Here is a 51935-nt window from a genome sequence, read left to right as displayed (position 1 = left end):
GCCCAGCAGCAGCACATTGCCGGCGGCGGCGGGCAAGCGCTGAGCGCAGGAACGCAGTTGCTCCATCACCGGCGCAGAGGCGGGCTCGGGGCGTTCTCCTGCGCCATGGGGACAGGCGGGAGGAGGCATTGCGGGGGGAAAGGTGGAAAAGGTCATCACGGTCTCCATGTCAGCTTTGGAAACCTGCCCAGGCGAGGCGAGGACAGGCACGTGACAAGGTGGCAAGACCGGTTCATTCCACAAAGACCGGCAGTCCAGAGGACTCCCTGCCACGGCCCGTCCCGAATGGGTACGGCGTGGCAGCAGACGTAACGGCGCCAAAGCGGAGCGTTGTGTCTGCGGTGGAATGATTAATAGGCTTGCCAGCCCTGCGCCGTGTGATTGGACACGACGCGGGACCAAGCCTAAACAGGCTGGCGAAGACCGTCAAGGGAGGACGCCGGCAGGAAACAGCGCTCGCGGGATAGCCGCAGGCCGGATCAGGGAGGGAGGTGTATGGATTGATCAATCCGCTGCATAAGCTCGGGACTGGCCTGCTTGCTGCACATGATGTAGCGCTTAAGCCCCTCGGGAATGTCCTTGAATGTCAATATCGTCAATTTTGTTGAATCGATTTCTTTTTTCTGCAGCAGAAATTTGTAATCCTCGACATCGATCAGCATATAGTCGGCACGCTGAGAGACGATCATTTGAGCCAGTTCGCCCGGTGTCACCGTCGAATCCATCACGGCGGCGGCGGCATGATCAATCATCGCATCCAATTCTGTGCCGTAAGACACGCCGGAAACTTTGCCAAGCTTGAATTCATGGCTGGCGAACAGCGCTTTTAACGTGCCCAATTTCTGGATGTTTTTCGCGGATTTGACGTTCGCCAATATCAGATGCGGCTTGTCTTGGTGAATGGCCGATGAAAACAAGGCAAAGGCCTCGCGCTCAGGGGTTTTATACCAGCCTGGGGAGCAAATCAATTTCTTATTGGCTTGAATATTACTGAGAATGCGTTTGGCAGGCACTTCTTCAAACTCCGCCGGCACGGCCGCGCGGTGTAAAATTTCAATGGTCCGCTCCAATAAAAAACCGGCCGGTTTTCCATTTTGGCTATAGCTGTAGGGCGGTTTGTCCCGATACTGCAGGGATAGAAGCTGCTCCGCCAAGCAGCTTGGCGCGCCCCCCAGCAATAAGAGGGTAAAAAGCAGCCGCTTAGCCACGAGTCCTCCAGAGGCATTCCGTAATGCAAGCGAGCATGACGCCTTGTGTCGTTTGAGCATGGGGGGCATAAGAACGTGGGCCGTTAAGCGGGATGGGCAGCGCCTTTGTCACAGGGCTTAAGGTCGAATCTTGTGAAGATAAAGATTTAAAACCGCTGTGATGGATCCACTATAGGATTATTTTGACCTGATGGCGGATTGGCGCCGGAGCCGGGACGCAAAAAACCCGCCGATTCACACCGGCGGGTTTGGTCTGCGGCAACGTCGCTTACAGCGCGGCCAGCGCGGCGTCGTAGTTCGGCTCTTCGCCGATCTCGGCCACCAGCTCGCTGTGCAACACCTTGTTGTCCTTGTCCAGCACCACCACCGCGCGGGCGGTCAGGCCGGCCAGCGGGCCGGAGGCCAGCTTGACGCCGTAGTCGGCGGCGAACTGCGGGTTGCGGAAGGTGGACAGGGTCACCACATTGTCGATGCCCTCGGCGCCGCAGAAGCGCTTCTGCGCAAACGGCAGGTCGGCGGAAACGCAGAGCACCACGGTGTCGGCCAGCTTGGCCGCACGTTCGTTGAACTTGCGCACCGACATCGCGCAGGTCGGCGTGTCCACGCTCGGGAAAATGTTCAGCACCTTGTTCTTGCCGGCGTAGTTGTCCAGTTTGACTTCGGCCAGGTCGGCGGAGGTCAGGGTCAGGGCCGGGGCTTGCTGGCCCTTGGCCGGCAGCGCGCCAGCCACTTCAACCGGATTGCCGCGCAGAGTAACGGTAGCCATGTGGGAATTCCTCATTTGGTTTCAGGGGGTGAATGCCTCCTAGTGTGCGGCAGCTTGGCTGAAATTCAACCCCTCCCAAAGTAGGGCCAAGCCGGTATTCAGATCCCGGGCCGGCTGCGCAGCCGCTCGGCACGGCCTCGCAGCCACTCCAGCGTCAGCAGCATCAGCACCGAAAACCCGATCAACAGCGTGGCCGCCGCGGCGATGGCGGGGCTGAGGTTTTCGCGTATGCCGCCGAACATCGCCCGCGGCAGCGTCGCCTGGCCCGGCCCGGCGACGAACAGCGTCACCACCACCTCGTCGAAGGAGGTGCCGAAGGCGAACAGCGCGCCGGAAATCACCCCCGGCGCGATCAGCGGCAGCGTCACCTTGAAGAACACCCGCAGCGGCGACGCGCCCAGGCTGGCGGCGGCCCGCACCAGATTGCGGTTGAAGCCCTGCAGCGTGGCACTGACGGTGATCACCACAAAGGGCACGCCCAGCGCCGCGTGCAGCAGCACCAGCGTCAGATAGCTGTTGTCCATGCCAAGGGGCGCGAAGAACAGATAGCCGGCCACGCCAACGATCACCACCGGCACCACCATGGGCGAGATCAACACCGCCATCAGCAGGCCCTTGCCGGGAAACTCGGCGCGGGTCAGACCGACGGCGGCCAGCGTGCCCAGCGTCATCGCCAGCACGGTGGCCAGCGGCGCGACGATCAGGCTGTTCTGCAAGGCGCGCATCCACTCCGCCGAGGAGAAGAACTCCTGATACCAGCGCAGGGAAAAGCCGCTGAGCGGATAGACCAGGAAGGCGCTGGCGTTGAAAGACAGCGGGATGATCACCAGCACCGGCAGCACCAGGAACAGCAGCGTCAGGCCGCCCAGCAGGCGGTGCAGGTAAAACCACAGCCGTTCTTCCGGCAAGGTGTGATGGCTTGGCATCGGTTTGGCTCTCCAGTATCGGTTGGGTCCAGGCGGCGGTTCAGCCCAGCCGCAGCCGTTCGCTGCCCACCAGCCGGTGGTAGACCGCGTACAGCAGCAAGGTGGCCGCCAGCAGCAGGCCGCCCAGCGCGGTGGCCATGCCCCAGTTGATGGTGGTGTTGGTGTAGAAGGCGACGAAATAGCTGACCATCTGGTCGTTGGGGCTGCCCAGCAAGGCCGGGGTGATGTAATAGCCTATGGACAGGATGAACACCAGCAGGCAGCCGGCGCCCACCCCGGCCACGGTCTGCGGCGCGTACACCCGCCAGAAGCCGGCGAAGGGGTGGCAGCCCAGCGAGATCGCCGCGCGCAGATAGCTGGGGGAGATGCCCTTCATCACGCTGTAGATGGGCAGAATCATGAAGGGCAGCAGGATGTGCACCATGGCGATGTAGACGCCGACGCGGTTGAACACCAGCTGCAACGGCTGCTCGATCAGGCCCAGGCTCAGCAAGGCGGCGTTGATCAGGCCGCCGGACTGCAGCAGCACGATCCAGGCGGCCACCCGCACCAGCACCGAGGTCCAGAACGGCAGCAGCACCATGATCATCAGCAGATTGCTGCGGCGCGTGGGCAGGCTGGCCAAGAGATAGGCCAGCGGATAGGCCAGCAGCAGGCACAGCGCGGTCACCACCAGGCTCATCCAGAACGTGCGGGCGAACACGCTCAGGTAAATGCCCTGATCCGGCATCGCGCGGCTGAGTTCGCCCAGGTCGTCGATGCGGTGATCCAGCGCCGCCAGCAGATAATACGGCGTGTAGGCGGACTGGTTGCGGCGTATCGCCAGCCAGTAGGCCGGGTCGCCCCAGCGTTCGTCCAGCTCGGTCAGCGCCTGCTTGAACGAGGCCGGCGCCGGCTCCAGCGGCAAGGCGCGCGAGGTCTTGCCCAGCAGACTGCGGTAGCCGGGCACCTCCATGTTCAGCCGCTTGCCCAGATCGCCCAGCGTCTGGCGCTCGCCGGCCAGCCGCACATCGTCGGCCAGCGCGCGGTAAGCCGCCTCCGGCGGCAGCGATTTGCCGTCCCAGGCCGCCAGCGCCCGCACCGTGCGCGGCAGCGAACCCGCCACTTCCGGGTTGTCCACGCTGCGCAACAGCAGCACGCCGATGGGCACGATGAAAGTCAGCAGCAAGAACAGCAGCAGCGGCGACACCAGCGCCAGCGACTTGAGCTTGCCCAGCCGCTCCGCCCGGGCCAACCGCGCCTTCAGAGGCCGCTCGTCCGGCGCGGACGCGCGGGAATGGGATACCGTGGAAGCCGTCATGGCCTTACTCCGTTATGGCCGCCGAAAGGCGGCCTCCGCTAAATGAAGGATGAGCGCTCTACTTCGCCGCCCAGGCGTTGAAACGCTGCTCCAGGTTCTCCGCGTGGTCGGCCCAGAACTCCAGATTGATCTTCAGCGCGTCCTTGATGTTCTGCGGCGCGGTCGGCAAATCCGGCAGCTCGTTCTTGTCCAGCAGCGGAATCGCCCGCTTGTTGCTGGGACCGTAGGCGATGTTCTGCGAATAAACCTTCTGGTTTTCCGGCTTGCTGGCGAAGGCGATGAACTGGTAAGCCTGGTCGCGCTTGGGCGTGCCCTTGGGAATCGACCAGTAATCGAAGTCGTAGAGATTGCCGTTCCACACCACTTTCAGGTTCTTGCCCTCCTTGCGCGCCACCGCGATGCGGCCGTTGAAGGCGGAGCTCATCACCACATCGCCGGAGGCCAGGTATTGCGGCGGCTGCGCGCCGGCCTCCCACCACTGCAGATAGGGCTTGATCTGGTCCAGCTTCTTGAAGGCGCGGTCCACGCCGGCCGGCGTGCCCAGTGCCGGATAGACGTCCTTGGCGGCCACGCCGTCGGCCAGCAGCGCAATCTCCAGCGTGCCCTTGGCGCCCTTGCGCAGGCCGCGCTTGCCGGGGAATTTCTTCAGGTCCCAGAAATCCTTCCAGCCGGCCGGCGCGGTCTTCAGCTTGTCGGCGTTGTAGGCCAGCGCGGTGGACCAGACGAAGATGCCGATGCCGCAAGGCTGGGCCGCGCCGGGCACGAAGTCGGCCTTATTGCCGATGCGCGCGTAATCCAGCCGCTCCAGCAGGCCTTCGTCGCAGCCGCGCACCAATTCCGGCGACTCCACTTCCAACACGTCCCAGGACACGCTCTTGGTGTCCACCATGGCCTTGAGCTTGGCCATTTCGCCGTTGTATTCGCCGCTGACCAGCTTGAGCCCGCTGCTCTTCTGGAAGGGCGCGTAATAGGCCTTGGCCTGGGCGTCCTTGTTGGCGCCGCCGTAGGAAATCACCGTCAAATCCTTGGCCGAAGCCGCGCCGGCCAAAGCCAGCACGGCGCCCAGCAGCATGCATTTTTGTTTAAACGCCATCCTCATTCTCCTTGTTGACTGCATCGTGACGCCGGCCAGGCCGGCGTGGCTTTCAAAACCAACCATCAGCGCAGGGCCCAGGCATTGAAGCGCTGCTCCAGGCTTTCGCCGTGATCGGCCCAAAACTCTATATCCACCTTCAAGGCATTCCTCATGTTCTGCGGCGCGGTGGGCAGCTCCGACATTTCCGCTTTGTCCAGCAGCGGCAAGGCTTTCTTATTGCTGGGTCCGTAGCTGATGTTCTGGGAATACACTTTCTGGTTTTCCGGCTTGCTGGCGAAGGCGATGAAGCGGTAAGCGGCGTCCTTGTTGGGCGAGCCCTTGGGAATGGCCCAGGAGTCGAAGTCGTACAGGCTGCCGTCCCAGACGATTTTCAGTTTCTTGCCCTCTTTCTGCGCCGCGGCGATGCGGCCGTTGTAGGCGGAACTCATCACCACATCGCCGGAGGCCAGGTATTGCGGCGGTTGCGCGCCGGCTTCCCACCACTGGATATGCGGCTTGAGCTGGGCCAGCTTCTTGAAGGCGCGCTCCACGCCGGCCGGCGTGGCCAGCAGGCGATACACGTCCTTGGCGGCAACGCCGTCGGCCAGCAGAGCGATCTCCAAAGTGTATTTGGCGCCCTTGCGCATGCCGCGCTTGCCGGGATAACGCTTCACGTCCCAGAAATCGGCCCAGCCGCGCGGCGCGGTCTTGAGTTTGTCCGCGTTGTAAGCCAGCGCGGTGGACCAGACCAGGGTGCCGATGCCGCAGGCTTGGGCCGCGCCCGGCAGGAAATCCGCCTTATTGCCGATGCGCGCGTAATCCAGCCGCTCGAACAGCCCTTCGTCACAGCCGCGCGCCAGCTCCGGCGATTCGACTTCCAGCACGTCCCAGGACACGCTCTTGGTGTCCACCATGGCCTTGAGCTTGGCCATTTCGCCGTTGTACTCGCCGGCCAGGATCTTGATGCCGGTGGCTTGCTGAAACGGCTGGTAATAGGCCTTGGTCTGCGCCGCCTTGCTGGCGCCGCCAAAGGAAATCACGGTCAGATCCCGGGCCTGGGCGGCGCCGGCCAATGCCAGCGCGGCGCCCAGCAGGATGAACCCTTGTCCAACTGCCATCCTCATTCTCCTTATTGGCTGCATCGTGACGCCGGCCAGGCCGGCGCGGCTTTCAAAACCGACCATCAACGCAGGGCCCAGGCATTGAAGCGCTGCTCCAGGCTTTCGCCGTGATCGGCCCAAAAGTTGGAATCCACCCGTACCGCGCTTTGCAGATTTGCCGGCGCGGTGGGCAGTTCCAGTTGTCGCGCCGGCGCCAACAACGCCATCGCCTGGCGATTGATCGGGCCATAGGCCATCTGTCGCGAATACGCCGCCTGGGCTTCCGGCCGGCTGGCGAAAGCGATGAAACGCCTTGCCGCCGCGCCCTGTTGCGCGCCCTTGGGGATGGCCCAGTAGACAAAGTCATACAGGCTGCCGTCCCAAACTATCTTCAGATTCCGGCCCTCTTGCTGGGCCGAGGCGATGCGGCCGTTGTAGGCCGAGCTCATCGCCACGTCGCCGGAGGCCAGGTATTGCGGCGGCTGCGCGCCGGCCTCCCACCACTGGATGTAAGGTTTGAGCTGGGCCAGCTTCTTGAAGGCGCGCTCCACGCCGGCCGGCGTGGCCAGCAGGCGATACACGTCCTTGGCGGCAACGCCGTCGGCCAGCAGAGCGATCTCCAAAGTGTATTTGGCGCTCTTGCGCATGCCACGCTTGCCCGGGTAGCGCTTCACATCCCAGAAATCGGCCCAGCCGCGCGGCGCGGTCTTCAGCTTGTCCGCGCTGTAAGCCAGCACATTGGACCAGACGAAGAGGCCGATGCCGCAGGGTTGCAGCGCGCCATCAACCACCTCTGCGCGTGCGCCGGCCAGCGCCGGGTCCAGCTTTTCGAACAAGCCTTCGTCGCAGCCCCGCGCCAGTTCCGGCGCTTCCACCTCCAGCACGTCCCAGGACACGCTCCGCGCCGCCACCATCGCCTTGACCTTGGCCATTTCGCCGTTGTACTCGCCGGCCAGCACCTTGATGCCGGTGGCGCGCTGGAAGGGCTGGTAATAGGCCTGAACCTGGGCCGCCTGGTTGGCGCCGCCGAATGAGACGATGGTCAGCGCCTGCGCCTGACTGGCCGCCAGCGCGGCGCAAGCCAGAAGCAAGGATTTACCGTGTATCGCCATGACCCCTACCTCCTTTACGTCAACGCCGCTTGCCCGCTGGCCGGGCCGCGGCAGCCGCCCGTCCCGGTCAAAGTTTGTAGCCGGGATCGAGCCGGTCCAGCAGGCGCAGCAGCGCCGCCCAGGCCAGGTCGACGAACCTATCGTCCTTCAGCTCCCGCTCGCCCACCTCGCGCTCCGGCTCGTTGAACTGGCGCTCGGTCCGCCGGCAAACCGCCACGGACGGCAGGCGCAAGGCTCCGGCCGCCTGCGCGCTCAGCTGGATATCGCAGGCCTTCTCCAGGTAGTACATGCGCAGGAAAGCCTGCTTGACCGTCTCCCCCACGGTCAGCAAGCCGTGGTTGCGCAGGATCAGCACCGGCTTGTCGCCCAGATCCCGCACCAGGCGCGCCTGCTCGTTGAGGTCCAGGGCGATGCCTTCGTAATCGTGGTACGCCGCCTTCCCGTAGAACTCCATCGACATCTGGTTCACCGGCAACAAGCCCTCCGCCAGCGCCGCCACCGCGCAGCCGGCCCGGGTATGGGTATGCAGCACGCACTGGGCATCCGGTCTTGCCGAGTGGATGGCGCTGTGGATGACGAAACCGGCCGGATTGACCAGGGCGTCGTTCTCGTCCAGCGCCCGGCCGTCGAGACCGATCTTGACCAGGCTGGACGCGGTGATTTCGTCGAACATCAGCCCGTAGGGATTGATCAGGAAATGGTGTTCCGGTCCTGGCAAGCGCACCGAGATATGCGTCGAGATCAGATCGCTCATGCGAAAGTGCGCGATCAGCCGATAACAGGCCGCCAGTTCTCGACGTAGTTGCCGCTCCCCTTCCAACTTCACGGGCTGGGCGGCTTGCTGCGGGGCAGGGCTGAGCTTTGCTGAGCGTTCCATCATGACCTCGGTGTGTTGTGCATCCGCCCCCATCCGGGGGGCCAACTGGCGACGCCGGCGGGCGCCGCGGCAACCGCGCTTACTTGGACTTGGCCACCCAGGCGTTGAAGCGCTGCTCGAGCTCCTCGCTCCTGTCCACCCAAAACGCCGTGTCCTCGCTCAGCGCCACCGCGAGATTCCGCGGCGAGGTCGGCAGGTCCCGGCTCCTTGTCGCGTCCAGCATCTGGATCGCCTTGCGGTGGGTGACGCCGTAATCGATGGTGTCGGCATAGACTTTCTGATTGGCCGGCTGCGTGGCGAAGCGGATGAACTTCAGCGCGTCGTCCTTGCGCGGGCTGCCCTTGGGAATCGCCCAGTAGTCGTAGTTGTAAACCGAGCCGTTCCAGACCGCCTTCAGGTTCTTGCCTTCCTTCCTCGCTTCGGAAATGCGGCCGTTGTAGGCCGAGCTCATCACCACATCGCCCGAAACCAGAAACTGCGGCGGCTGGGAGCCGGCTTCCCACCACTGGATGTTCGGCCTGAGCTGGTCCAGCTTGCGGAAGGCCCGATCGACGCCCGCCGGCGTGGCCAGCACCTTGTAAACGTCCTTCGGGGCGACGCCGTCCGCCATCAGCGCGAACTCCAGATTGTCCTGCGCGCCCTTGCGCAGACCGCGCTTGCCCGGGAAGGTCTTCACGTCCCAGAAATCCTTCCAGCCGGCCGGCGCCGTTTTCAGCTTGTCGGCGTTGTAGGCCAGGACGATGGACCAGACGTTCATGCCTATCCCGCAGCTTTGCACCGCGCCGGCGAGAAAATCCGCGGGCTTGCCGATCTTGCTGTAATCCAGCTTTTCGAACAGGCCTTCGTCGCAGCCGCGCGCCAGCGCCGCCGGCTCGACCTCAACCACGTCCCACGACACGCTGCGGCTATCGACCATGGCCTTGATCTTGGCCATCTCGCCGTTGTATTCCGCCCCGATCACCTTGATGCCGGTCTCCCGCTGGAAGGGGCGGTAATACGCCTTGTCCTGGGCGGACTTTCCCGCGCCGCCGAACGAGATCACGGTCACAGCGGCAGCCATGGCTTGGCCCGCGAAAGCCAAACCCAGGGCCGTGACGGCCAGCTTGATGCTTGCAGACATTCCAGGTCCTCCTGTGCAAAGGGCGCGGCGTCGCGCCTTGCTATTCGTGAACCAGCGGATCGAGCGCGCGCACATGCTCCACCTGCCAGCCCAGCGGCACCACGTCGCCGACGGCGAGCGTGGCGTCCAGTTCGGCGATGGCTTGTTTGACGAAGAAGTTGGGCTTGCCGCACACCTCCATGCGCACGCGCACGTGGTCGCCCAGGTAGATGAATTCGGCCACCCGGCCGGAGAAGCGGTTGTCGCAGCGCTCGCTATGGCCGTTGAGCAGGATGCGTTCGGGGCGGATGGACAGCGACACCGGGCTGCCGGCCTCGCCCACCTTCACCGCCAGCGCCGTCACCCTTTCGCCGCGCTCCAGTTCCACCAGGCAGCGCTCGCCGTCCTGGCTCAGCAGGGTGCCTGGCAAGCGATTGTTCTCGCCGATGAAGTTGGCGACGAAGGCGTTGTCCGGCCGCTCGTAGAGCTGGGCCGGCGCGTCGATCTGCTGGATTTCGCCCTGATGGAACACCGCCACCCGGTCCGACATGGTCAGCGCCTCGCCCTGATCGTGGGTGACGTAGACCACGGTGACGCCCAGCCGCTGATGCAGATGCTTGATCTCCATCTGCATGTGTTCGCGCAATTGCTTGTCCAGCGCGCCCAGCGGTTCGTCCATCAGCACCAGCTGCGGCTCGAACACCAGCGCGCGCGCCAGCGCCACCCGCTGCTGCTGGCCGCCCGACATCTGGCCCGGATAGCGGCCGGCGAAGGCGTCCAGCTGCACCATGGCCAGCGCCCGCTTCACCTTGTCCTGGATGTCCGCCTTGGACACCCCGCGCACCGACAGCGGGAAGGCCAGGTTTTCCGCCACCGTCATGTGCGGGAACAAGGCGTAGTTCTGGAACACCATGCCGATGTTGCGCTTGTGCGGCGGCACCCGGTTGAGGGAGCGGCCGGCCAGCTGGATCTCGCCGCCGGTGGGGGTTTCGAAACCGGCCAGCATCATCAGGCTGGTGGTCTTGCCGGAGCCGGACGGCCCCAGCAGGGTGAGGAATTCGCCGCGGCGGATGTCCAGGTTCAGGTTTTTGACGATGAGGTTTTCGCCGTCATAGCTTTTCTGGACGTTGAGGAAGCGGACAAGCACATCGCTGGCTGCGGACATGGCGGCGACACCTGAAAGTGAATGCGTACGCCAACCATGCTAGGGAGCGCGGCGCGCGCCCGCCATCGGCGGGCGGCGGATTTTGCCGTCGGGATAAACGGCGCGCGCTGTAGGGAAATTCTTAGTGCGCCGCAGCAGTCACGCGCGTTAAAACAGCTGGTGCTCGATCGCGTAGCGCACCAAATCCGCCAGAGACTGCGCGCGCAGCTTCTGCATCAGCCTGACCTTGTGGGTGCTGACGGTTTTGGCGCTGATCGCCAGCAGCTGCGCCACCTCGTTGACGTTGGCCCCCTGCGCCAGGCGCTGGAACACCTGGAACTCGCGCTCGGACAACTGGGCGTGCGGCGGCCTCTCGTCGCTGAGATTGACTTCGAACACCAGCCGGTCCGCCAGTTGCGGGTCGATGTAGCGGCCGCCGCCGGCCACCTTGCGGATCGCGGTCAGCAGCAGCGCCGGATCGCTGTCCTTGGTGGCGTAGCCGGCGGCGCCGGCCTTGAGCGCGCGCGCCGCCATCTGCACCTCGTCGTGCATGGACAGCACCAGAATGGCCGGCGGCTGCGCCAGCGCCCGCAAGCGCGGAATCACGTCCAGGCCGCTCAGGCCCGGCATGGAAATATCCAGCAGCAGCACATCGCAGGCGGCGGCGCGCAAGGCGTCGAACACCGCGGCGCCGTGGGCGGCTTCGCCGACCACTTGCAAATCGTCGGCCAGGCCGATCAACTGCTTGATGCCTTCGCGCACGATGGTGTGGTCTTCCGCCACAATCACTCGAATCATGTCTTCTCCTCCCCTTCATCCGGCCGCAAAGGCAGCCGGGCCGTCAAACTGCAGCCCAGTCCCGGCGAGCTGGCCACGTCCAGGCCGCCGCCGAACATCAGCAGGCGCTCGCGCATGCCCACCAGGCCGTAGGAGCTGCCCGCTTCCCCCGGCCGCCGCTCGAAGCCTTTGCCGTCGTCGATAATGCTCAGCACCAGTTCTCCCGGCAAGGCCTGCAAGTGCAGCGTCACCGTGTGAGCCTCGGCGTGGCGCATCACATTGGTCAGCGCCTCCTGCAATACCCGGAACAGGCCCACCGCCTTGGCGTCGTCCAGGCGCAGCGGCGTGTCCGGCACCAGCACCAGACAGGGTATGCCGCTGCGGGCTTCGAAGCGGCGCGCCTGCCATTCCACCGCCGAGGCCAGGCCCGCGTCCAGGATGGGCGGCCGCAGCGCGGTGGCCACGTCGCGGACCAGGGCGAAGGTCTGGGCGATCAGCTTCTTGATGCTGGCCAGCCGCTCCGCCGCCGCGCCCTCCGGCCGCCCCAGGCTCAGTTCCAGCATCGAGGTTTCCAGCTTGAGCACGGTCAGCACCTGGCCCAGTTCGTCGTGCACCTCGCGCGCGATATGGGCTTTTTCCTCCTCGCGCACCGTTTCGAGGTGGGCGGCCAGGTCGCGCAGCATGGCGCGCGACGCGCTCAGCTCCAGTTCATTGCGCTTGCCGGCGCTGATATCCCACAGGATGCCATCCCACACCATGCCCGTCGCGCCGTGGCGGCGGGCGCTGGCGCGCAGATCGGCCCAGCGCTCCGCGCCGTCCCGGGTCAGAATCCGGCCCTGCCAGCTCCAGTCGCGCTGCTCGCGCCAGGCGGCTTGCCAGCTGTCGCGCAGCGCCGCGGCGTCCTCAGGGTGCGCCAGCGCTTGCAAGCCCTCCGGCCGCGCCAGCAAGTCCGCGGCCGGGTAGCCGGTCAGCGCCAGGCTGGCCTCGCTGACGAAGGCCAGCCGCGGGTCTTCCGCCGCGTCGGCGCGCTCCAGCCGGAACACCAGGCCCGGCACATTGCCGGCAATGCCCTTGAAACGCGCCTCGCTCTCCCGCAGGGCGGCGCGCGCCTGCCGCTTTTCGGTGACGTCGTGCATAAAGGCCACCAGGTAGTCGGCGCCGCCGAAGCGCAGAAAACTGAGCGAGACGTCCAGCGGCAGGCTGCCGCCGTCGGCGCGCAGGCTATCGGTTTCAAACTGCAGCAGGCCCCGGCTCCGCGCCCGGCCCCACAAGTCCAGCCAGCCGTCCATGTCCAAGCCCGGCTGGAAGCGAGACAGCGGCTGCCCCACCGCCTCCGCCTCCGCGCACCCCAGCATCGCCAGCGCGGCCTGATTGGCGTAACGCAGCCGGCCTTCCCAGTTCAGCCACAGAATGCCCACCGTGCTGTGATCCACCGAGAACTGGGTCAGCCGCAAGGCCTCGGCGCCGGCTTCCCGCTGGGCCAGCGCCTGCCGCGCCGCCGCCAGCGCTTGCCGCGACTGCCGCTGCTGCCGGCCCTGCCACAGCAGCGCGCCGGCCAAGAGCAGGATGAGCAGCAGCGAAACCTGGCTCAGCCTGCGCCAAAACGGCAGGCTGTCGGCCAGCGGCGTCGGCTCCGCCTGCACCCAGCGCGTGTAGAGATGGCCGCGCTGCGAGGCCGGCAGCGCGCTCAAGGCCCGGTCCAGCAGCATCGCCAGCTGCGGCCAGTCCTGCCGCGACGCCACCCGCAACAGCCGGGTGGCGCCGCTGTCGCCCACCGCGCGCAAGTGCGAGAATTCCGGCTCGCGCAGCAGCTGGTTCAGCTGCGCCTCGTCCACCACCGCGTAATCCGCCCGCTGCTGCTGCACCTGCTGCAGCGCGTTGCGGTCCGAGCCGGCCGGCAAGCGCCGCAAGGCCGGATAATTGGCGATCAGAAAGGCCGCCGCCGCGCCCGGTTCGAGCACCGCCACCCGCGCGCTGTCCGGCAGCTGTTCCAGTTCCAGCGCCGCCGCCGGCTCGCCGCGCCCGACCAGTTTGTAGGGGATGCGCAGGAAGGGGCCGGAAAACAGCCAGTAACGCAAGCCGGCCGGGGTTTGTTCCAGGCCGGGCGCGACATCCACCCGCCCCGCCCGCGCCGCCGCGCTCAACTGCGTCTTGTTCGGATAGAAGGTCCAGGCCAGTTTGAGGCCCAATTCGGCGGCCAGCCGGTTCATCAGTTCCACATGCGCGCCGCTCAGCGCCTGCCGGCGCGCGTCCAGCACCGCGTACGGCGCTTGCGGCACCACGCCCACCCGCAGCACCGGGTGCCGGCTCAGCCAGTCCCGCTCCGCCGTCGACAGGCTCAGCGCCCAGCTCGCCGGCGCCAGCCATAGCGCCGCCCATCCCGCCATCCACAATAAGGCTCTCAATGCGTCTCTCCGGCGCGCCGGACGGCGCGCATGCCACCATACTGTGGCAGCGCGGCGACGCTGTCTAAAAAATCAAACACAAAGCGGGAAAGTCTGTGGCAAGCAACGCAGGCGACCGGCCTGGCGGGACGGCGACGGGAGGATTGAGAACGCGGGCAGACGCGGCGACGGTCCGGAGAATGGTCCCAGGCTTCGAAAATGCGCCGCCGCCGGCCGGAAAACGCGAATTGCTCTGCATCGCCGGCGGCGACATCAGTATACTGTGACGCTATTCGAAAAATTGTCGAAAATACTAAGCAGAGGCCGACAAGGGCACGCCACCGAGGTTACAGGCATGGATATTGGATTACGCGTCAAACAAGTGCGCGAGCACTTCGCGCTGTCTCAACGCGAGCTGGCGAAACGGGCCGGCATGGCCAACGCCACCATCTCGCTGATAGAACAGAACCGGGTCAGCCCGTCCATCAGTTCGCTATTGAAGCTGATTCAGGGTTTCCCCATGACGCTGACCGAATTCCTGACCTTTGGCGAACCGCCGCCCAGCGACCCTTACACCTTCCGCCGCGAACAACAGCCGGATCTGGGCCGCGACGGCCTGAAGCTGCTGATCATCGGCGCGTCCAATCCCAATCGCCAGATGCGCATGCTGCGCGAGCTGTATTCGCCGGGCGCGGACACCGGCAAGGAAATGATCACCCATCCGGAAGGCGAGGAATGCGGCGTGGTGGTGCGCGGCAGCGTGGAGCTGACCGTGGACGGCCACATCAGCATCCTCTCCGCCGGGGACGGCTATTACTTCCCCAGCACCCTGCCGCACAAATTCCGCAATATCGGGCCGGACGAGGCGGAGATCATCAGCGCCAACACCCCGGCCAACTTCTGATAATCCGTTTACGATCCGCTGCGCGTCGAGGACGCCTTACACGGTGAGTACCGCTTCGAAATGCTCATCTACCGTATGGCCATTCCGCGTTCTCGGCCGCTTTCGCCTTGTCTCGCCTTGGCTCGCGAGATCGTAAACAGGCTCTAAGGCCGGGTCAGGCCCGGCCCATCCCCGCCAAAGCCTGCCGTCCCAGCCGCTGCGGCAGCAGGCTGCCGGCCACCATGCCGACAATGCTGAAACCCAGGCCCACCAGCTGCGGCGGCCAGAACGGATCCGCCGGGCCGAACCAGTCCAGCGCCAGCCAGCTGCCCAGGCCCAGCGCGATGGCCAGCAAGGCGCCCTGCGGCGTGGAACGCTTCCAGAACAGACCGGCGAACAGCGGCGCCACCGCCGACACCAGCGTCACCTTGTAGGCGTTGCCCACCATCTCGTAGATGGTGGCGTCGGACAAGAGCGCGAACACCGTGGTGACGATGGCCAGGCCCACCACGGTCAGCCGCATCGCCAGCAGGAACTGGCGGTCCGACATCACCGGGATGAAACGGCTGAGCACGTTCTCGGTAAAGGTCACCGACGGCGCCAGCAAGGTGCCGGACGCGGTGGACATGATGGCGGACAGCAGCGCGCCGAAGAACATCACCTGCGCGAACAGCGGCGTGCGCTCCAGGATCAGGCTGGGCAGAATCATCTGCGCGTCCTGCTGCATCCAGCGGCTCACCATGGTCGGATCGATCAGCGTGGCGGCGAAGCCGATGAAGATGGGCAGCATGCAGAAGGTCAGATACAGGCCGCCGCCGACGATGGACGCGCGCGCGGCGACGTTCTCGTTCTTGGCCGACATCACCCGCTGGAAGATATCCTGCTGCGGAATGGAGCCCAACATCATGGTCAGCAAGGCGCCGACGAAGCCGACCACGTCCTTGGGCGCCATGCTGGGAATCATGGTGAACTTGTCCTGCGCCGCCGCGTGCTGCAACACCTTGACCGGGCCGCCGGCCATGTCGCCGATCAGCCAGGTCAGATAAAGCAGGCCGGCGACGATCACCGTCATCTGGAAAAAGTCGGTCAGCGCCACCGACCACATGCCGCCGAACAGCGTGTACACCAGCACGATGCCCGCGCCCAGCAACATGCCGGCGTTGGCGCTGATCGCGCCCTGGGACAGCACGTTGAACACCACGCCCAGCGCGGTCAGCTGCGCCGCCACCCAGCCCAGGTAGGAGGCGATGATGCACAGCGACACGAACAGCTCCACATTGCGGCCGAAGCGCTGCTTGTAGAAATCGCCTATGGTCAGCAGATTGAGCCGGTACAGCGGCCGCGCGAACAACAGGCCCACCAGCACCAGGCACATCGAGGAGCCGAACGGGTCTTCGACGATGCCGGCGAAGCCCTTGTCGATGAAGGTGGCCGGAATGCCCAGCACCGCCTCCGAGCCGAACCAGGTGGCGAACACCATGGCGGTGACGATGGGAAACGGCAGGCTGCGGCCGGCCACGGCGAAATCGCGGGCGTTGCGCACCCGGGTGGCGGCGTAGAGGCCGATGCCCACGGACAGCAGCAGATAGACGACGACGAAGCCAATCAACATGGGAAGGATATTCCTCTTCTTCTGGCGGCGCGCGCACGCGCCAAAACGGCGGCCCAAAAGCAAGAGGCCGGCGGGGGTGCCTGACACCCCGCCAGCCTCTCTCAATTCCTGAAAACCCTGATATCTTGCCTTTGCCATCAAGGGTTTGGGGGGCGATGATAACGCAGCTTTTTCCCGCTGTGTACCCATCGCCGGGCAGTTTTTTCACACCCGCCCCAATTTGCCCGAATGTCATTGCCGGCGCGCCGCCGCCCGCCGGTATTTTCCGCCGCCCGCCCGTCGGCCAAGCCGGATTTCCACGCCCGTTTTCAGCGGGCCGGACGGCCGGCGCTCAGTCCCCCCAGTCCTCGATGAACAGCGCCTCTTGCTCCACCTTGCACTGCTTCTCCTGCATCTCCATCGCCAGGCCGTGCAGCAAGGGCGGCAGGCCGCCGCCCATCAGGCGCGCCAGCTGCGCCTGCTCCGCCTCGCTCAAGGGCTGGGCGCCGTTGGCCAGGGTCAGTTGCTCCGGCTGCATCCGCCACGGCGACCACGGCCGTCCGGCCTGCTCCGCCACCTGGCCGGCGGCCATGGCGACGGCGATGCCGGACGGGGCCAGGTCGCAGGCGATCTGCACCGGCACCCGCAGCAGGGTCAATAAATGGCGCACCGCCTCGCGCCAGCGCTGATGCGGCTGGCCCGGCACCCAGATGGTCAGCACCGGCAGCGCCTGCTGGCTCAGCGTCTGAAACACGCTGAGATTCTCCACGATGCGCACGCTGCGGATCGCGCCCTCCACCGCGCTCACGCTCATCAAGGCCTCCGGCCCCAGGGCCACGCCTTGTTGCAGCAAGGCGGCGGACAGCAGGCACTGCTGCCCGGCCCACAGGCCCAGCGGCCCGGACAAGAAGACGTGCGGGGTGTGACGGGCGATGCCGCAGGCTTCCAGATCGATGCCGAATTCCGCCAGCCATTGCCGGTCCGCCGCGCCGAAGGCTTTGCTGCGCCCCAGCGCGCGCTGCGAAAACTGGCGCTCGGTGCCCCAGCAGCCGTCCAGCAGCCATTGGTCCAGCGCCTGGGCCAGCTTCAGCCGGCGCTCCAGCGTGGAGGATTGCAGATGCGGGCTCAGGCTTTCCGCCAAGCCCAACAGCAGCGGATGGCGCGGCTGCCAGCCGCGCCACAGCTCCACCACCTCGGTCTGGGGCCGCGCGTCGGCCATGCCCAGCAAATGGCGCAGGCCGTACATGTCCAGCCATTGCACCCAGAACGGTTCCAGCTGACTGAGGCGCAGGCCGGTTTCGGCGTGCAGCTCCACCTCGCACCAGCCGGCCTCCAAGAGCCGGCGCAGCAGGTTCGCCGCCAGGGCGTGACTGTCCGCCAGCGCGAGCAGGCTGCTCCAGCGCATGCGATTGCGGCGCGATTTGAGCCAGCCGTCCACCAGTTCCTGCTCCTCCTGGCTCAGCAACAGCGGCTGCGGCGCGGCCTGCGGCGTCAGCAGCAGATTATGGCCGCGCGCGCCCAGCGGGGTGCGGCGAACGGAATCGGGATCGATCTGGGACAACCAATGCGACATAGCGGGCGACTCGGTGAAAAGGCGGATGAGGAATAGACCATTTTTCCGCCAGAAATTCAATGCCGCGCCGCGTATCGGGAGCCGGCCCTCAAGCCGCTTGCCAGGCGATCACCCGGTCCCGGCCGCCGGCCTTGGCCTGGTACAAGGCCTGATCCGCCCGGTGAAAAGCCTGCTGCAGCCCGCCGTTCCCCACTTGGCAAACGCCGGCGCTGACCGTCACCTGGCCATGGGAAAAAGGCGCGGCGCGCACCTGCTGGCGGAAACACTCCAGCCGCGCCTGCCCCGCCGCGTCGCTGCGCGCCGCCAGCAGCACGCCGAACTCCTCGCCGCCGATGCGGCCGTAAATCTGATCGTGGAAGGTCTCGGCCAGCAAGGCGCTGACATCGCGTATCGTCTGATCCCCCACCGCGTGGCCGTGGGTGTCGTTGATGCACTTGAACAGATCGATATCGATGATGGCCAGATAGAAGGCGATGTCCTCGTGCCCCAGCGCGTATTCCGCCTGTTGCAAAAAGGAGCGCCGGTTGGGCAGGCTGCTCAGCGAATCGTAAAAGGCCTGCCGCCGCAGCTTGTTCAGCAGCAGGTGGTTGCTGCGCAGGGTTTGCACCACCTGCACATGCACCAAGACCATGCCGCCGATGATGAGGGCCAGAAAGCCGAAGCCGTAAATCGTCTGTTCGCCGCCCAAACGCAGAAACACCCGCGCCGGGTCGAACACCAGCAGCAACAGCCCCCAGAAGCTCAAGGTGTGCCATACGCTGGACATGCTGATCGACATCACCAGCGCGGACACGCCCAGCGTCGGCAACAACAGGAATTCGCCGTAGCCGCCGGCATCCAGCGCGCGCTTCATCGCCAGGCAATAGCCAATGGCGAACAAGACCTGCCACAACAGCAGGGAACGGCCACGCCGCGCCCAGATCTGCAGCAGGATCAGTCCGCCCAGACCCAGGCCCACCGCCAGAAACAGCCATCCCGGCACCATGCCGCCGTACAGGCGGCGCACCAGCAGAAAGCCCAGCGCGGCCAACACCCCCACCCCCTGAAAGCCCAGGCTGCGCCATTGGAAGGCGTCGATCAGATAAGCGTCGAAATCTTGTTCCAGCGGCCGCACCGGCGCAGGTATCGTCATCGCATCATGCTCCCGCCCACACGCGTCTGACATCGCGTCTTGCTGTGGTATAGGCGCCTGGACCGCCCCCATGCAATCCTCTCCGGGGCCGGCTGGCCCCCCGCTCTCCCGGAGGCTATAATCGCCGCCTTCGACACCGCGCGGCTCCGGCCGCGCGCTTTGCTTTTTGTCTTCCATGGATTGGCCCGCACCCGATGTCCGCAGTCTGTCGCCGGCAGGACGCCATTGTCCTGCGCCCGATGCAAGTTCAAGATTTTCCCGCCGTGCTGCAAGTTCAGCAACACTGCTATCCGCCGTCGCTGATCGAGAGCCGGGACGCGCTGGCCTCGCGCCACCGCCTGTCGCCGGACACCTGTTGGGTGGCGGAGCGTCCCGGCCAGCTGCTGGGCTATGTGTTTGCCCATCCCTGGACCGCCGGCCGGCCGCCCAGCCTCAACCGCCCGCTGGAGAGGCTGCCGGACGCAGTGGACACCCTGTTCATCCACGATCTGGCGCTGCATCCGGACGCGCGCGGCCACGGCCTGGGGCCGCGGCTGGTGCAAACCGTGCTGGGCCAGGGCCGGCGGCGCGGGCTGCGCCAGGCGCGGCTGGTGGCGGTTCAGGGCGCCGCGCGCTATTGGAAACGCTTTGGCTATCAGCCCTGCGCGCGCGACGATTACACCCGCCGGGCTTACGGCGAAGACGCGGTCGGCATGCGGCGCTCCTTGTGAACGCAGGGTGAACGCGGGCCGCGTCGGCGCGCCAAAACGCCTATGCTGCAAGGAAGATTTGGCCAGCCCCATGGCCAAGCTATGATAGAATCGCGCGCAACGTATTCAATTCCTTATGAAAATACTCATAGTCGCCCTTTGCGCGGCATGGCTCGCCGCCCCGGCCCTGGCCGGCCGTTTGCTGCCGATGGAACTGAAGGCCGGCACGGTCCGCGCCGCTAACGACGCCACCATCGAGTTCGTCAAGAAAGACCGCTCCTTGCTGGAAAGTCTGCTCGGCATCTTCATCCGCTCCGAGCGCCAATTCCCGTTGGCGCCCGGTCTGCGCATCTTCGACGAGAACAACCGCTTCCTGCTGCGCGGCCAACTGGACAATCTGGAAGGCCGGCCGGTGGGGGTCACCTTCAATATGCAAGGCCAGATCAACCGGATCTGGGTGCTGCGCCCCGAGGAAGTGGACTTGCTGAAGCAAAGGGAAGCCGAAGCGGCCGCCCAGCCGTCCCAATAAACTCAGCCGCTCGCGGCGCGCTTGTCGGGTCCGGCCCGGCGGCGAACTGAAACACGCTGGAATCTAGCTGCAATGAAAAAGGTATACATCAAGACGTTCGGCTGCCAAATGAACGAGTACGACTCGGACAAAATGGCCGACGTGCTGTCCGACTCCGAAGGCATGATCAAGACGGACAAGCCGGAAGAAGCCGACATCATCCTGTTCAACACCTGTAGCGTGCGCGAAAAGGCGCAGGAAAAAGTGTTTTCGGACCTGGGCCGCATCCGTCCGCTGAAAGAGGCCAAGCCCGATCTGATCATCGGCGTCGGCGGCTGCGTGGCGTCGCAGGAAGGCGAAACCATCGTCAAGCGCGCGCCTTACGTCGACGTGGTGTTCGGCCCGCAAACCCTGCACCGACTGCCGGACCTGATCAAATCGCGCCAATCCAGCGGCAACTCCCAGGTGGATATCTCCTTCCCGGAAATCGAGAAGTTCGACCACATCCCGCCGGCCAAGGTGGAGGGCGGCGCGGCTTACGTGTCCATCATGGAAGGCTGTTCCAAGTATTGCTCCTTCTGCGTGGTGCCCTACACCCGCGGCGAGGAAGTCAGCCGCCCCTTCGACGACGTGCTGACCGAAATCGCCGGTCTGGCCGTCCAGGGCGTCAAGGAAATCACCCTGCTGGGCCAGAACGTCAACGCCTATCGCGGCATGATGGCCGACGGCGAAATCGCCGACTTCGCGCTGCTGCTGGAATACGTGCACGAAGTGCCGGGCGTGGAGCGCATCCGCTTCACCACCAGCCACCCGCGCGAGTTCAGCCAGCGCATCATCGATTGCTACGGCAAGCTGCCCAAGCTGGTGTCCCATCTGCACCTGCCGGTGCAAAGCGGAGCCGACCGCGTGCTGGCCGCGATGAAACGCGGCTACACCGGCCTGGAGTACAAATCCATCATCCGCAAGCTGCGCGCGCTGCGGCCGGATCTGTGTCTGTCGTCCGATTTCATCGTCGGCTTCCCCGGCGAGACCGAGGCCGACTTCGAACAGACGCTGAAGCTGGTCAAGGACATGGAAGTCGACTTCAGCTATGTGTTCATCTACAGCCCGCGTCCGGGCACGCCGGCGTCCAATCTGCCGGACGACACCCCGCACGCGGAAAAAGTGCGCCGGCTGGAAGCCCTGAACGAGGTGATCGAGGCCAAGGGCTTCGCCATCAACCAGGCGATGGTGGGCACGGTGCAGCGCGTGCTGGTGGAAAGCGTGTCCAAGAAGGACGCCGCCATGCTGGCGGCGCGCACCGCCAACAACCGCGTGGTCAACTTCGCCGGCCACCCGCGCCTGCTCAATCAGATGATTGATCTGCGCATCACCGAAGCCCGCCCCCACTCGCTGGTGGGCGAGGCGCTGATCGCGGAAACCGCCTGAGCATGACGCCCGTCCGCCATTTTTTCGCGCCGGCCGCCGCGGGCCGGCGTATGCTTGGCGCTTTCCCTTCACGCTGATGCCGCCATGTTCATTGTTTCGCTAAGCTACATCGCCCCGCTGTCCGACATCGACGCGCAGCTGGAAGCACACGTCGCCTGGCTGCAGCAGGGCTACGCCGCCGGCCTGCTGCTGGCCTCCGGCCGCAAGACGCCGCGCACCGGCGGCGTGATCCTGGCGCGCGGCGAACGCGCCGAGCTGGAAGCGCTGCTGGCACGCGACCCCTTCGCCGTCGCCGGCCTCGCCCGCTACGAAATCACCGAGTTCCACGCCAGCATGAGCGCGCCGGAACTGGATTGTCTGCGGAACATTTGATGAGCGCCGCAGCCCTAACCCTTGTCCATCGGCCGTCCCGCCCCGCGGCGGGCCGCCGACAACGACCCAGACTACGAGCCGCATGACTACATCGCACGCCGAACCCCTGAGCTTCAACCCTGTCGACAATGAACGGCTGGCCCGCCTGTGCGGCCCGCTGGACGAAAACCTGAAACAGATAGAAACCGGCCTGGACGTGACGGTGCAGCGCCGCGGCGAAAGTTTCCGCGTCCAGGGCGAACAGGCCAAGACCGCGGTGGAGGCGCTGACCCGGCTCTATCTGCTGGCGGAAAAACAGGAGCTGTCGATAGACGACGTGCAACTGTGCCTGGTGGAACTGCGCCGCCACGCGCCCCACGGCGCCTCGGCCGCGACCGACGACGAAGACGCGCCGGTGCTGGTGACCCGCCGCGGCGATCTGCGCGGCCGCACGCCGCGCCAGAGCCGCTACATCAAGGCCATCCAGCAACACGACATCACCTTCGGCATCGGCCCGGCCGGCACCGGCAAGACCTATCTGGCGGTGGGCTGCGCGGTGGACGCGATGGAGCGCGACGCGGTCAAGCGCATCGTGCTGGTGCGCCCGGCGGTGGAGGCCGGCGAGAAGCTGGGCTTCCTGCCCGGCGACCTGGCGCAGAAAGTGGACCCGTATCTGCGGCCGCTGTACGACGCGCTGTACGATCTGATGGGGTTCGACCGCGTGACCCGGCTGTTCGAGAAGAACCTGATCGAGATCGCGCCGCTGGCCTATATGCGCGGCCGCACGCTGAACAACGCCTTCATCATTCTGGACGAGGCGCAGAACACCACGCCGGAGCAGATGAAAATGTTCCTGACCCGCATCGGCTTCGGCTCCAAGGCGGTGATCACCGGCGACGTGACCCAGATCGATCTGGCCCGCCATCAGAAAAGCGGCCTGGTCGAAGTGGAACGCATCCTGGACAAGGTCCGCGGCATCCATTTCCACCATTTCCAGAGCGACGACGTGGTGCGCCACCCGCTGGTGCAGAAAATCGTCGACGCCTACGACCAATACCAAAGCAAGCAAGATGAAAAGAGCCAAGCGTAACCCGCTGCTGGCGCGGCTGGCCGCGCGCCTGGAACTGAGCCTGGACGTGCGCAGTCAAACCGCCGCGCTGCCGCGGCCCGCCGATCTGCGCCGCTGGAGCCAGGCGGCGCTGCAAGCCGGCGTCAAACAGGCCCAGGTCAGCATCCTGATCGTGGATGCCGACGAAGGCCGCCAAATGAACCATGACTACCGCGGCAAGGACTACGCCACCAATGTGCTGAGCTTCGCCCTCAACGAGGGCGAGCCGGTGCCCGGCCTGCCCTTGATCGGCGATCTGGTGCTGTGCGCGCCGGTGGTGGAAAAAGAGGCCGCCGAGCAAAACAAGCCGCTGCAAGCGCATTACGCCCACCTGTTGGTGCACGGCATGCTGCACCTGCAAGGCTTTGACCACGAACAAGACGACGAAGCCGAAACCATGGAGGCGCTTGAAACCGTCATCATGCAGAGGCTAGGATATCCCGACCCTTATCGAGAGGAGCAGTTCTAAGAAATGGAAGACCCCAGTAAACCGCGGCCGACTTGGCTGGAACGCCTGTCCACCATGTTGCTGCGCGAGCCGGAAGATCGCGAAGAGTTGATCGAGCTCTTGCACAACGCCTTCGAGCGCAATCTGCTGGACGCGGAAGCGCTCGGCATGATCGAGGGCGTGCTGGAAGTCAGCGAGCTGACCGTGCGCGACGTGATGATTCCGCGCAGCCAGATGAACGTGATCAGCTGCGACGACCCGATCACCCGCTTCCTGCCGATGGTGATCGACTCCGGACACTCGCGTTTTCCGGTGATAGGCGACAGCAAGGACGACGTGCTGGGCATTCTGTTGGCCAAGGAACTGTTGCGCTATTTCCACGCGCCGGCCAGCTTCGACTTGAAGGCGGTGCTGCGCCCGGCGGTGTTCGTGCCGGAGTCCAAGCCGCTGAACGTGCTGCTGCGCGATTTCCGCGCCACCCACAATCACATGGCGGTGGTGGTGGACGAATACGGCGGCGTGTCCGGCCTGGTGACCATCGAGGACGTGATCGAGCAGATCGTCGGCGACATCGAGGACGAATACGACACCGAGGACGACGAGGAAGACATCCTGCCGGTGCGCGGCCATCAGCGCTACCGGGTCAAGGCGCTGACCGAGATCGAGGACTTCAATCATTACTTTGAAACCGATTTCGAAGACGACGACGTCGACACCGTCGGCGGCCTGGTGATCTCGCTGACCGGCCACCTGCCCAAGCGCGGCGAGGCGGTGGAAGCCGCCGGCCTGCGCTTCACCGTGCTGCGCGCCGACAACCGCCGCGTCGACACCCTGCTGGTGGAGCGGATTCAGGCCGGGGAAACCAGCGAGGTCTGAGAAGCGGCGCGCCTTCCGCTTCGCGGCGGAGGCCTGGCTTGAGCACGGCTGAGAAACGCCCATGCGCCGCCTGCGCATTGCGCTTTCCCAGCCGTTTCGGCCTTGTCTCGCCCACACTCGCAAGAGCGTGAACAGACGCTGAACGCCGCTGCCGGAAGCCGGCGGCCGGATTGGGCTTGGAGCCCGCGCCGCCCGCTCCTAAGATGAAGATCAGCTATTTGACAATCCGTCGGCCGGCTTTTGCCGGCCGGCTTCGCCTGATGCCTACCATGCGCACTTTACTGGTCCTGCTGGCAGCCGCCTTGGCTGGCAGCCTCACACTGTTCGCCTTCGCCCCCTATCGGCTATTCTGGATCATGCCGCTGTCTTTGGCGGCGCTGGCCGACCTGACTCAACGCCACCCGCAGCGCGCGTTCTGGATCGGCTATGTCTGGGGTCTGGCCGCCTACACCAGCAACTTCAACTGGATCTACAACAGCCTGCACGACGTGGCCGGCCTGCCGGCCTGGATCGCCCTGCCGCTGGTGCTCTTGCTGCCGGCCTATCTGGCGCTCTACCCGGGCCTCGCGATGTGGCTGAGCGCCCGCGTCACCGCCAAGCCGTGGCAGCGCTGGCTGCTGGCCTTCCCGGCGCTGTGGGAACTGGGGGAATGGCTGCGCGGCTGGGTGCTGACCGGCTTCCCCTGGGCCGCCGCCGGCTACTCGCAGATCACGGAAAGCCCGCTGGCCGGCTATACGCCGCTGGGCGGCTCCCACCTGGTCACCTACCTGGTGGCGCTGTCCGCCGGCGCGCTGGCCTTGATGGTCCACAGCGGCTGGAAGATGCGCGCCGGCCTGCTGGTCGCCGCGCTGGCGGTGTGGGGCAACGGTTTCTGGCTCAAGAGCGTGGAATGGACCCAGCCGCAGGGCAAGCCGATCAGCGTGGCGCTGGCCCAGGGCAATATCGCTCAGGAACTGAAATGGTCGCCGGAAAACCTGGAAGAATCGCTGCGCGTGTATTACCAGCAAGTGGCCACCACCCGCGCCGACCTGATGCTGCTGCCGGAAACCGCGCTGCCGCTCTTCCTCGACGACCTGCCGTCCGGCTATCTGAGCATGATGGAAGGCCAGGCCCAGCGCGCCGGCATGGCGCTGGCCACCGGCGTGCCGCGCCGCACCAACGACGGCCGCGGTTATTTGAACGCGGTGGTGGCGCTGACCACGCCGGGCCGGCCCTTCTTCGCCAAGGACCACCTGGTGCCGTTTGGCGAATTCATCCCGGTGCCGGGGCTGATCGGCTGGATTTACCAGTTCATGAATATGCCGATGTCCGGCTTCAGCAGCGGCGGCGCCAACCAGCCACCGCTGCCGCTGGCCGGCGAGAAGATCGCCTTCAACGTCTGCTACGAGGACAGCTTCGGCGAGGAGCTGATAGGCCCGGCGGCCCAGGCCAGCATCATGGCCAACGTCAGCAATCTGGCCTGGTTCGGCAAGAGCGTGGCGATGAGCCAACACTTGCAGTTGTCGCAGACGCGGGCGCTGGAAAATGGCCGCTACATGCTGCGCGCCACCAATAACGGCATGACCGCCATCATCCGCCCGGACGGCGAGATCGCCTCGGTGGCGGCGCCCTATACCCGCCAGGTGTTGCAAGGCTTCGCTCAGGGCCGCCAGGGGCTGACCCCCTATATGCAGCACGGCAACGCCCCGGTCTTGATAGGCTGCGCGGCGCTGCTGCTGCTGGCCATGTTGCTGGGGCGCAAGCACCGTCCTTGAGCGTTGCCGGCTCCACCCAGCGAACGCGCGATGTTTCCATGCTGGAACATCGCGCGTTTTGACATTCGGCCCCGGATTCCCGATCATCATTCGCCGGCGACGCGAACCGGCCCTGCGCCGAAACCACACCAAGAAACGCCGCGCCGCCTCTACAAGGGAATCAAGATGAACGAGAGAAAACTGGAAGCCGGGATCGTCACCAACTTTTCCGAGCGCATGAGCTATGGCGGTTATCTATGCCTGGACCAGCTGCTGGCCTGTCAGAAACCGCTGTCCGATCCGCCGCACCACGACGAGCTGCTGTTCGTGATCCAGCATCAGACCTCCGAACTGTGGATGAAGCTGATGCTGCATGAGCTGCAGGCAGCGGTGCGTTTCGTCCAGCAGGACACGCTGGGCCCCAGCTTCAAATGCCTGGCGCGGGTCAAGCAGATCCAGCGCCTGCTGTTCGAGCAATGGGCGGTGTTGGAGACGCTGACGCCGTCGGAATACATGGAATTCCGCGATGTGCTGGGCAATTCCTCCGGCTTCCAATCGCATCAATATCGCTCCATCGAATTCCTGCTGGGCAACAAGAACCAGGCGATGCTCAATGTATTCGCCCATGAGGCGGACAAACACGCCTCGCTGCAAGCCATCCTGGACGCGCCCAGCTTGTACGATGAATTCCTGCGCCACCTGGCGCGGCGCGGCCTGCCGGTGCCGGCCTCCAGCCTGGAGCGCGACTGGTCGCAGCCCTATCAGCGCAATCCGGAGCTGATCCCGCTGTTCAAGCTCATTTACGACCAGCCCCAGCAGCACTGGGAAGCCTATGAGATGGCGGAAAAGCTGGTGGACGTGGAGGAATACTTCCACCTGTGGCGCTTCCGCCATATGAAGACAGTGGAGCGGGTCATCGGCTTCAAGCAAGGCACCGGCGGCTCCAGCGGCGTGCGTTTCCTCAAGCAGGCGCTGGAGCTGACTTTCTTCCCGGAGTTGCTGGACGTGCGTACAGAAATCGGCCGCTGACACGGCGGCGGCACGGGCCCCCGCGCCGCCTGCTCAACAGCGGAAGCGCGACACCAGCCCGCGCAGATTGCCGGCTAGCTGGCGCATGTCCACCAGCGCCGCCGAGGCGGTGGACGCCGCCTGCGCGTTCTTGCTGGAGCTCATCGCGATTTGCTCGACGTACTGGGCGATGTCCTGGCTGGCGGTGCCCTGCTCCTTCAGCGCGTGGGAAATATCGTTGACCACGCCCAGCACGCCGCTGGCGCTGTGGCTGATTTCGCCCACCGCCGCGCCGCCCTGCTCGGCCAGTTCCAGGCCGTTCTTGGCGCGCCGCACCGCCTCTTCCATCGAGCCGTGCGACTGGGTGGAGCTTTGCTGGATCTCGGCGATCATGCCGGCGATCTCCTCGGTGGCCTGGGCGGTGCGTTCGGACAGCTTGCGCACCTCGTCCGCCACCACCGCGAAGCCACGGCCCTGCTCACCGGCGCGCGCCGCCTCGATCGCCGCGTTCAAGGCCAGGAGATTGGTCTGATCGGCGATGTCCTTGATCACCTGCATGATGCCGGAGATCACCTGCGCCTTGTCCACCAGTTCATTGATGGTGCCGGCCGCCAATTCCACCGATTCATTGATGCGGCGCATTTCCGCCACCGCTCGCGAGATCACCTCGCTGCCCTGCTGCGACGATTCGCCGGACTGCTCGGACAGGCTGCGGGCATCCTGGGCGCGGTCGGAAATATGGTTGATGCTGACGGTCAGTTCTTCGATCGACGCCGCCATCGAGGTGGCCGCCTCGCTTTGCTTCTCCGAACCGTTGGCCACTTCGCTGGCGTGGCTGCTGACGTCGGCGCTCATCTCCGACACCCGGCTGGCCGCGGCGGCGATGTCGCCCACCAGCTGCCGCAACTGCCCCTGCATGCCGGCCACATTGGCCAGCAGGCTGTCGCGGTCGCCGGCTTTCACCGGCACGTCCATATCCAGCTGTCCGGCGGCGATGCGTTTGACGATGTCCACGGTGACCGCCGGCTCGCCGCCCAGCTGGCCCAGCACGCTGCGCATGATGTAACCGCCGAGACCGGCCAGCAGCAGCAGGATCACGCCGACTTCCAGCGCCAGGTTGAACAGCGATTTGTGATAGGCGGCCGCCACATCGTCCAGATAGATGCCGGTGCCCAGCACCCAGCCCCAGCCGGGCGAGGTCATCAAATAGGAGATCTTGGGCTGCGGCGCGTCGAAGCCCGGCTTGTCCCAGACATAAGCGGCATAACCCTTGCCGCCGCCGGCGCTCAGCGCCTGGTCGAACAACTGGCCCATGTCCTGGCCGCTGCCCTCCTTGACCCCGTGCAGATTCTTGCCGATCAAGGCCGGCTTCACGCCGTGGGCGACATAGGTCAGGCCCTTGTCGAAGGCGAAGAAATATTCGCGCTCGTCGTAACGCATGCTGCTCAGCGCCGCCGCCGCCAGTTGCTTGGCCTGCGGCTCGCTCATCTTGCCGTCCGCCGCCATCTTCTCGTAGGACGTCACCAAGGCCGCCGCCGATTCCACCAGATTGCGCGTCTTGTCCTTGCGGTCCAGCAACATGGTGTCCCGCTCGCGCATCACCGACAACACGCCTATCGCCGTCACCAGCAGGGCCATCGCCACCAAAAGCAGCAGCAAACGGCCGCGCAGGCTCATTGTTGTTTTGTTCATTTCCATCTCCCCACACCTTGTTAGCTTATTCTAGACAGCGCTGATCGCTCTTTTTATGCGATTAATCCCAGTTTGATACATTTCGATGAAAAATATCAACAGCATAAAAAAAACCCGGATCGCTCCGGGTTTCAACTGAACGCGAGCACGCGTCCAGAGTCGTCATTCCATCCTTACTTCATCGTCGGCATCACGAATTCGGCGGTCATCTTGGCCGGCCAGCGGCTGGTCACCGTCTTCATCCGGGTATAGAAGCGCACGCCTTCCGGGCCGTGCATATGATGGTCGCCGAACAGCGAGGCTTTCCAGCCGCCAAAGCTGTGGAAGGCCATCGGTACCGGGATCGGCACATTGATGCCCACCATGCCCACCTGGATGCGGTGGCTGAATTCGCGCGCGGCGCCGCCGGAACGGGTGAAGATGCTGGTGCCGTTGGCGAAGGGATGGGCATTGATCAGGCTCACCGCGCTGTCGAAGTCCGGCACCCGCACCACCGCCAGCACCGGCCCGAAGATTTCCTCCTTGTAGATGCTCATCTCCGGCGTCACATGGTCGAACAGGCAGCCGCCCAGGAAAAATCCATCCTCGTGACCGGGATGGCGGTAGCCGCGGCCGTCCACCACCAGCTGCGCGCCTTCGGCCACGCCCTGCTCGACATAACCCGTCACCTTGTCCAAGTGCTGACGCGTCACCAGCGGCCCCATTTCCGCCGCCGCGTCGTCGCCCACGCCTATCTTCAGACTGCGCGCGCGCTCGGCCAGCCGCTCCACCAGCGCGTCGCCGATGTCGCCCACCGCCAGCACCACCGAGATCGCCATGCAGCGCTCGCCGGCCGAGCCGTAAGCGGCCCCGATCAAGGCCTCCACCGCGCCGTCCAGATCCGCGTCCGGCATCACCACCAGGTGGTTCTTGGCGCCGCCCAGCGCCTGCACCCGCTTGCCGTGGCGCGCGCCGGTTTCGTAGATGTACTGGGCAATCGGCGTGGAGCCGACGAAGCTGAGCGCGGCGATGTCGGGATGGGCGAGCAAGGCGTCCACCGCCTGCTTGTCGCCGTGCACCACGCTGAACACGCCGGCCGGCAGGCCGGCCTGCTGCAACAGATCGGCCAGCAGCAGCGCGGCGGACGGGTCGCGCTCGGACGGCTTGAGAATGAAGCAGTTGCCGCAGGCCAAGGCCACCGGGAACATCCACAGCGGCACCATGGCCGGGAAGTTGAACGGGGTGATGCCGGCCACCACGCCCAGCGGCTGACGCATGGAATGGCTGTCGATGCCGCCGCCCACCTGTTCGGTGAACTCACCCTTCAGCAACTGCGGAATGCCGCAGGCGAACTCCACCACTTCCAGGCCGCGGGCGACTTCGCCGATGGCGTCGGACACCACCTTGCCGTGCTCGCTGGAAATCAGCGCCGCCAAGCGCTGCTGGTTCTGCTCCAGCAGCTCCTTGAACTTGAACATCACCCGCGCCCGCTTCAGCGGCGAGGTTTCCGCCCAGGCCGGAAAGGCCTTGCGCGCCGCCGCCACCGCGGCCTGCACCTCGTCCGGGCTCGCCAGCGGCACGCGGGCGGCGACGCTGCCCAGCGCCGGGTTGTAGACATCGCCAAAGCGGCCGCTCCGGCCTTCGCAGCGTTCGCCGCCGATGTAATGAGGAATGGTTTGCATCTTATGTTCCAATTCGAATGAGTTGAGTATTCGGCGTCGCGCTTACTCGCAGGCGCGCAAGGCGGAGGCGATGGTGTCGAACAGCCGGTCGATCTCGTGCTTTTCGATGATCAAGGGCGGCGACACCGCCAGGATGTCGCCGGTAAAGCGCACCAGCACGCCTTGTTCCCAGCACTTGAGGAAGACGTCGAAACCGCGCTGCCCGGCCGCGCCGGGGTGGCTGTCCATTTCGATGCCGGCCACCAGGCCCAGGTTGCGGATGTCCTTGACGTAGGGCTGGCCGCGCAAGGCGTGCGCGCGCTCCTCGAAATAAGCGGACAAGCCGGCGGCGCGCTCGAACAATTGCTCCTCGCGGTACAGGTCCAGCGAGGCGATCGCCGCGGCGCAGGCCAGCGGATGGGCGGAATAGGTGTAGCCGTGGGGGAACTCGATCATGCGCTCGCCGGCGGCGGCCATGAAGGCGTCGTGGATCTCCGGCTTCACCAACAGCGCGCCCATAGGCACCACGCCGTTGGTCAGGCCTTTGGCGCAGGTGATGATGTCCGGCAGCACGCCGAACTTGTTGGCCGCCCAATCCGCGCCCAGGCGTCCGAAGCCGGTGATCACCTCGTCGAAGATCAGCAGGATGCCGTAGCGGTCGCAGATTTCGCGCAGGCGCCGCAAATAGCCCTTGGGCGGGATCAGCACGCCGGTGGAGCCGGCCATCGGCTCGACGATGACGGCGGCGATGGTGGACGGGTCGTGCAGGGTCAGGATGCGCGCTTCCAGTTCGTCGGCGAATTCGGCGCCGTGCTCCGGCTCGCCGCGGCTGAAGGCGTTGCGCGCCAGATCATGGGTGCTGCGCAAATGGTCCACCGCCGGCAGGGACACCGGAAAGTGTTTGCGGTTGCCGGCCATGCCGCCCACCGAGACGCCGCCGAAGTTGACGCCGTGATAGCCGCGCTCGCGGCCGATCAGCTTGACGCGGGCGGCGTCGCCGCGCACGCGGTGATAGGCCACCGCCATCTTCAGCGCGGTGTCCACCGCCTCCGAGCCGGAGCCGACGAAGAAGGCCTTACTCAAGCCCTTGGGCGCCATCGCCACCAGCTTGTCGGCGGCCTCGAAGGCCTTGGGGTGCGCCATCTGGAACGGCGGCGCGTAATCCAGCGTCGCCACCTGGCGCTGCACCGCCTCTACGATGGGCTTGCGGTTGTGGCCGGCGGTCACGCACCACAGGCCGGCGCTGCCGTCCAGGATCTGGCGGCCTTGGTCGTCGGTGTAATACATGCCGTCGGCGCTCACCAGCATGCGCGGGGCGCTCTTGAACTGGCGGTTGGCGGTGAAGGGCATCCAGAACGCGTCCATCTGCGGCTGATTCATCGTTGTCTCCCCTGGCGTTTTGCCGAATGATGACGACTAATCTAGCCGCGCGACCAATACAATTACAGGTACAGTTCGCGCTGTTTTTCAGCATCCCGTATCGGCGAAAACACCAATACGGTTACCGCCGCCAGCCATGAAAAAACCCGGCCGCAGCCGGGTTTCCTGTGTCGCGTCAGCTCGCTTAAACGCGGAAGCTGGAGAACAGCTGCCGCATGTCCTTGGCCGCCTGCGACAAATCGTTCAAGGTGTCGTGCACAGTCTGCAGGGCGCCGTCGCTGTCGACGATGCGGCCGTTGATCTGCTCGGTGCTCTGCGCGATCAAGGTGGTGGCCTTGTGCTGCTCGCTGGTGGACAAGGTGATCTCGTTCATCTTGGCCATCACTTCCTGCATCGCCTGCTGGATCTGCTCGATGCGCTGCACCGCGCTGTCGGTCAGTTCCACGCCGTCGTCCACCGAGCTGACGGTGCGCTGCATATTGGTCACCGCCTGGCTGGTTTCCTCGCGGATGGTGCTGACCATGCTGGAAATCTCCACCGTGGCCTGGCCGGTGCGCTCGGCCAGTTTGCGCACTTCGTCCGCCACCACCGCGAAGCCGCGGCCCATTTCGCCGGCGCGCGCCGCTTCGATCGCCGCGTTCAAGGCCAAGAGGTTGGTCTGATCGGCAATGTCCTTGATCACATTGGTGATGCCGCTGATTTGCTGCGAGCGTTGATCCAGCGACACCAACATGCCGGACAAGCCCTTCACCGCCTCCACCGTGCTGTTCATTTCGCGGGAGATGCGCTGCATTTCGTCGGCGCTTTCGCTGGACACGGTGCCGGTGTGGTTGACCAGCGAATCCGCCTCGCGCGCGGCGTCGGCGATATGGGAGATGCTGACGGTGATTTCCTCCAGCGTCGCGGCGTTGGAGCTGGACACGTCGGAAATCTGCCGGGAATCGCGCGCCACCTGATCCACCGTGGTGGCCACGCTCTGCACGCCGTTGGTGACGTTTTCCGCCTCGGTGCGCACCGCCACGAACATGCTTTGCAAACGATGGATGAAGCTGTTGAACGCGGTCGCGGTTTCGGCGATCTCATCCTGGCCCTGCACCTCGATGCGTCGGGTCAAATCGCCCTCGCCCTTGGAGATCTCCAGCATCGCGTTGCGCAAGCGGCCCAGGCCGGCCAACATCTTGCTCAGCATCACGCTGGCCACCGGGATCAGCACCACCACGCACAGCGCGCCCAGGCCCACCACGGTCAGCAGCAGTTTTTCCAGCGGCTCGCTGACCACGGACTTGTCTATCATCACGCCCAGCAGCCAGTTGGTCCCCTCCACCGGGTCCACCTGCACCAGCTTGGTTTCGCCGTTGACTTCGATCTCCTCCATCGCGCTGCTGGTGGACAGCTGCACCAGCTTCTCGCCGGTCAGCGCCGGCACTTTCTCCGCCAGAGGCTTCAGCGTCAGCGTGGTGTCCGGATGGGCGATCACCTTGCCGGCCTTGTCCACCAGGAAGGCGTAGCCATTGCCGCGCAGCTTGGCGGACAGCACGGTTTTGACCAAGTCGTCGATGAAGATGTCGCCGCCCACCACCGCTTTCAGCGTGGAGCCGTCGAACACCGGCGACACGAAGGTCACCACCAGTTTCTTGGTGTCGAAATCGACATAGGGATCGGACACGCCCGGCTTGCCGCTGGCCTGCGCCTGCTGATACCAGGGCCGCGCCACCGGGTCGTAGCCCGCCGGCTGCGGCTTGAAGTCGGAACGGATCATCTTGTGATCGGCGGTGCCGATATAGGTCATGTCGTAGCCGCCGGCCTGGCTCAGGCGCGCCAGCATCGGCATGGGCTCGGGCGTGCCCACCACCGGATTGCCGGCGATCACCACCTTGACCTTGCTGCCGTACCAATCCTTGACCAGGTTGGCGTAGCCGCGCGAGGTGCTGGACAACTCGTTATCCACGCCCTGGACAATCTCGTTGCGCATCTGGGTGTAGACCAGGGTCGTAATGATGGCGCCCAGCAGAACCAGCAGCACCGCAATGAATACAATCAACTTTACACGCAAAGAGCGCATTTCCGTCCTCCATCCCCAATTCGACTTGGCTCGCCGCGATTGCTTGTCAATTCACGACAAAGCGCTGTTATGATCATTCTCGATGCCGGTAGGCTCTGTTCTTGTCTTAGCCGTTTCGCCTGCAAAGCTCAACAAAAAACATACAGATTGGCGGCTGCAACATGCCATCCGGCTTATGACGAGATATTTATCACAAGCTGTTCTCAACGGACAGGCCCAATATCAATGATGCTCAATTAACGCGCAATGGCCAGCCTGAATCTTATGCCCGCGGAAGGCATTACCCTGGTGGAAAATATAGTCAATTCAGCTATTTCCGCCATTCAATGCGGTCAGTGGCGCAAAGGCGCAAAAATCCCATCTATTCGCAGAATGGCCGGGGAGCTGGGCGTCAGTCCCTTCACCGTGGTCGAGGCCTACGATAGGCTGGTGACCTTGGGCTATCTGGCGGCGCGGCCGGGCTCCGGCTTTTACGTGGAGGGAAGGCGGGAAAGCCGGCCGCCCGATCTGCCCGCCGCGCCGCGCGTCTGGCCGGTGGACGAATACTGGCTGCTGCGCAAGATTTACCAGCAGGACGCCAACACCCTGTTCGCGGGCTGCGGCTGGCTGCCCTCGCACTGGTACGACGCCGAGGCCCAGCAAAAAGCGCTGCGGCAGCTGGCCCGCGACGCCGTCGCCGCGCCCGGCTACGGCGACCCCAAGGGCTTTCTGCCCTTGCGTGAGCATTTGGCGGACCGGCTGGCCGAACGCGGCATCCCCGCCCGAGCCGACGACATCGCGCTGACCCAGGGCGCCAGCCGCGCGCTGGACATGGCCGCCTGCGCGCTGCTGCAGGCCGGGGACACCGTGCTGGTGGACGATCCCGGCTATTGCAATCTGCTGTCCTGCCTGGCGTTTCGCGAGTTCAAGCTGGTGCCGGTGCCCTGGACCGAGTACGGCCCCGACTTGGAACATCTGCGCGCGCTGCTGCTCCAGCATCGGCCGCGCGCCTTCTTCACCAATCCCTGGCTGCAAAACCCCACCGGTGCCAGCTACTCGCCGTCGGTCGCCCACCAGGTGCTGCGCCTGGCCGAGGAGCACGATTTCCTGATCGTGGAGGACAATGTGTCCGCGGACTTCGCCGGCGGCCGCCAACCCGCGCTGGCGGCGCTGGACGGCCTCAAACGCGTGCTCTACATCGACAGCTTCTCCAAATCGCTGTCGCCGGGACTGCGCGTCGGCTATCTATGCGGCCCGTCCGATCTGCTCGAACGCATCGTCCATTACAAGATGATGTCCGGACTGACCTCGCCGGAATTGAACGAGAGGCTGGCGCTGGAACTGGTGTCCGAGGGCCGCTACCGCCGCCAACTGGAACGGCTGCGCGCGCGCTTGTCCGAGGCTCAGGCCCAATGCCAGCAGCTGTTTCTGGAACACGGCTGGCAGTTGTTCGCGCGGCCGTCCAACGGCCTGTTTCTGCTGGCGCGCCCGCCCGGGGAGCTGGACGCCAGACGCTTGGCCGAGCAGGCCCAGCAACACAAAATCCTGCTCGCGCCCGGCCATCTGTTCCGCGCCTACGGCATGCCCTCGGATTGGCTGCGCTTCAACGTCGCTTTCAGCCAGGATCGTAGGCTGTGGGATTTTCTGAGTTGCCCGCCGCAGTGATACCATGCCCTGACCACAGCTTAGCGGAGCCCTCCATGCAACTTGTCGAAATGTTCGTCCATCCGTTGAAATCCTGTCGCGGCCTGTCCTACAGCCGCGCCTTCGCCGGCAAGCAGGGCTTGCTGCACGACCGCGAATGGCTGCTGGCCGGCGACAACGGCCGCTTCTTCACCGCCCGCTCCCACCCGCAGCTGGTGCGCGTGGAGGTGGACCTGATTCCCGGCGGCGCGCTGTTCAAATTTCCGGGCAAGGCGCCGGTGCTGGCGATGAGCACCCAATACCAGCAAGAAGCGCCGGCTACGGTATGGAAGGACAACTTCGCCGCCTATCACGGCGACGCCGCCGTCGATCTCTGGTTCAGCGAGGTGCTGGGCGAGCCCTGCCAGTTGCTGTGGCTGGGCATGCGCTCCAATCGCCGACTGAAGGACAGCGAGCACGCGATGTCCTTCGCCGACGGCTACCCCTATCTGCTGGTGAACCAGGCCTCGCTGGACGCGCTCAACGACGAGCTGGACCAGCCGGTATCGCTGCGCCACTTCCGCCCCAATCTGGTGGTCAGCGGCGATTACGCCTGGGAAGAGGACGATTGGAAGGTGGTCCAGATCGGCGAGGTGGTGTTCGACGTCGCCAAGCCCTGCTCGCGCTGCGTGCTGACCACGGTGGATCCGGATACCGGGATCAAATCGCCGGAACAGCAGCCGCTGCGCACCCTGGTCAGCATTCGCACCTTGCCGGAAGGCGTCTGCTTCGGCGTCAACCTGGTGCCGCGTAATGAAGGCTTGCTGGAATTGGGCGCCGAGTTCAGCGTGCTGGAAACCCGCTACGAGTTCTGATTGTCCAACGCCGGTCCGCCGGCGTTTTTACCGCTTTATGCTAAATAGATTAATGAATCTGCAAGACCTACTCGATCAAATCCACGGCGAAGTCCTCGCCTATTACGGCCAGGGCCGCGTCGCCGATTACATCCCGGCGCTGGCCGAAGTGCCGCCCCGCCAGTTCGGCATGGCCGTCACCACTCTGGACGGCCGGCACTACCGCTGCGGAGACGCCGCCGTCCCCTTCTCCATCCAGAGCATTTCCAAGGCCTTCATGCTGGCGCTGACGCTGGAGGCGGACGGCGACGCCCTGTGGAGCCATGTCGGCAAGGAGCCGTCCGGCAACCCGTTCAACTCGCTGGTGCAGCTGGAGTACGAGGACGGCGTGCCGCGCAATCCCTTCATCAACGCAGGCGCCCTCGTGGTGACCGACCGCGCCGTCAGCCATTTTGAAGACGCCCACGGCGCGCTGCTGGCCCGCCTGCGGCAGGAGTCCGGCAACGCCACCTTGTGCGGCAACGCCCGCGTCGCCGAATCCGAACGCGCCCACGGCCACCGCAACGCGGCGCTGGCCCACTTCATGAAAAGCTACGACAACCTCGACAACGAGGTGGAGACCGTGCTGCAGCAATACTTCAACAGCTGCAGCATCTCGATGAACTGCGTGGAACTGGCCAATGCCGGGCTCTTTCTCGCCAACCACGGCATTACCCGCGACGGCCGGCAATCGCTGAGCCGCAGCCAGGCCAAGCAGATCAACGCGGTGATGCTGACCTGCGGCACTTACGACGCCGCCGGCGAATTCGCCTACCGCGTGGGCCTGCCGGTGAAAAGCGGGGTCGGCGGCGGCATGCTCGCCATCATTCCCGGCAAGATGAGCATCGCCGTATGGAGCCCGGAACTGGACGGCAAAGGCAACTCGGTGCTGGGCCTGGAAGCGCTGGATCGCTTCACCACGCGTACCGGCTTATCGATTTTTTAAGCGCGCGCCTTTATAAAAGCCCACAAAGAAAAACCCGCTCGAGGCGGGTTTTTTCTTTTACGGCAATGAAAAAAGCCAGGCTTGCGCCTGGCTTTTTCCTCAACTTCGTCGATTACTCGGCGGAGTTGTCTTCAACCGCTACGGCATCTTCCGGACGGTCCACCAGCTCTACCAGAGCCATCGGGGCGTTGTCGCCCTTGCGGAAACCGTACTTCAGGATACGCACATAGCCGCCGTTGCGGGCGGAGAAGCGCGGGCCGAGCACGTCGAAGAGTTTAACCACGATATCGCGGTCACGAGTGCGGTCAAACGCCAGACGACGGTTGGCGAGAGACGGCTTTTTGCCGAGCGTGATCAACGGCTCGGCCACACGACGCAGTTCCTTGGCTTTCGGCAGCGTGGTCACGATCACTTCGTGCTTCAGCAGCGAGTTGGCCATGTTACGCAGCATCGCCAGACGATGGCTGGTCGTGCGGTTCAGTTTACGATTACTGTAACGATGACGCATTGTTAATGTCCTTTTATCTCAAACCTTACGGCTTTTCGAGGCCAGCAGGCGGCCAGTTCTCGAGTTTCATCCCGAGAGTCAGGCCTTTGGAAGCGAGAACTTCCTTGATCTCGTTCAGCGACTTGCGGCCGAGGTTCGGAGTCTTCAGAAGCTCGGTTTCAGTACGCTGGATCAGATCGCCGATGTAATAAATGTTCTCAGCTTTCAGGCAGTTGGCCGAACGAACCGTCAGTTCAAGATCGTCTACCGGACGCAGCAGGATCGGATCGATCGGCGGCGCCTTTTCAACGACTTCTTCAACCGCTGTGCCTTGGAGATCGGCAAAGATCGACAGTTGATCCATCAGAATACGGGCAGCGTTGCGCACTGCCTGTTCCGGCTCGATTACGCCGTTGGTCTCGATATCGAGCACCAGGCGGTCGAGGTCGGTACGCTGCTCAACACGGGCGCTTTCCACAGCAAAGCTCACGCGGCGAACCGGCGAGAAGGAAGCGTCCAGTTGAATGGTACCGATGGAACGGTTGTCTTCATGATTGGATCGAACCGACACCGGCTGATAGCCGCGGCCTTTTTCGATCTTGATCTCCATGTCGATCTTACCGCCAGAGGAGATGTGACAAATCACGTGGTCCGGATTGATCACTTCCACATCGTGCGGCAGTTCGATATCGCCAGCCAAGACAGCGCCTTCGCCGTCCTTTTTCAAGGACAGAACGACACTGTCACGACCATGCAGCTTAAGCACTACGCCCTTGAGGTTGAGGAGGATGTCAACGACATCCTCGCGCACGCCATCAAGTGCGGAATACTCATGCAAAACGCCAGCGATAGTCACTTCGGTCGGAGCATAGCCCGGCATCGACGACAGCAGAATCCGGCGCAGCGAGTTACCCAGAGTATGAGCGTAGCCGCGCTCGAACGGCTCCATCGACACACGAGCGTGAGTGGCGGAAACCGGCTGAACGTCGATAAGACGAGGTTTCAGAAATTCCGAAGCGCTGTTTTGCATAGTCATTCCCTAAGAGCTAGCGATTACTTGGAGTAGAATTCCACAACGAGTTGTTCGTTGATATCGCTAGACAGTTCGGAACGTTCCGGAGCGGATTTGAAAGTGCCTTCCATTTTCTTGGAGTCAACCAGGACCCAAGACGGGAAACCACCCTGCTCGGCCAGAGCCAGACCTTCTACGATACGGGCCTGTTTCTTGGCTTTTTCACGGACGGACACTACGTCACCGGCTTTAACCTGGTAGGACGGAATGTTCACAACCTGGCCGTTCACAACGATAGCCTTGTGGCTAACCAGCTGGCGCGCTTCGGCGCGAGTGGAGCCAAAGCCCATGCGATATACAACGTTGTCCAGGCGGGCCTCGAGCAGCTTCAGCAGGTTTTCACCCGTGGAGCCTTTGCGACGCACAGCTTCCGCAAAGTAATTGCGGAACTGACGCTCGAGTACACCGTAAATACGACGGATTTTCTGCTTTTCACGCAGTTGCACACCGTAGTCAGACAGGCGGCTCTTACGAGCGCCATGCTGGCCCGGAGGGCTATCCAGTTTGCACTTGGAATCCAGTGCACGACGTGCGCTCTTCAGGAAAAGGTCGGTGCCTTCACGACGAGCGAGTTTGCACTTAGGGCCGATATAACGTGCCATGTTCTCACACTCTCCGAATTAGATACGACGTTTTTTGGGCGGACGGCAACCGTTGTGCGGTACCGGCGTCACGTCGGAGATGCTGGTGATCTTGAAACCCAGCGCGTTGAGTGCGCGAACAGCGGATTCACGACCCGGACCCGGGCCCTTGATACGAACTTCGAGGTTCTTCACACCGTATTCTTGGGCAACTTTACCAGCGTGCTCTGCTGCTACTTGAGCAGCAAAGGGTGTACTCTTGCGCGAGCCCTTGAAACCAGCGCCGCCAGAGGTAGCCCAAGACAATGCATTGCCTTGACGGTCGGTGATCGTGATGATGGTGTTGTTGAACGAAGCGTGCACGTGCACGATACCTTCGCTAACAGACTTGCGCACTTTCTTGCGTACACGAACTGCTGTGTTTGCTTTAGCCATTATCTGTTGTTCCTATTGATTACTTCTTGCCGGCGATCGCCTTACGCGGTCCCTTGCGGGTACGAGCGTTAGTGCGAGTGCGCTGACCGCGGCACGGCAGGCCACGACGATGGCGGAAGCCGCGATAGCAGCCCATGTCCATCAGACGCTTGATGCTCATGGTGACTTCGCGGCGCAGATCACCTTCAACGGTGAACTTGGCGACTTCGTCACGCAGAGTTTCCATCTCGGCGTCCGTCAGATCCTTCACTTTCGTGGAAGGGTTCACGCTGGCAGCAGCACAAATCTGCTGGGCGCGAGTCTGACCGATGCCAAAAATTGCCTGCAGGCCGATAACGGCATGCGCATGATTGGGGATGTTTACCCCTGCAATACGGGCCATACTCTTTCCTTAAGCCTTAAGACCTTGAAAAGTTTGCGATTGTAACACGCAAATCCAGGTCTAACAAATGTTAGCCTTGTTTTTGCTTGTGACGCGGATCCGTGCAAATCACGCGAACTACGCGATTGCGACGAATGATTTTGCAGTTGCGGCAAATCTTCTTTACCGAAGGCTGTACTCGCATGTCAGTTCCTTTCAATCCTCTAAAAGAGCAAGTGCGTTATTTCGCACGGAACACTATCCGGGACAGGCAGGACCGCGGGGGGATTCCCCTCGCCCCAAACCGCCGTCAGATTGGATGCGAATGCCTTCGCAATCGCACCCCGTCTGAAGTGCCCGGTTACCACGTGTCCATTCACAAGCAAAACTCCGAAGCGAACTTCGGAATTTCGCACTGCATCTGGATGGTGTCTTCCTTAGCCAATAACCCAGCGTGAGCTCAAGTTGTCAGCGCGTGAGCGCGTTGCCTTTGAAGTTGGCCTTCTTCAGCAAGCTCTCGTACTGATGCGACAGCACGTAAGACTGTACCTGCGCCATGAAATCCATGGTAACCACCACGATGATCAGCAGCGAGGTGCCGCCGAAGTAGAACGGTACGTTCCACTTCAAGATCAGGAATTCCGGCAGCAAGCAGACCAGTGTGATGTAGATCGCACCAATCAGCGTCAGCCGCAGAATGATCTTCTCGATGTATCGGGAAGTCTGCTCACCTGGACGAATACCCGGGATGAAGGCACCGCTCTTCTTCAAGTTGTCAGCCGTTTCCTTCGGGTTGAATACCAACGCCGTGTAGAAATAGCAGAAGAAGACGATGGCCGCCGCATACAGCAGCACATAGATCGGCTGACCGGGATGCAGTTTGTCTGCAATGCCCTTCAACCAGCCCATGTGCTCGCCCTGGCCAAACCAACCGAGAACGGTGGCCGGGAACAGGATGATGCTGGACGCGAAAATCGGCGGAATCACCCCCGCCATGTTGAGCTTGAGCGGCAGATGCGTGCTCTGGCCCTGCATGACGCGATTGCCTACCTGCCGCTTGGCGTAGTTCACCAGGACTTTGCGTTGGCCGCGCTCGGCGTACACCACCACATAAGTCACTACGATCACTCCGACAAACAACACGACGGCAAACAGGATGGGCAAAGAACCCTGACTGGTCAGAGTCAAGGTCTTGCCGATCGCAGCCGGAACGCCTGCGGCGATACCCGCGCAGATGATCAACGAAATACCGTTGCCAATTCCGCGCTCGGTGATCTGCTCGCCCAGCCACATGAGGAACATGGTGCCGGTTACCAGCGATACGACTGTCGTCAGGTAGAACTCCCACTGCGGAGTCACCACCAGGTTAGGCTGCTTGTACAGCATCACCGCAATGCCGAAACTTTGGAAAGTCGCGAGCAAAACGGTGGCGTAACGTGTGTACTGGGTTATCTTACGACGTCCCGCATCGCCCTCCTTCTTCAGCTGCTTGAGGCTCGGAAGAACCTCGGAGGCAAGCTGAAGAATGATGGAGGCGGAGATGTACGGCATGATGCCGATGGCAAACACCGTAAACCTCGAGAGGGCACCGCCCGAGAACATGTTGAACATGTCGAGCAGGCCCGTCTGCGATGAGTGGAACAACTTCGCTAGCTCGGCAGGGTTGATACCCGGAACCGGAATGTGGGCACCGATGCGATAAACGATCAGGGCACCAATCAGGAACCAGATTCGACGCTTGAGATCACCAAACTTATTGGCATTTGCCACTAGAGAAGTATTCGCCACAGATTATTGCCTTATTCTACGCTGCCGCCGGCAGCTTCGATGGCGGCGCGAGCGCCGGCAGTTACGCCAACGCCGCGCAGTTTTACTGCGCGCTCAATCTTGCCGGACAGCACCACCTTGGCGGAAGTCACCTGGATGGAAGCCAGACCAGCTTGCTTGAGAGAGAGCAGGTCGATTTCATCAACCGGCAGCAGGTTCAGTTCAGACAGGCGAATCTCGGCAACCTTGCCTGCGTTCAGCGACTTGAAGCCGCGCTTCGGCAGACGACGTTGCAGCGGCATTTGACCGCCTTCGAAACCAACCTTGTGGAAACCACCTGCACGGCTCTTCTGACCTTTGTGACCGCGGCCACAAGTCTTGCCCAGGCCGCTGCCGATGCCACGGCCTACACGGCGCTTGGCATGCTTGGCGCCGGCACCCGGCTGTACAGTGTTCAGCAGCATCTCTTAGCCCTCGAATTTCAACAAGTAGCTGATCTTGTTGATCATGCCACGGTTTTCAGGGGTATCGAGCACTTCAACAGTCTGGCGAATCTTCTTCAGACCCAGACCACGGGCGCAAGCCTTGTGAGACTCCAGGCGACCGATCAGGCTCTTTACCAGAGTGACCTTTACAGTCTTGGCGTTACTCATGGCTCACCCCCAGGATGTCCTCGACGCTCAGGCCACGCTTGGAGGCGATTTGCGCCGGGGTGTTGATGTTGCTCAGACCATCCAGAGTTGCACGCACCACGTTGTACGGGTTGGTGGAACCATGAATTTTCGCCGAGACGTTATGAACACCCATAGCATCAAAGATAGCGCGCATCGGGCCGCCGGCTTTCACACCGGTACCTTCTTTAGCGGGCTGGATGAATACAGTAGTAGCGCCGTGCTTGCCAACCACAGTGTGGTGGAAAGTGCCGTTTTTCAACGGGACCTTAACCATGTTGTGGCGAGCTTGTTCCATTGCCTTTTGTACGGCAACCGGAACTTCCTTGGAACGGCCCTTACCCATGCCGATTCCGCCATCGCCATCACCAACCACGGTCAAGGCGGAGAAAGCCATGATACGGCCGCCTTTAACCACTTTGGTGACGCGGTTGACGCTGATCATTTTCTCGACCAGACCGTCGCCACGATCTTCCGTTTCGTGTTTAGCCATTCTTCACTCCGAATTAGAATACGAGACCGTGTTCGCGAGCGGCGTCAGCCAGCGCTTTCATACGACCGTGGTATTTGAAACCAGAGCGGTCGAAAGCAACTTTCTCGATGCCAGCAGCTTTTGCTTTTTCAGCAATGCGCTTGCCGATCACGGCTGCAGTTGCCACGTTGCCGCCATTTTTGAGATCAGCGCGCACGTCGGCTTCCAGCGAAGAAGCGCTGGCCAGTACTTTGCTGCCGGTCTCATCAACGATCTGGGCATAAATGTGGCTATTGGTGCGATACACAGTGAGACGCACCATCTTGAGCTCCGCGATCCGGGCACGGGTTTTACGTGCGCGGCGGAGTCGAGCTTGTTTCTTGTCCATATCAGTGCCTCAGTTACTTCTTCTTGGTTTCTTTCAGAACCACAACCTCATCAGCGTAACGAACGCCCTTGCCTTTGTACGGCTCAGGAGCGCGGTAAGCGCGGATTTCGGCAGCCACCTGGCCAACGCGCTGTTTGTCAGCGCCTTTGATCAGGATCTCGGTCTGACTCGGGGTCTCAGCTTTAACGCCTTCAGGCATTTGATGAGCCACCGGGTGGGAGAAACCCAGAGACAGGTTCAGGGTGTCGCCTTGAGCCTGGGCACGATAGCCCACGCCTACCAGCTGCAGCTTCTTCTCGAAGCCTTTGGACACGCCGGTCACCATATTGTTCAGCAGCGCGCGCAGGGTGCCGGACATGGCACGAGCGAATTTGCTGTCGTTCTTGGCGGCGAATGTCAGTTGGCCGTTGTCCAGCTTGACATCTACCTCTTCGCACAGAGCGGTGCTCAGGGAGCCCAGGGCGCCCTTAACAGTCACTTCTGCAGCGCCGAACTTCACTTCGACGCCAGCCGGGATGACTACGGGATTCTTAGCTACGCGAGACATTTGACCCCCTTAAGCCACGACGCACAGCAACTCGCCGCCGATGCCGGCCGCGCGCGCTTTGCGATCAGTCATAACGCCTTTGGAGGTGGACAGGATAGCCACGCCCAAGCCATTCATGACTTTCGGGATTTCGGTGGAGCCCTTGTACACACGCAGGCCAGGGCGGGAGACGCGGTCAATGCGCTCAATCACCGGACGGCCAGCATAGTACTTGAGCTGGATATCGAGAACAGGCTTCTTCTCTTCGCCGGCAACGGCGAAGTCTTCGATGTAGCCTTCTTCTTTCAACACCTGCGCCAGCGCAATTTTCAGCTTGGAAGACGGCATGGAAACTGCCACCTTGGAAGCCATTTGGCCGTTGCGGATGCGGGTCAACATATCGGAAATAGGATCGTGCATGCTCATTTATGTGTCTCCTATTACCAGCTGGCCTTCACAACCCCCGGAATCTCGCCCTTCAGAGCGATTTCACGGAGTTTGTTACGACCCAGACCGAATTTGCGGAATACGCCACGCGGACGACCGGTGATGGCGCAGCGACGACGCTGGCGAACCGGGGAAGCATTGCGCGGCAGCTGCTGCAGTTGCAGGCGAGCTGCAAAGCGCTCTTCTTCCGAGAGGCTTTGATTGTTGATAGTCGCGATAAGGGCTTCGCGCTTGGCAGCAAATTTTGCAGCCAGCTTGACACGCTTCTCTTCGCGCTGAATCAGTGCAAGTTTTGCCATGTGCTTAACCCTTGAACGGGAACTTGAACGCGGCCAGCAAAGCGCGGGCCTCTTCGTCAGTCTTCGCGGTGGTGGTAACAGTAATGTTCATACCACGCAGAGCATCGATCTTGTCGTACTCGATTTCCGGGAAGATGATCTGTTCTTTAACGCCCATGTTGTAGTTGCCGCGGCCGTCGAAAGACTTGGCGGAAACACCACGGAAGTCGCGAACGCGCGGCAGCGCGATCGTCACCAGGCGGTCCAGGAACTCGTACATGCGTTCGCGACGCAGAGTTACCTTGCAACCTACCGGGTAGTGATCGCGAATCTTGAAGCCTGCGATGGATTTGCGAGCGGTGGTGACAACCGGCTTCTGGCCGGCGATCTTTTCCAGGTCGCCCACGGCGAAATCCATTACCTTTTTATCGGCAACAGCTTCGCCCACACCCATGTTCACAGTGATCTTCTCAATGCGCGGGACTTGCATGATCGACTTGTAGCCGAACTGTTTCATCAGTTCAGGCACTACGGTGTCTTTGTAGAAATCGTAGAGACGTGCCATGTTTTGTTCCTTACGCGCCAATGACTTCGCCGTTGGACTTGAACACGCGTACCTTGCGGCCGTCTTCAAGAACCTTGAAGCCTACGCGGTCAGCCTTTTGGCTTGCCGGATTGAAAATGGCGACGTTCGATGCGTCAACAGGCATGGTCTTTTCAACGATGCCGCCGGCCACGCCACGCACCGGATTCGGCTTCTGGTGTTTCTTGGCGACATTCACGCCTTCAACAACCAGTTTCTCGTCCAGAACGCGCAGAACGGTGCCGCGCTTACCTTTGTCTTTGCCGGTGATTACTACGACTTCATCACCCTTGCGAATTTTGCGCATGCGATCTCCTTACAGTACTTCAGGAGCCAGCGAAACGATCTTCATGAAGCGCTCGGTACGCAGTTCACGCGTAACAGGCCCGAAGATACGAGTGCCGATAGGCTCAAGCTTGTTGTTGAGCAGGACGGCGGCATTGCCGTCGAACTTGATCAACGAGCCATCCGGACGACGCACGCCTTTGGCAGTGCGAACCACAACCGCGTTGTAAACGTCGCCTTTTTTGACGCGTCCGCGCGGAGCAGCATCCTTGATGGTCACCTTGATGATGTCGCCTACGCTTGCATAGCGACGCTTGGAACCGCCCAATACCTTGATGCACATAACGTGACGCGCACCTGTATTGTCAGCGACCTCAAGCATGGTCTGCATTTGGATCATGTGATGATTACCTTTCTAATCCAACTTTATCCGTCACTCTCACCTGCCGGTTTCTCGCATAAGAGCAAGACCAAACAGACGAAACGCCACAGAAACTGTGGCGTATCCAACGGCCAGTTTTGGACCCCGTAAGGGCGGAACTCCTACTCGATAGGAGTAGGAAGATGGCCATTATACAGGGAGCTTTCGCCCCCTGCAAGTCTTTACACCTGGCGGGATTTCTCTACCAGGGCAGTTACCACCCACGTCTTGGTCTTCGAGAGCGGACGGGACTCGCTGATAACAACGATATCGCCGGCCTTGAACTCGTTGTTCTCGTCGTGCGCGTGGAACTTCTTAGAACGACGGATAATTTTGCCGTAGATCGGGTGCTTTACTTTGCGCTCGACCAGTACGGTCACGGTCTTATCCATCTTGTCGCTGACTACGGTACCGGTCAGCGTACGTACCACTTTGGTTTCGCTCATCTTAAACTGCCTTTTCTTTCAGAACGGTGCGCACGCGAGCGATGTCGCGACGTACTTTCTTCAGTTCAGAGGTCTTGGCGAGTTGCTGAGTGGCGTGCTGCATACGCAGAGCAAACTGGGCCTTCAAGAGGCTAAGCAGTTCCGCCTTCAGCTCGTCAACAGTTTTGGCTTTCAGTTCGGACGCTTTCATTACTGACCTACCTGTCTAGTTACAAACACAGTGGCGATCGGCAACTTGGCTGCGGCCAGACGGAAAGCTTCGCGAGCGAGTTCCTCGGAAACACCATCCATTTCATACAGCATCTTGCCAGGCTGGATTTCGGCCACGTAGTACTCCGGAGAGCCTTTACCCCCGCCCATACGAACTTCAGCAGGCTTGGAGGTGATCGGCTTGTCCGGGAAGATGCGGATCCAGATGCGGCCGCCACGTTTGATGTGACGAGTCATCGCGCGACGCGCAGCTTCGATCTGGCGCGCGGTCAGACGACCACGACCAACCGCCTTCAGACCGAAATCACCAAAGCTCACTTTGTTGCCACGAGTAGCGATACCCGTGTTGCGGCCTTTATGCTGTTTACGGTACTTGAGTCTAGTTGGCTGCAGCATTTCGAGCACCCTTTCTCGATTTCTTCTCGGTCGCTACCGGAGCCGGCTGAACTTGACCCGGCTTGAGCTCGCCCTTGTATACCCATACCTTGATGCCGATGATCCCGTAGGTGGTCTTGGCTTCGGAGGTTGCGTAGTCTACGTCTGCGCGCAGGGTATGCAGCGGCACGCGGCCTTCGCGGTACCATTCGCTACGAGCGATGTCGATACCGTTCAGACGGCCGGAGCTCATGATCTTGATGCCTTGAGCGCCCATGCGCATTGCGTTTTGCATAGCGCGTTTCATGGCGCGACGGAACATCACGCGCTTCTCCAGCTGGGAAGCGATGCCGTCGGCGATGATTTGAGCGTCCAGTTCCGGCTTGCGAACTTCTTCGATGTTCACATGCACAGGAACGCCCAGGCGCTTTTGCAGTTCTTGCTTGAGCAGCTCGATGTCTTCGCCTTTTTTACCGATCACAACACCCGGGCGGGCACTGTGGATGGTGATGCGGGCGGACTTAGCCGGGCGCTCGATGGTCACACGGCCAACCGAAGCGTGACCCAGACGCTTTTTCAGGAATTCGCGAACTTCGATATCCTGCTTCAGCATTTCCGGGAAGTTCTGCGAATTCGCGAACCACTTGGAAGACCAGTTTTTGTTAACGGCAAGACGGAATCCCGTCGGATGAATCTTCTGACCCATTTCTTACCCCTTAATTGCCAACGGTCAACGAGATGTGGCAGGTCTGCTTTTCGATGCGATTGCCACGACCCTTAGCACGGGCAGTGAAACGCTTCAGACTAGCGCCTTTGTCAACAAAGATGCCGGTAACACGCAGGGTGTCAATGTCGGCGCCTTCGTTGTGCTCGGCGTTAGCGATGGCAGATTCCAGCACTTTCTTGATGATTACCGCGCCCTTCTTCGGGGAGAAGGCCAAGATATTCAGAGCCTGATCAACGGACTTGCCGCGGATCAGATCGGCCACCAGGCGGCATTTTTGTGCCGACAGGCGAACGCTTTTCAGATTTGCAGATACTCTCATCGCTTCACCTTATCTCTTCTTCGCCTTCTTATCGGCCGCGTGGCCTTTGAAGGTACGAGTCAGCGAGAATTCGCCCAGTTTATGGCCGACCATGTTTTCGGAAACATAAACAGGCACATGGGTGCGACCGTTGTGCACAGCGATGGTCAGACCAATGAAATCCGGCAGGATGGTCGAACGACGCGACCAAGTCTTGATCGGACGCTTGTCGCTGGTTGCCCGCACCGCATCTACTTTTTTCAGCAGATGCAGATCAACGAACGGGCCTTTTTTCTGCGAACGTGCCATTGTCAATTACCCTTTTTTGGAATAGCGACGGCGTACGATCATATTGTCGGTACGCTTGTTGCGGCGGGTACGGAAGCCCTTAGTCGGAGTACCCCACGGGCTAACCGGCACACGGCCTTCACCAGTGCGGCCTTCACCACCACCATGCGGGTGGTCAACCGGGTTCATGGCAACGCCACGTACGGTCGGACGGATACCACGCCAGCGGGTAGCACCAGCTTTACCCAGCTTGCGCAGGGAGTGCTCTTCGTTACCCACTTCACCAATAGTTGCACGGCAATCAACATGCACCAGGCGGATTTCGCCCGAGCGCAGACGCAGTTGAGCGTAAGCGCCTTCGCGAGCCAGCAGCATTGCGGATGCACCAGCGGAACGAACCATCTGGGCGCCCTTGCCAGGCTGCATTTCCACGCAGTGGATAGTGGTACCCACCGGGATGTTGCGGATCGGCAGAGCGTTACCGGCCTTGATCGGAGCTTCCGCGCCGGACAACAGCTCGGCGCCGGCCTTCACACCGCGCGGGGCGATGATGTAGCGACGCTCGCCATCGGCGTAGCACAGGAGGGCGATGTGGGCGGTGCGGTTCGGATCGTATTCGATGCGTTCCACTTTAGCCGGGATGCCATCCTTGTTGCGACGGAAGTCGATGATGCGGTAGTGCTTCTTATGGCCACCGCCACGATGACGCGTGGTGATGTGACCATTGTGATTACGGCCACCGGTGGAAGATTTCTTTTCCAACAGGGCGGCGTGCGGAGCACCTTTGTGCAGGTCAGGGTTTACTACCTTGACAACGGCACGGCGGCCCGCGGAAGTCGGTTTTACCTTAACGATAGGCATGCTCTATCTCCTTACTCCGCTGCGGCCGGGGTAGCGGTCAGATCAATTTCTTGACCTTCCACCAGGCTAACGTAGGCCTTTTTCCAGTCACTGCGACGACCGATGGAACGGCCAAAGCGCTTAACCTTGCCCTTGACATTGACAGTGGAAACACCTTCAACTTTTACATTGAACAGCATTTCAACAGCAGCCTTGATTTCCGGCTTGGTCGCATCTTTAGCAACGCGGAACGCCATTTGCTGGTTCTTCTCAGCAATCATGGTGCTCTTTTCGGAAACGATGGGAGCAAGAATTACTTGCAACAGACGTTCTTGGTTCATGCCCACTGCTCCTCAAGTTGCTTCACAGCATCGCGAGTGATCACGGTCTTCTTGAAGCGCAACAGGCTGTACGGGTCAGCTTGAACCGCTTCGATAACCAGCACGTTCGTCAGGTTACGCGAAGAGAGATAGAGGTTTTCGCTCAGCTCGCTAGTGATGAACAAAGCCTGCTCCAGGCCCATGGGCTGAACGGCGCCAACGAATTCTTTGGTCTTCGGGCTTTCAACGTTCAGTTCGTCAACCACGATCAGGCGTTCGTCGCGAACCAGCTGCGACAGAATCGCGGCCATGCCTGCACGGAACATCTTGCGGTTAACTTTCTGGGTGAAGTTCTCGTCCGGCTTGTTCGGGAAGGCACGGCCACCACCACGACGGTTCGGGGTGGAAGTCATACCGGCACGAGCGTTACCAGTACCTTTCTGACGGAAAGGCTTCTTGGTCGAGTGCTTCACTTCAGCACGGGTCAGCTGGGCGCGGTTGGCGCTACGAGCATTCGCCAGGAATGCGGTAACAACCTGGTGCACCAGGGCTTCGTTGTACTCGCGGCCGAACAAAGAGTCGGACACTTGCAGGCTGCCAACAGCCTTGCCTTGGGTATTGATTACATTCAATTCCATCACGCACCTGCCTTCACGCTAGGACGAACGACTACGTCACCGTTCTTGGCGCCAGGAACAGCACCTTTAACCAGAATCAGTTGACGCTCGGCATCGACACGAACGATTTCCAGGCACTGCACGGTGCTCTTGACGTTACCGTATTGGCCCGCCATGCGCTTACCCGGGAAAACGCGGCCCGGATCTTGCGCCTGACCGATGGAACCCGGCGTGTTATGCGAACGCGAGTTACCATGGGAAGCACGGTTGGAAGAGAAGTTGTGACGCTTGATCACGCCGGAGAAGCCTTTACCTTTGGAGGTACCGGTTACATCAACCAGTTGACCAACGGTGAAGATCTCAACAGCGATGGCATCGCCCGGCTTGAAGTTGGACAGATCGGAGGCGGTCAGCGGAAACTCGACCAGACCCAGACCTGCTTCAACGCCAGCCTTGGCGAAGTGGCCCGCGGCAGCCTTAACAACACGGCTGGCCTTTTTGGAGCCATAGGTAACCTGCACGGCATTGTAGCCGTCGGTTTCAGCAGTTTTGATTTGCGTGACGCGGTTAGCGGACATGTCCAGCACAGTTACCGGGATGGTTGCGCCATCTTCGGCAAAAATGCGGGTCATGCCGACTTTGCGACCGACAAGACCTAAACTCATGTTTATTTCCTTTTTCAGGCGCCGATTACGATTGACCGGCATAAAAAACACGACAGAAAAAACAAAAACGGACTCGCCAAAATGGCGAGTCCGCTAATGTATCACAGAAAATTCAAGAATCGCAAGAACTTAGCTCGCAAACCCTTGAACTTAAGCGATTACTGCAGCTTGATTTCCACATCCACACCGGCCGGCAGGTCGAGCTTCATCAAAGCATCGACGGTCTTGTCGGTCGGATCCACGATGTCCATCAGACGCAGGTGAGTGCGGATTTCCAGCTGATCGCGGGAAGTCTTGTTCACGTGCGGGGAACGCAGCACGTTGAAACGCTCGATCTTGGTCGGCAGCGGAACCGGGCCTTTAACAACGGCGCCGGTGCGCTTGGCGGTTTCAACGATTTCCTGAGCGGAGCGATCGATCAGGTTGTAATCGAAAGCCTTCAGGCGGATGCGGATTTTCTGGCTAGACATTAGATTCTCCGATCCTTAAGCGATGATCTTGGCAACAACGCCGGCGCCGACGGTACGACCGCCTTCACGGATGGCGAAACGCAGACCTTCTTCCATGGCGATCGGGGCGATCAGCTCAACAGTGATTTCCACGTTGTCGCCCGGCATTACCATTTCCACGCCTTCCGACAGGGTAACGGCGCCCGTTACGTCGGTGGTACGGAAGTAGAACTGCGGACGGTAGTTCGCGAAGAACGGGGTGTGACGACCACCTTCGTCTTTGCTCAGTACGTATACCGAAGCGCCGAACTTGGTGTGCGGGGTGATGCTGCCCGGCTTAGCCAGTACCTGGCCACGCTCAACATCTTCACGCTTGGTGCCGCGCAGCAGCACGCCAACGTTGTCGCCTGCCTGACCTTGGTCCAGCAGCTTGCGGAACATTTCCACGCCGGTGCAAGTGGTCTTCGCGGTAGCCTTCAGGCCCACGATTTCCAGCTCTTCGCCGACTTTAACAATGCCGCGCTCCACGCGACCGGTCACCACGGTGCCGCGGCCGGAGATCGAGAACACGTCTTCGATCGGCAGCAGGAACGGCTTGTCGATGGCGCGTTCCGG

General features: G+C 62.5%; 61 protein-coding genes. 13 read left to right on the top strand and 48 right to left on the bottom strand.

The genetic code is table 11. The features are described from left to right. Nucleotides 1-479 precede the first annotated feature (479 nt). The 12 genes from NK214_RS20735 to NK214_RS20680 form a co-directional block, all read right to left on the bottom strand. Nucleotides 480-1208 carry an ABC transporter substrate-binding protein gene (locus NK214_RS20735; RefSeq protein ID WP_227106609.1) on the bottom strand — a complete coding sequence of 243 codons (729 nt, stop codon included), beginning with the start codon at nt 1206-1208 and terminating at the stop codon, nt 480-482. A gap of 268 nt (nt 1209-1476) precedes the next feature. Next, nucleotides 1477-1974: a thiol peroxidase gene (gene tpx / locus NK214_RS20730; protein ID WP_043594076.1), complete on the bottom strand. Its 498-nt coding sequence runs from the start codon at nt 1972-1974 to the stop codon at nt 1477-1479. A 98-nt stretch (nt 1975-2072) separates the two neighbouring features. Further along, nucleotides 2073-2900, bottom strand: coding sequence for an ABC transporter permease (locus NK214_RS20725; protein ID WP_107797954.1), 828 nt, complete (start codon nt 2898-2900; stop codon nt 2073-2075). Between the two features lie 40 nt (nt 2901-2940). Then, on the bottom strand, nt 2941-4200 hold the full coding sequence (locus tag NK214_RS20720; RefSeq protein ID WP_253315382.1) for an ABC transporter permease: 1260 nt from the start codon (nt 4198-4200) through the stop codon (nt 2941-2943). 58 nt (nt 4201-4258) lie between these two features. After that, entirely contained in the window at nt 4259-5293 is a 1035-nt protein-coding gene (locus tag NK214_RS20715) for an ABC transporter substrate-binding protein (protein WP_253315381.1), read from the bottom strand. Nucleotides 5294-5358: 65 nt separating this feature from the next. Then, complete coding sequence (locus tag NK214_RS20710; RefSeq protein ID WP_253315380.1) at nt 5359-6393, bottom strand: ABC transporter substrate-binding protein; 1035 nt, start codon at nt 6391-6393, stop codon at nt 5359-5361. A gap of 65 nt (nt 6394-6458) precedes the next feature. After that, nucleotides 6459-7487 carry an ABC transporter substrate-binding protein gene (locus tag NK214_RS20705; protein ID WP_253315379.1) on the bottom strand — a complete coding sequence of 343 codons (1029 nt, stop codon included), beginning with the start codon at nt 7485-7487 and terminating at the stop codon, nt 6459-6461. A gap of 67 nt (nt 7488-7554) precedes the next feature. Next, nucleotides 7555-8364: a class II aldolase/adducin family protein gene (locus NK214_RS20700; protein ID WP_253315378.1), complete on the bottom strand. Its 810-nt coding sequence runs from the start codon at nt 8362-8364 to the stop codon at nt 7555-7557. Between the two features lie 79 nt (nt 8365-8443). Then, complete coding sequence (locus tag NK214_RS20695; protein ID WP_253315377.1) at nt 8444-9484, bottom strand: ABC transporter substrate-binding protein; 1041 nt, start codon at nt 9482-9484, stop codon at nt 8444-8446. 40 nt (nt 9485-9524) lie between these two features. Then, nucleotides 9525-10628, bottom strand: coding sequence for an ABC transporter ATP-binding protein (locus tag NK214_RS20690; RefSeq protein WP_107797948.1), 1104 nt, complete (start codon nt 10626-10628; stop codon nt 9525-9527). Between the two features lie 147 nt (nt 10629-10775). Then, on the bottom strand, nt 10776-11405 hold the full coding sequence (locus NK214_RS20685; RefSeq protein ID WP_107797947.1) for a response regulator transcription factor: 630 nt from the start codon (nt 11403-11405) through the stop codon (nt 10776-10778). Then, nucleotides 11402-13789: a PAS domain S-box protein gene (locus NK214_RS20680; protein ID WP_253315376.1), complete on the bottom strand. Its 2388-nt coding sequence runs from the start codon at nt 13787-13789 to the stop codon at nt 11402-11404. The genes NK214_RS20685 and NK214_RS20680 overlap by 4 nt, the downstream gene beginning before the upstream one ends. Before the next feature lie 334 nt (nt 13790-14123). Between NK214_RS20680 and NK214_RS20675 the strand changes: the two genes are divergently transcribed. After that, nucleotides 14124-14672: a cupin domain-containing protein gene (locus NK214_RS20675; RefSeq protein ID WP_107797945.1), complete on the top strand. Its 549-nt coding sequence runs from the start codon at nt 14124-14126 to the stop codon at nt 14670-14672. Between the two features lie 154 nt (nt 14673-14826). Here the strand turns inward: NK214_RS20675 and NK214_RS20670 are convergent, their stop codons facing one another. The 3 genes from NK214_RS20670 to NK214_RS20660 form a co-directional block, all read right to left on the bottom strand. Further along, a complete protein-coding gene (locus tag NK214_RS20670) occupies nt 14827-16263 on the bottom strand; it encodes a sodium:solute symporter family protein (RefSeq protein ID WP_227106598.1) in 1437 nt (478 codons plus the stop codon). Nucleotides 16264-16594: 331 nt separating this feature from the next. Further along, entirely contained in the window at nt 16595-17815 is a 1221-nt protein-coding gene (locus NK214_RS20665; protein ID WP_107801597.1) for a DUF2399 domain-containing protein, read from the bottom strand. An 88-nt stretch (nt 17816-17903) separates the two neighbouring features. Next, complete coding sequence (locus NK214_RS20660) at nt 17904-18947, bottom strand: GGDEF domain-containing protein (protein WP_227106596.1); 1044 nt, start codon at nt 18945-18947, stop codon at nt 17904-17906. Between the two features lie 194 nt (nt 18948-19141). Between NK214_RS20660 and NK214_RS20655 the strand changes: the two genes are divergently transcribed. The 9 genes from NK214_RS20655 to kynA all read left to right on the top strand — a co-directional run bounded on the left by NK214_RS20655 (nt 19142) and on the right by kynA (nt 27117). Beyond that, the gene (locus NK214_RS20655) at nt 19142-19657 is read left to right on the top strand and encodes a GNAT family N-acetyltransferase (RefSeq protein ID WP_253315375.1); all 516 of its coding nucleotides are present in this window, start codon (nt 19142-19144) and stop codon (nt 19655-19657) included. 115 nt (nt 19658-19772) lie between these two features. After that, nucleotides 19773-20165 (top strand): hypothetical protein, encoded by a 393-nt coding sequence (locus tag NK214_RS20650; RefSeq protein WP_107797941.1) that lies wholly within the window; start codon nt 19773-19775, stop codon nt 20163-20165. 72 nt (nt 20166-20237) lie between these two features. Further along, nucleotides 20238-21572, top strand: a complete 1335-nt coding sequence (gene miaB / locus NK214_RS20645; RefSeq protein WP_107797940.1) for a tRNA (N6-isopentenyl adenosine(37)-C2)-methylthiotransferase MiaB — start codon at nt 20238-20240, stop codon at nt 21570-21572. Nucleotides 21573-21656: 84 nt separating this feature from the next. Beyond that, on the top strand, nt 21657-21944 hold the full coding sequence (locus NK214_RS20640; RefSeq protein WP_235084807.1) for a YciI family protein: 288 nt from the start codon (nt 21657-21659) through the stop codon (nt 21942-21944). An 82-nt stretch (nt 21945-22026) separates the two neighbouring features. Continuing rightward, complete coding sequence (locus NK214_RS20635) at nt 22027-23013, top strand: PhoH family protein (protein WP_253315374.1); 987 nt, start codon at nt 22027-22029, stop codon at nt 23011-23013. Further along, on the top strand, nt 22994-23500 hold the full coding sequence (gene ybeY, locus NK214_RS20630) for an rRNA maturation RNase YbeY (protein ID WP_107797937.1): 507 nt from the start codon (nt 22994-22996) through the stop codon (nt 23498-23500). Before NK214_RS20635 ends, ybeY begins: the two co-directional genes overlap by 20 nt. Before the next feature lie 3 nt (nt 23501-23503). Further along, on the top strand, nt 23504-24355 hold the full coding sequence (locus NK214_RS20625; protein WP_019102982.1) for an HlyC/CorC family transporter: 852 nt from the start codon (nt 23504-23506) through the stop codon (nt 24353-24355). Between the two features lie 269 nt (nt 24356-24624). Then, nucleotides 24625-26109, top strand: coding sequence for an apolipoprotein N-acyltransferase (gene lnt / locus NK214_RS20620; protein WP_253315373.1), 1485 nt, complete (start codon nt 24625-24627; stop codon nt 26107-26109). Between the two features lie 165 nt (nt 26110-26274). After that, nucleotides 26275-27117: a tryptophan 2,3-dioxygenase gene (kynA, locus tag NK214_RS20615; RefSeq protein WP_253315372.1), complete on the top strand. Its 843-nt coding sequence runs from the start codon at nt 26275-26277 to the stop codon at nt 27115-27117. A gap of 33 nt (nt 27118-27150) precedes the next feature. On the opposite strand, the gene NK214_RS20610 is transcribed toward kynA, so the two are convergent. The 4 genes from NK214_RS20610 to NK214_RS20595 form a co-directional block, all read right to left on the bottom strand. Continuing rightward, a complete protein-coding gene (locus tag NK214_RS20610) occupies nt 27151-28788 on the bottom strand; it encodes a methyl-accepting chemotaxis protein (protein WP_253315371.1) in 1638 nt (545 codons plus the stop codon). 173 nt (nt 28789-28961) lie between these two features. Continuing rightward, nucleotides 28962-30449 (bottom strand): CoA-acylating methylmalonate-semialdehyde dehydrogenase, encoded by a 1488-nt coding sequence (locus tag NK214_RS20605; protein WP_253315370.1) that lies wholly within the window; start codon nt 30447-30449, stop codon nt 28962-28964. 42 nt (nt 30450-30491) lie between these two features. Further along, complete coding sequence (locus NK214_RS20600) at nt 30492-31808, bottom strand: aspartate aminotransferase family protein (RefSeq protein WP_253315369.1); 1317 nt, start codon at nt 31806-31808, stop codon at nt 30492-30494. A 184-nt stretch (nt 31809-31992) separates the two neighbouring features. Next, on the bottom strand, nt 31993-33849 hold the full coding sequence (locus NK214_RS20595) for a methyl-accepting chemotaxis protein (protein WP_227106585.1): 1857 nt from the start codon (nt 33847-33849) through the stop codon (nt 31993-31995). 267 nt (nt 33850-34116) lie between these two features. On the opposite strand from NK214_RS20595, the gene NK214_RS20590 reads away from it, so the two are divergent. Genes NK214_RS20590 through NK214_RS20580 form a run of 3 tightly spaced genes read left to right on the top strand, consistent with a single transcriptional unit; the run spans nt 34117 to nt 37311 of the window. After that, nucleotides 34117-35514 (top strand): PLP-dependent aminotransferase family protein, encoded by a 1398-nt coding sequence (locus tag NK214_RS20590; RefSeq protein ID WP_371926301.1) that lies wholly within the window; start codon nt 34117-34119, stop codon nt 35512-35514. A 35-nt stretch (nt 35515-35549) separates the two neighbouring features. After that, on the top strand, nt 35550-36347 hold the full coding sequence (locus NK214_RS20585) for an MOSC domain-containing protein (RefSeq protein ID WP_107797931.1): 798 nt from the start codon (nt 35550-35552) through the stop codon (nt 36345-36347). Between the two features lie 52 nt (nt 36348-36399). Beyond that, nucleotides 36400-37311 carry a glutaminase gene (locus tag NK214_RS20580; RefSeq protein ID WP_253315367.1) on the top strand — a complete coding sequence of 304 codons (912 nt, stop codon included), beginning with the start codon at nt 36400-36402 and terminating at the stop codon, nt 37309-37311. Nucleotides 37312-37423: 112 nt separating this feature from the next. Here the strand turns inward: NK214_RS20580 and rplQ are convergent, their stop codons facing one another. The 29 genes from rplQ to NK214_RS20435 form a co-directional block, all read right to left on the bottom strand. Continuing rightward, nucleotides 37424-37819, bottom strand: a complete 396-nt coding sequence (gene rplQ, locus NK214_RS20575; protein ID WP_048411916.1) for a 50S ribosomal protein L17 — start codon at nt 37817-37819, stop codon at nt 37424-37426. A gap of 25 nt (nt 37820-37844) precedes the next feature. Further along, nucleotides 37845-38828, bottom strand: coding sequence for a DNA-directed RNA polymerase subunit alpha (gene rpoA / locus NK214_RS20570; RefSeq protein ID WP_039755788.1), 984 nt, complete (start codon nt 38826-38828; stop codon nt 37845-37847). A 23-nt stretch (nt 38829-38851) separates the two neighbouring features. Then, nucleotides 38852-39472 (bottom strand): 30S ribosomal protein S4, encoded by a 621-nt coding sequence (rpsD, locus tag NK214_RS20565; RefSeq protein WP_043594097.1) that lies wholly within the window; start codon nt 39470-39472, stop codon nt 38852-38854. Nucleotides 39473-39490: 18 nt separating this feature from the next. Continuing rightward, nucleotides 39491-39886, bottom strand: coding sequence for a 30S ribosomal protein S11 (rpsK, locus tag NK214_RS20560; protein ID WP_008955659.1), 396 nt, complete (start codon nt 39884-39886; stop codon nt 39491-39493). A 19-nt stretch (nt 39887-39905) separates the two neighbouring features. Continuing rightward, entirely contained in the window at nt 39906-40268 is a 363-nt protein-coding gene (gene rpsM, locus NK214_RS20555) for a 30S ribosomal protein S13 (RefSeq protein ID WP_048411917.1), read from the bottom strand. Nucleotides 40269-40338: 70 nt separating this feature from the next. Beyond that, nucleotides 40339-40452 (bottom strand): 50S ribosomal protein L36, encoded by a 114-nt coding sequence (rpmJ, locus tag NK214_RS20550; RefSeq protein WP_011137711.1) that lies wholly within the window; start codon nt 40450-40452, stop codon nt 40339-40341. Nucleotides 40453-40715: 263 nt separating this feature from the next. Then, complete coding sequence (secY, locus tag NK214_RS20545) at nt 40716-42035, bottom strand: preprotein translocase subunit SecY (protein WP_039755684.1); 1320 nt, start codon at nt 42033-42035, stop codon at nt 40716-40718. A gap of 11 nt (nt 42036-42046) precedes the next feature. Further along, complete coding sequence (gene rplO, locus NK214_RS20540; RefSeq protein ID WP_048413704.1) at nt 42047-42478, bottom strand: 50S ribosomal protein L15; 432 nt, start codon at nt 42476-42478, stop codon at nt 42047-42049. A 3-nt stretch (nt 42479-42481) separates the two neighbouring features. Further along, the gene (gene rpmD, locus NK214_RS20535; protein WP_011137715.1) at nt 42482-42667 is read right to left on the bottom strand and encodes a 50S ribosomal protein L30; all 186 of its coding nucleotides are present in this window, start codon (nt 42665-42667) and stop codon (nt 42482-42484) included. Further along, complete coding sequence (gene rpsE, locus NK214_RS20530) at nt 42660-43178, bottom strand: 30S ribosomal protein S5 (RefSeq protein WP_043594101.1); 519 nt, start codon at nt 43176-43178, stop codon at nt 42660-42662. Before rpsE ends, rpmD begins: the two co-directional genes overlap by 8 nt. Nucleotides 43179-43191: 13 nt before the next feature. Next, nucleotides 43192-43545, bottom strand: a complete 354-nt coding sequence (gene rplR, locus NK214_RS20525; RefSeq protein WP_048411919.1) for a 50S ribosomal protein L18 — start codon at nt 43543-43545, stop codon at nt 43192-43194. Between the two features lie 13 nt (nt 43546-43558). After that, nucleotides 43559-44092, bottom strand: a complete 534-nt coding sequence (gene rplF / locus NK214_RS20520; RefSeq protein WP_019104496.1) for a 50S ribosomal protein L6 — start codon at nt 44090-44092, stop codon at nt 43559-43561. Between the two features lie 9 nt (nt 44093-44101). Then, a complete protein-coding gene (gene rpsH / locus NK214_RS20515) occupies nt 44102-44497 on the bottom strand; it encodes a 30S ribosomal protein S8 (RefSeq protein ID WP_019104495.1) in 396 nt (131 codons plus the stop codon). Nucleotides 44498-44511: 14 nt separating this feature from the next. Then, complete coding sequence (rpsN, locus tag NK214_RS20510) at nt 44512-44817, bottom strand: 30S ribosomal protein S14 (protein ID WP_081546296.1); 306 nt, start codon at nt 44815-44817, stop codon at nt 44512-44514. A 4-nt stretch (nt 44818-44821) separates the two neighbouring features. Further along, nucleotides 44822-45361: a 50S ribosomal protein L5 gene (rplE, locus tag NK214_RS20505; RefSeq protein WP_019104493.1), complete on the bottom strand. Its 540-nt coding sequence runs from the start codon at nt 45359-45361 to the stop codon at nt 44822-44824. Between the two features lie 10 nt (nt 45362-45371). Then, nucleotides 45372-45686: a 50S ribosomal protein L24 gene (gene rplX / locus NK214_RS20500; RefSeq protein ID WP_048413703.1), complete on the bottom strand. Its 315-nt coding sequence runs from the start codon at nt 45684-45686 to the stop codon at nt 45372-45374. Nucleotides 45687-45695: 9 nt separating this feature from the next. Then, a complete protein-coding gene (gene rplN / locus NK214_RS20495) occupies nt 45696-46064 on the bottom strand; it encodes a 50S ribosomal protein L14 (RefSeq protein WP_019104491.1) in 369 nt (122 codons plus the stop codon). A 203-nt stretch (nt 46065-46267) separates the two neighbouring features. Next, nucleotides 46268-46531: a 30S ribosomal protein S17 gene (gene rpsQ, locus NK214_RS20490; protein WP_043594104.1), complete on the bottom strand. Its 264-nt coding sequence runs from the start codon at nt 46529-46531 to the stop codon at nt 46268-46270. A 1-nt stretch (nt 46532) separates the two neighbouring features. Then, a complete protein-coding gene (gene rpmC / locus NK214_RS20485; protein WP_011137725.1) occupies nt 46533-46721 on the bottom strand; it encodes a 50S ribosomal protein L29 in 189 nt (62 codons plus the stop codon). Then, complete coding sequence (gene rplP, locus NK214_RS20480; protein WP_019101458.1) at nt 46721-47137, bottom strand: 50S ribosomal protein L16; 417 nt, start codon at nt 47135-47137, stop codon at nt 46721-46723. Before rplP ends, rpmC begins: the two co-directional genes overlap by 1 nt. Further along, on the bottom strand, nt 47121-47822 hold the full coding sequence (gene rpsC, locus NK214_RS20475) for a 30S ribosomal protein S3 (protein WP_043594108.1): 702 nt from the start codon (nt 47820-47822) through the stop codon (nt 47121-47123). Before rpsC ends, rplP begins: the two co-directional genes overlap by 17 nt. Nucleotides 47823-47832: 10 nt before the next feature. Beyond that, the gene (gene rplV, locus NK214_RS20470; protein ID WP_019099946.1) at nt 47833-48162 is read right to left on the bottom strand and encodes a 50S ribosomal protein L22; all 330 of its coding nucleotides are present in this window, start codon (nt 48160-48162) and stop codon (nt 47833-47835) included. Between the two features lie 9 nt (nt 48163-48171). Further along, complete coding sequence (gene rpsS, locus NK214_RS20465; protein ID WP_019099947.1) at nt 48172-48450, bottom strand: 30S ribosomal protein S19; 279 nt, start codon at nt 48448-48450, stop codon at nt 48172-48174. A gap of 6 nt (nt 48451-48456) precedes the next feature. Continuing rightward, a complete protein-coding gene (rplB, locus tag NK214_RS20460) occupies nt 48457-49290 on the bottom strand; it encodes a 50S ribosomal protein L2 (RefSeq protein WP_231464410.1) in 834 nt (277 codons plus the stop codon). Between the two features lie 11 nt (nt 49291-49301). Then, a complete protein-coding gene (gene rplW / locus NK214_RS20455) occupies nt 49302-49610 on the bottom strand; it encodes a 50S ribosomal protein L23 (protein ID WP_019100830.1) in 309 nt (102 codons plus the stop codon). Continuing rightward, nucleotides 49607-50227, bottom strand: a complete 621-nt coding sequence (gene rplD / locus NK214_RS20450) for a 50S ribosomal protein L4 (RefSeq protein ID WP_048413700.1) — start codon at nt 50225-50227, stop codon at nt 49607-49609. The genes rplW and rplD overlap by 4 nt, the downstream gene beginning before the upstream one ends. Then, nucleotides 50227-50871, bottom strand: coding sequence for a 50S ribosomal protein L3 (gene rplC, locus NK214_RS20445; RefSeq protein ID WP_107797928.1), 645 nt, complete (start codon nt 50869-50871; stop codon nt 50227-50229). Before rplC ends, rplD begins: the two co-directional genes overlap by 1 nt. Nucleotides 50872-51029: 158 nt before the next feature. Further along, complete coding sequence (gene rpsJ, locus NK214_RS20440; protein ID WP_011137734.1) at nt 51030-51341, bottom strand: 30S ribosomal protein S10; 312 nt, start codon at nt 51339-51341, stop codon at nt 51030-51032. Between the two features lie 15 nt (nt 51342-51356). Continuing rightward, a partial coding sequence (locus NK214_RS20435; protein WP_253315366.1) for an EF-Tu/IF-2/RF-3 family GTPase occupies nt 51357-51935 on the bottom strand: 579 nt, incomplete at its 5' end.

This window comes from Chromobacterium sp. S0633 (genome assembly GCF_024158805.1).
In the GTDB taxonomy this organism is placed as follows: domain Bacteria; phylum Pseudomonadota; class Gammaproteobacteria; order Burkholderiales; family Chromobacteriaceae; genus Chromobacterium.
The sequence above is the reverse complement of the archived record's forward strand: the minus strand, read 5'-3'. Positions and strand labels throughout refer to the sequence as shown.

Excerpts from the sequence above, each read along its gene's own strand:
- rpoA (WP_039755788.1), bottom strand. The coding sequence starts at position 38,828 with ATGCAAAACAGCGCTTCGGAATTTCTGAAACCTCGTCTTATCGACGTT.
- rplV (WP_019099946.1), bottom strand. The coding sequence starts at position 48,162 with ATGAGAGTATCTGCAAATCTGAAAAGCGTTCGCCTGTCGGCACAAAAA.
- rplP (WP_019101458.1), bottom strand. The coding sequence starts at position 47,137 with ATGCTGCAGCCAACTAGACTCAAGTACCGTAAACAGCATAAAGGCCGC.
- NK214_RS20635 (WP_253315374.1), top strand. The coding sequence starts at position 22,027 with ATGACTACATCGCACGCCGAACCCCTGAGCTTCAACCCTGTCGACAAT.
- NK214_RS20700 (WP_253315378.1), bottom strand. The coding sequence starts at position 8,364 with ATGGAACGCTCAGCAAAGCTCAGCCCTGCCCCGCAGCAAGCCGCCCAG.
- NK214_RS20725 (WP_107797954.1), bottom strand. The coding sequence starts at position 2,900 with ATGCCAAGCCATCACACCTTGCCGGAAGAACGGCTGTGGTTTTACCTG.
- rplW (WP_019100830.1), bottom strand. The coding sequence starts at position 49,610 with ATGAACCAAGAACGTCTGTTGCAAGTAATTCTTGCTCCCATCGTTTCC.
- NK214_RS20710 (WP_253315380.1), bottom strand. The coding sequence starts at position 6,393 with ATGGCAGTTGGACAAGGGTTCATCCTGCTGGGCGCCGCGCTGGCATTG.
- rpmD (WP_011137715.1), bottom strand. The coding sequence starts at position 42,667 with ATGAGTAACGCCAAGACTGTAAAGGTCACTCTGGTAAAGAGCCTGATC.
- tpx (WP_043594076.1), bottom strand. The coding sequence starts at position 1,974 with ATGGCTACCGTTACTCTGCGCGGCAATCCGGTTGAAGTGGCTGGCGCG.
- NK214_RS20605 (WP_253315370.1), bottom strand. The coding sequence starts at position 30,449 with ATGCAAACCATTCCTCATTACATCGGCGGCGAACGCTGCGAAGGCCGG.
- lnt (WP_253315373.1), top strand. The coding sequence starts at position 24,625 with ATGCGCACTTTACTGGTCCTGCTGGCAGCCGCCTTGGCTGGCAGCCTC.
- rplN (WP_019104491.1), bottom strand. The coding sequence starts at position 46,064 with ATGATCCAAATGCAGACCATGCTTGAGGTCGCTGACAATACAGGTGCG.
- rplR (WP_048411919.1), bottom strand. The coding sequence starts at position 43,545 with ATGGACAAGAAACAAGCTCGACTCCGCCGCGCACGTAAAACCCGTGCC.
- rpmC (WP_011137725.1), bottom strand. The coding sequence starts at position 46,721 with ATGAAAGCGTCCGAACTGAAAGCCAAAACTGTTGACGAGCTGAAGGCG.
- NK214_RS20685 (WP_107797947.1), bottom strand. The coding sequence starts at position 11,405 with ATGATTCGAGTGATTGTGGCGGAAGACCACACCATCGTGCGCGAAGGC.
- rpsC (WP_043594108.1), bottom strand. The coding sequence starts at position 47,822 with ATGGGTCAGAAGATTCATCCGACGGGATTCCGTCTTGCCGTTAACAAA.
- NK214_RS20590 (WP_371926301.1), top strand. The coding sequence starts at position 34,117 with ATGGCCAGCCTGAATCTTATGCCCGCGGAAGGCATTACCCTGGTGGAA.
- NK214_RS20650 (WP_107797941.1), top strand. The coding sequence starts at position 19,773 with ATGAAAATACTCATAGTCGCCCTTTGCGCGGCATGGCTCGCCGCCCCG.
- rpsK (WP_008955659.1), bottom strand. The coding sequence starts at position 39,886 with ATGGCTAAAGCAAACACAGCAGTTCGTGTACGCAAGAAAGTGCGCAAG.
- rplB (WP_231464410.1), bottom strand. The coding sequence starts at position 49,290 with ATGCCTATCGTTAAGGTAAAACCGACTTCCGCGGGCCGCCGTGCCGTT.
- rpsH (WP_019104495.1), bottom strand. The coding sequence starts at position 44,497 with ATGAGCATGCACGATCCTATTTCCGATATGTTGACCCGCATCCGCAAC.
- NK214_RS20655 (WP_253315375.1), top strand. The coding sequence starts at position 19,142 with ATGTCCGCAGTCTGTCGCCGGCAGGACGCCATTGTCCTGCGCCCGATG.
- rplO (WP_048413704.1), bottom strand. The coding sequence starts at position 42,478 with ATGCTGCTGAACACTGTACAGCCGGGTGCCGGCGCCAAGCATGCCAAG.
- NK214_RS20705 (WP_253315379.1), bottom strand. The coding sequence starts at position 7,487 with ATGGCGATACACGGTAAATCCTTGCTTCTGGCTTGCGCCGCGCTGGCG.
- rplX (WP_048413703.1), bottom strand. The coding sequence starts at position 45,686 with ATGCGCAAAATTCGCAAGGGTGATGAAGTCGTAGTAATCACCGGCAAA.
- rpsD (WP_043594097.1), bottom strand. The coding sequence starts at position 39,472 with ATGGCACGTTATATCGGCCCTAAGTGCAAACTCGCTCGTCGTGAAGGC.
- ybeY (WP_107797937.1), top strand. The coding sequence starts at position 22,994 with ATGAAAAGAGCCAAGCGTAACCCGCTGCTGGCGCGGCTGGCCGCGCGC.
- rplQ (WP_048411916.1), bottom strand. The coding sequence starts at position 37,819 with ATGCGTCATCGTTACAGTAATCGTAAACTGAACCGCACGACCAGCCAT.
- rplF (WP_019104496.1), bottom strand. The coding sequence starts at position 44,092 with ATGTCTCGCGTAGCTAAGAATCCCGTAGTCATCCCGGCTGGCGTCGAA.
- NK214_RS20625 (WP_019102982.1), top strand. The coding sequence starts at position 23,504 with ATGGAAGACCCCAGTAAACCGCGGCCGACTTGGCTGGAACGCCTGTCC.
- NK214_RS20690 (WP_107797948.1), bottom strand. The coding sequence starts at position 10,628 with ATGTCCGCAGCCAGCGATGTGCTTGTCCGCTTCCTCAACGTCCAGAAA.
- NK214_RS20665 (WP_107801597.1), bottom strand. The coding sequence starts at position 17,815 with ATGTCGCATTGGTTGTCCCAGATCGATCCCGATTCCGTTCGCCGCACC.
- rplD (WP_048413700.1), bottom strand. The coding sequence starts at position 50,227 with ATGGAATTGAATGTAATCAATACCCAAGGCAAGGCTGTTGGCAGCCTG.
- miaB (WP_107797940.1), top strand. The coding sequence starts at position 20,238 with ATGAAAAAGGTATACATCAAGACGTTCGGCTGCCAAATGAACGAGTAC.
- NK214_RS20610 (WP_253315371.1), bottom strand. The coding sequence starts at position 28,788 with ATGAACAAAACAACAATGAGCCTGCGCGGCCGTTTGCTGCTGCTTTTG.
- rpsN (WP_081546296.1), bottom strand. The coding sequence starts at position 44,817 with ATGGCAAAACTTGCACTGATTCAGCGCGAAGAGAAGCGTGTCAAGCTG.
- rplE (WP_019104493.1), bottom strand. The coding sequence starts at position 45,361 with ATGGCACGTCTCTACGATTTCTACAAAGACACCGTAGTGCCTGAACTG.
- NK214_RS20675 (WP_107797945.1), top strand. The coding sequence starts at position 14,124 with ATGGATATTGGATTACGCGTCAAACAAGTGCGCGAGCACTTCGCGCTG.
- NK214_RS20600 (WP_253315369.1), bottom strand. The coding sequence starts at position 31,808 with ATGAATCAGCCGCAGATGGACGCGTTCTGGATGCCCTTCACCGCCAAC.
- rpsQ (WP_043594104.1), bottom strand. The coding sequence starts at position 46,531 with ATGAGCGAAACCAAAGTGGTACGTACGCTGACCGGTACCGTAGTCAGC.
- NK214_RS20585 (WP_107797931.1), top strand. The coding sequence starts at position 35,550 with ATGCAACTTGTCGAAATGTTCGTCCATCCGTTGAAATCCTGTCGCGGC.
- rpsM (WP_048411917.1), bottom strand. The coding sequence starts at position 40,268 with ATGGCCCGTATTGCAGGGGTAAACATCCCCAATCATGCGCATGCCGTT.
- rpmJ (WP_011137711.1), bottom strand. The coding sequence starts at position 40,452 with ATGCGAGTACAGCCTTCGGTAAAGAAGATTTGCCGCAACTGCAAAATC.
- rplC (WP_107797928.1), bottom strand. The coding sequence starts at position 50,871 with ATGAGTTTAGGTCTTGTCGGTCGCAAAGTCGGCATGACCCGCATTTTT.
- NK214_RS20670 (WP_227106598.1), bottom strand. The coding sequence starts at position 16,263 with ATGTTGATTGGCTTCGTCGTCGTCTATCTGCTGCTGTCCGTGGGCATC.
- NK214_RS20715 (WP_253315381.1), bottom strand. The coding sequence starts at position 5,293 with ATGGCGTTTAAACAAAAATGCATGCTGCTGGGCGCCGTGCTGGCTTTG.
- rpsE (WP_043594101.1), bottom strand. The coding sequence starts at position 43,178 with ATGGCTAAACACGAAACGGAAGATCGTGGCGACGGTCTGGTCGAGAAA.
- NK214_RS20660 (WP_227106596.1), bottom strand. The coding sequence starts at position 18,947 with ATGACGATACCTGCGCCGGTGCGGCCGCTGGAACAAGATTTCGACGCT.
- rpsS (WP_019099947.1), bottom strand. The coding sequence starts at position 48,450 with ATGGCACGTTCGCAGAAAAAAGGCCCGTTCGTTGATCTGCATCTGCTG.
- NK214_RS20720 (WP_253315382.1), bottom strand. The coding sequence starts at position 4,200 with ATGACGGCTTCCACGGTATCCCATTCCCGCGCGTCCGCGCCGGACGAG.
- NK214_RS20695 (WP_253315377.1), bottom strand. The coding sequence starts at position 9,484 with ATGTCTGCAAGCATCAAGCTGGCCGTCACGGCCCTGGGTTTGGCTTTC.
- NK214_RS20640 (WP_235084807.1), top strand. The coding sequence starts at position 21,657 with ATGTTCATTGTTTCGCTAAGCTACATCGCCCCGCTGTCCGACATCGAC.
- rpsJ (WP_011137734.1), bottom strand. The coding sequence starts at position 51,341 with ATGTCTAGCCAGAAAATCCGCATCCGCCTGAAGGCTTTCGATTACAAC.
- NK214_RS20580 (WP_253315367.1), top strand. The coding sequence starts at position 36,400 with ATGAATCTGCAAGACCTACTCGATCAAATCCACGGCGAAGTCCTCGCC.
- kynA (WP_253315372.1), top strand. The coding sequence starts at position 26,275 with ATGAACGAGAGAAAACTGGAAGCCGGGATCGTCACCAACTTTTCCGAG.